Raw genomic sequence first — 57671 nt, forward strand, 5'->3', positions numbered from 1 at the left:
TTAGGTCGAGAAAAACCATGTTTAAACCTGAATTATTATCTCCCGCTGGTACGCTTAAAAATATGCGTTACGCCTTTGCTTATGGTGCCGATGCCGTTTACGCAGGCCAACCTCGTTATAGCTTACGAGTCAGAAATAATGATTTCAAAATGGAAACGCTCGCCACCGGTATAGAAGAGGCACATGCCCTTGGCAAAAAATTGTATGTTGTGAGTAATATTGCACCTCACAATGCCAAGCTAAAAACCTATATTAAAGACATGCAACCTGTCATTGCGATGAAGCCTGACGCCGTTATTATGTCAGACCCAGGGCTCATCATGATGGTCCGCGAGGCCTTTCCTGAGCAAGTGATTCACTTATCGGTTCAAGCTAACGCGATTAACTGGGCGTCAGTTAAATTCTGGCAACAACAAGGCATTAAACGGGTAATTTTGTCTCGTGAATTGTCACTGGATGAAATTGAAGAAATTCGTCAACGTTGTCCCGATATTGAATTAGAAGTATTTGTTCACGGTGCACTTTGCATGGCGTATTCTGGCCGTTGTTTACTCTCTGGTTACATGAATAAACGCGACCCAAACCAAGGAACCTGTACTAATTCCTGTCGATGGAAATACGATGTGCACCAAGCACAGCAAACTGAGACCGGTGATATCATCCCTGTCGCCCCCACGGTACAGTTTGAATCGCCAACATTAGGTTCTGGCCAACCCAGTAGCGACATTGTCCTATTGCAAGAAGCCGGTCGACCTGGCGAGTATATGCCAGCGTTTGAAGATGAGCATGGCACCTATATAATGAACTCCAAAGATCTACGCGCCATTCAACATGTGGATCGCTTAACCCGAATGGGGGTTGATTCATTAAAAATTGAAGGCCGTACCAAGTCTTTTTACTATGTCGCGCGCACGGCGCAATTATACCGCCAAGCCATTGAAGATGCGGCTGCGGGCAAAGATTTTGATCGAACCTTGATGAGCAACCTTGAAGGCTTAGCTCATCGCGGTTATACCGAAGGATTTTTACGTCGCCATGTCCATGACGAATATCAAAATTACCAATATGGTCACTCTGTCAGTGATAGCCAGCAATTTGTCGGTGAGTTTACCGGGCAACGAAATGCTCAAGGATTAGCTGAAATTGACGTTAAAAATAAGTTTTCCGTCGGTGACAGTGTTGAAGTAATGACAACCGAAGGTAATTTTGTTATCACTATTGAATCGTTACTTAATCGCAAAGGCGAGTCAATCGATTCCGCGTTAGGCTCGGGGCACTTCGTGTTTCTAGCGCTGCCAGTGGATATTAATGTAAACAAAGCGATGTTAATGCGTAACCTACCTGAAGGGTTAGATACGCGAAACCCTCATCAACCCGGTTAACTTAAGGTTTTTATGGCATTAATCATTGACGATAGCTGCATCAATTGTGACATGTGCGAACCCGAATGCCCTAATGAGGCTATCACTATGGGTGAAGAGGTGTATGAAATTGATCCCGCATTGTGCACTGAATGCGTCGGGCATTACGACAAACCGACTTGTGTATCGGTTTGTCCCATTGATTGTATTGATCCCGACCCAGAACATATAGAGACACAAGATGCGCTATTAATAAAATACGCAGCAATCACGGGCAAGCTGGCAGATTAACACCGGCAAGGACTATGTTGAACCTATGCCACCGACAGTCATTACCTTTAACGAAACGACTGTACATTCAACAATAGAGAGCGCTGCGCCATAAATAAAGACCTCTCTAACAGATAATGACCAATGTGCTATTGGATGATCTAGGCAACCCATGTCAAAGATTAGGAAACGAGATGAGGACATTAACCGTCAAGCAGACAACGCGGGCGACAAAACGTTAACCGCCCCCTTTCTTAACTCCTCTATATTAATGATGGCTTATCCACGATGGCGACATCAGTAATAGTGACAGAGGGTTTTATTAGTCAACCTCAGCTGACGACAAAACGTTAACCGCACCCTTTCTTAACACCTCCATATTAATTATGGCTTATCAGCAATGGTGATAGAGGGTTTTATTCGCCAATCTGAGTTAACGACAAAACGTTAACCGCACGATTTCATAACACCTCCATATTAATTATGGCTTATCAGCAATGGTGATAGAGGGTTTTATTCGCCAATCTGAGTTAACGACAAAACGTTAACCGCACGATCTCTTAATATCTCCATATTAATTATTGCTTATCAGCGATGGCGACCTTGAGTATGCATTAACAGATTATCGCGCCGAGAGGATATTTCTGGGAATAGTGGCGCTTGGATGTATGCCTTTGAGGCAACAAAAAATCGACGTTAGCCAGATTTTCAAAGCCCTTGGCACCACCAACATCATCCCAATACATTGGATGACGTTGCCATTGACCTCACTGATGCGAACGATGAGCTTGGCCTTAGTTAAGCTTGAAAGTCTATGGCCTTCTTACTTCACCGATTCAGCGACAACCAGGGGCTTTCACTCGAACTTATCACCCGCTCAGATAACATAATCCGCCTTCAAACGACGGTGATTAGTTATTCGATAATGTATGTAAACCCTTAAATAGTTATACGGAAACTATCAAATATGGTAGTTCAGGTAAATATGCTAGTTAGGTATTTGGTAGTTTAGCAGTTGATATTATTCAAGCACAGAAAAATAGTATTTATATCAATAAATTAGCTTAATTCAGGTTCGATATTAATTCTGGCATACTCGTTGCAAAACACCTCAATAGAACGGACAACCAGTCCGAAAGTAGTAACAATCTTGTTACTACTCAATTTAACATTCCTTATAAGGGAAATAATGATGATCATGCTTAAAAACAATTTAAACAAATTACTGTTGCCATTAGTTATTGGTGGTTTATTTGCTGGAAATGCGATGGCTGCTGGCCCAACGGCAGTTAATCTTAAAAGCGCAGGTTCTTTCACTATTTTGAGCCAATCTGGCATTACTGATGTTTATCGTTCTGCCATTGTTGGTGATGTCGGCACTAGCCCTATCACAGGTGCGGCGCTACTACTTAACTGTAATGAAGTGACCGGCGCTATTTACACGGTTGATGCTGCGGGCCCAGCACCCTGCGCGATAAATTCAGCAAGCTACCTAGAATTGGCAGTGGGTGACATGGGATTTGCTTATGACGACGCCGCAGGACGTGTTTCAGTGGATTTCAATGAACTTGGTGCCGGCGAAATTGGCGGCCTAACTATGGCTCCTGGTCTTTACAAATGGTCTTCAGACGTTAATATCAGTAAAGATGTCACCCTTTCTGGCGGCCCAAATGATGTCTGGATTATGCAGGTGGCAGGTAATCTTGATCAGGCTAATGCAATGAACGTAACGTTAGCGGGTGGCGCACTAGCCAAAAACATTTTCTGGCAGGTCGCAGGCTCGGTAACGCTTGGAACGAACTCACATTTTGAAGGTATCGTACTGAGTAAAACGATGATTGCCGTAAATACCGGCACCTCTATCAACGGTCGATTATTAGCTCAAACGGCAGTGACTTTACAACAAAATGCCATTACTCAGCCTGCTGAATAAGTAGCAAGTAAGAGGGGGAGATGTTAGGTAAATATTTTCCCTACAAGTCAATTTAACAGGATTACAAGTTCAGCTCTGTAATCCTGTTTTTTTTGGTTTATTTCATTGGTTTTTCTTGCTTTTTTAATTATTTTGAAGCAAATCAATGGAGGTGTTTTTATTTGGTAGGTTACACGTTAAATACGCTAACGCTAAAGGCTTTCCCTGACCATTCGGTGATGTATAAACGTTAAAATATAACAGAAGGTAAGATGAATAATAAATTATTTTTTTGGATTAAAAGTATTTTAGCAAAATCATTCACAATGATTTTTTTAGGCTTAACTGTGGCTATTATGTTTTCATTAATGACGACCATTTTCAAAGGTATTTCAAATGGAACTGACATCATGCAGATTTTTTTGAGTAGCATCAATACTGGGATCATCGCGCTTGCAGTATTTGAGTTGGCTTTGGTGATAAATAAAGAATATTCAGGCCATGAGGAAAGTGAGAGTGATGCTGTTGCCATCTTAAGGAGAACGATCCCTAGATTTATCGGAACGGTTTGTATTGCGCTATCGCTTGAGGGATTAATTATGGTGATTAAGTATAGTCAACTCGATCTCGCCGGTAATTTATATTATCCAGTCGCCATTATTTGCAGTACTGCATTACTTTTGATTGCCTTAGCTATTTTTCTGCACTTTACAAAAAACACCCAAACATCGGCTGATTAACCCAAAGTCGTAATATTGTTTTTATAGACTGTTTATCCATTATTCAGTGAGAGTAAAGTCTTCAGCAATATCAACAGCGCTCAGTTTTATTGTCATCTTGAATAATGTTAGCTTAATTGACTGAGCAACTCGCGTTATCAGGCATTTTTTCTATGTCTTTTTGGCTGCTGCGAATATTGCTATCTTCGGGTTGTAGTCTACGCGCTTGTTCGATCATTGCCATCGCACGCGGTTTGCAACCAGACAAAGACAAACTATAGGCGAAGTTATTTAAATAGGCGGCCTGTTGCTCAGCCTGTTGATCAATATAAGTCAATCCCTGTTGATACCAAAAAGCGGCCTGGGCGTTATCAATGGCTAAATAATAATTGCCGAGTAAAAAGTAACTTAGCCAGTAGTCAGGCCACTGTCTGGTGGCATTTTCAAGGGCACTGATCCCTTGAGTACTTTTACCACTACTGAGCAGATCCTGAGCGGCGCTGGCATAAATGAAAGGATCAAAATGTAAACTGGTTTTATCCGCTGGCACGGCAGCCAACAACCAATACTGACCACGCAGCCAGGTTCGTTCAAATACTTTTAGTTCGGCGATACGGTTTTTATCGGTGCCTGAATGAAGCACTACCTGCTGATTATCAATATCGTAGCCTGTCACCACAGCGTAATGCCACATTGGATACCATGAGGTCGATACATTTTGTAAAATAATGACCGGAATATTTTCACTCACCAAAGACAGTAGCTGGGTCAGATTGCCAGATTCTGCATAGGCCAGCAGCCCCTGTTGACGTGCAGCTGCAACCATTTCAATTTGTAAACTGCCTTGCAACTCTGGAATAAACAGTGCCGGCGCTATTTGTTGCGGCGTTTTGATTACCCCATAAAAATTGAATACTTCCGCGAGCGTGGTGGGGCCACAGAAATAATCCTCTTGAGGGTAAAAAGGCACCCCAGTAATTTGATGTTTAGGCGCAATAGCGGGCGGGTTGGCTAGCAATATGGCGGTCTGGGGTGGTATCGACAGACAGCCGCTGAGAAATAAACAAAAGCCAGTAATACACATGGCTTTTGTGAACATGCTGTTGGCATTCATGCTTGAAAATACGATTTAATTTATCGGCCGAATAAAGGAAAATACATCGGTAACACCCACCAAATCGAGCACCACCAACACAACTAATACTGTGACGACAACCCCTACTACGCCAGCAGCTGCAGGCATATCATTCATCTGGGTATTTAATTGATTTATTTCCTGATCGGTCATACTGGCAATGCGCATCTCTGCATCCTCGAGACTGACCCCAAGTGCCACCAGTTTGTCTTGAACCTCAGCGCTGTTAAACATTTCGAGAACTTGCTGTTTATTATAAATACTTTGCTGCTGGACTATAACCTGCTCCGAGGAAACTACGCCAGCGTAGGCGGTCGAAATACAAGTCAAATAAGTTAACATTACTGCGGCGACTGCGAGAACTGTTTTCATTGGATTTCCTTTGGTTTAGCGAATGTAAATTCCTCATAGAGAATAGAGCGAATATTAAGCAATAACAAGCTGTATCGGGATGATACCCACTAGACAGGAAAGATAAATGACTGTTGCTGATTTGGGGACTGATTTGAGAATTGTTTTGGGAGCTGCGGCGACTCACATTACCAGTCCTAGATGCTAGGACGCTGCGCGGCGAGATCCTATAACATCTTAGCAGCGAAGCACTAGTAGGACGCCGCCCGTTCTAGCAGCGAGGCAACACTAGAACCTAGCAGACCAAAGGTCGCTCCAGCAGCCGTAGGCGTCCTATTCCTTGAACCTTGAACCTTGAACCTTGAACGCTGTCACTTCTTGACATGATCAATAGTCCATTCCGAGGTTATTTGGGTATATTAAGCCACAATATTGCGCTTAAAAATCTAACATGTTTGCCCGTATTTTGCTTATTAATTGTAGTGCCGCAGTTAATGTTAATGGCGCACTATGCCATATTTGCGCATTCGGGCACGCAGGGTGCTGGGGTTGAGTCCGAGGATAACTGCCGCACCTTGCTGGCCTTCAATGCGCCAATTGGTCTGCTGCAACACGTTAAGAATATGCTCATGCTCCAACTCAACCAGCGTTTGAACCGAAGGTTCCTCCCTAGGTACTCGTCTGTTAACGCCATCGAAGCGATCGTTGCTAGACACTCGTTTGTCAAAGCTATCAAAGCGATCTAAGATCTGCAGTGATGTTCCTGCGCTGAGGATCACAGCTCGTTCAATGGCACTTTCCAGCTCTCGTACATTGCCGGGCCAGTGATGCTGCTGCAGGGTGTTCTGCGCCGCGTTGCTGACGATATCAATCTGCTTGCCGATTTTCTTATTAAATTTAGCCACAAAATGGTTGACCAGCAACGGAATATCTTCCTTACGTTGCCTTAGGGGCGGCAAGGTAATCGGGAATACGTTCAGCCGATAATAGAGATCTTCACGGAACTTACCATTACGCACTTCATCAATCAGATTGCGATTGGTGGCGGCGATAATGCGCACGTCGACCTTAATTGTGTGAGGACTCCCTAGGCGTTCAAATTCGCCATCCTGAATCACTCGGAGCAGTTTGGCCTGCATCTCGAGTGGCATTTCGCCAATCTCATCAAGAAACAGAGTACCGCCATCGGCCAGCTCAAAACGACCTATCTGTTTACTATCGGAACCGGTGAAAGCGCCCCGCTCCCGGCCAAACAGCTCGCTCTCGATCAGCGTTGCTGGCAGGGTAGTACAGTCTACCGTGATCAACGGCCTTTTTTTGCGTGCGCTGCGACTGTGGATAGCGCGGGCGACTAAGCCTTTACCTGTGCCAGTCTCGCCAAGCAGCAGTACGGTCGCATTCATCGGCGCGACTTGCTCAACTTGATGAAACACCTGCGAGAGCAGTTGGCTGTTACCGATAATTTCGTCGAAATTAAACTGCCGCGCCACTTCTTGTTGCAGATAAACGTTCTCTGCTTGCAGTTTGTCCTTCAACTGTTTAATTTCTGTATACGTTCCTTGCAGTGACGCTTCGGCCTTTTTACGTTCCTCTATTTCCTCGGTGCATTGCAGATTAATGCGGATAAGATCTGCCGTACGTTTTTGCACCGTTTCTTCCAGTGTGTCGTTACTGCTCTCCAGTTGCTTATAAAGCAAGCGCACTTCCAGCATGTTATGGATGCGCGTTTTGACTTCGACCAGATCAAAAGGTTTACTGATAAAATCCTTGGCACCAGATTGTAGTGCCTGCAGTTTATGGCCTGGTTGGGCGGTGAGAACAAGCACAGGTAAATAGTCGGCCGGATCGTCAGCCTTAAGCGCTGCCATCACCTCAAATCCATCCATCTTCGGCATCTGCAGATCAAGCAGAACAAGATCATAATAGTTTTCAGCATTTAGGCCACAAACAGCCTGAGGATCCATGGTTGTCGTCACCCTTGTATAGCCACTTTCAAGCAGTAATTGCTCGAGCAGAGTCACATTAGGCTCTTGATCATCGACAATCAGAATCTTGGCATTGAGAATGTCCGTTGCTGTGATCGTCATCAGGTCACCTCATTATTGGGGATTTCTGCTGACTGATTAGTATATTCAAGCGCGATGTCTAATGTCTTCAAAAATTCATTAATCCGCAGCGGTTTAGTCAAATAACGAAAGAAGCCGGCGTCCAGACCTTTCTCAATATCGCGAGGAATAGCATTCGCACTCAGTGCCACCACCGGGATAGCGGCTGTGGTCGGATCTTCCCTGAGAATATGCAATGCGGTCAAGCCGCTGATCCCCGGCAGGTTGATGTCCATCAAGATCACATCCGGCTGATAGGTATGCGCCATCTCGATACCGCTGGCGGCGTCCGTAGCACTGAGAAAACGCAGATTGGGCCGACGGGCAATGATATCCTCAACGAGCATCAAATTGGCAGGATTATCCTCGACATAGAGCAAGCTTTTCAACCGCTCAGGGTCCTCACATTGAAGTGGTAGCAGGGGCATTGATGTGGCAGCATCAAGGTTAGATAAGGAGTCGACGGTACGCTTCAGCTCAAACCAGAACACGCTGCCAACGCCGACATGGCTTTGTACACCGATAATGCCGTCCATCGATTCGACCAAACGTTTACTGACTACCAGCCCGATCCCAGTTCCTTCTTGATTATTGGCTTCTTGCCCCAGACGGTTAAACGGTTGGAAAAGTTGCCCAAGTTGCTCCTCAGACAATCCTTCACCTGTATCGCGGACACTGATCCGGATCATATCTTCCGTGCTTTGGCTGCTTTCTAATATCACGCTGCCCCCATCACGATTGTATTTAATCGCATTGGAAAGCAGATTAAGAATCACCTGCTTTAGCCTGGTCCGATCGACGTTGACAAAGTTCATCGAGTCCGAACGGTTAAAGATCATCTTGATACCATAGGTTTTCGCTTGCGGCTCGCTCATCAAGATGCATTCCTGCATCACTTCGTCCAGCGAAATCGTTTCGATTGACATGGGCAGCTTGCCAGATTCGATCAACGCCAGATCGAGGACTTCATTGATTAACTCCAACAAATACCACCCCGCCTTGAGGATCTGAGCAATGCTTTTTTGCTGCGTATGCTGCGGGGGTGGCGTGCTCGATTCTAGTAGTTGAGCAAAACCGAGGATCGCGCCAAGTGGCGTACGCAGTTCATGGCTCATACTAGACAAAAAATCGGATTTGGCGAGGTTGGCTTTCTCTGCTGCCATAGTGGCACTTTCCAACTCAACATTTTTGTCTTGTAATTTTTGATCCAAACGATTGCGCTCGGTCACATCGCGGGCACCGTAAAACACTCCCTGCAGATTGTTGTCCCGGTCATAAAAAGTGGTCGCGTTAATGGAGACTACCGTCTCCAGGCCGTTTTGGGCGCGCGCGGTGAGCTCAAGGTCGGTGACCTTCTTTTCACATAGCACCTTTGTTATTCCAGCCACGGCAAGCTCCGGATTGGTGAAGTAGTCTTTAAATGGCGTACCGAGCATTTCATCACGGCTGCAGTCCGTGAGCAGCTCCATCTCCTTGTTAACATCGGTAATAATACCGGACGGATCGGTAGTCGTCAGTGCATCGATGTTGGATTCAATCAGGTTACGGGTATAAAAATGTTGGTCTTGCAGACGCTGACTGAGGTCTTTTTGCTCTTGCTCGATGCGTTTACGCGCGGTGTTGTCGGTGCCGATCAGTAGATAACCTATGATAGCGTCTTGCTCATCTCGGAGCGCGGTTACCGACACGACCGCCGGAAAGCGGCTACCATCCTTGCGGATGTAGGTAAGCTCGTAGATATCCTCAATGCCGCGCCGGGCTTTGAACACCAAAGCATCGAACCCGGGCGTGATCGCAGTGTCAAGTTCAAGACTGAGTACTTTGGCGCGTTCGATAACTTCTTGTGGATCGGAAATGTCGGCGGGGGTGATCTTGTTCATCACCTCATCTGCTGTGTAGCCCAGCATACGCTCGGCGCCCACATTGAAAATCTGGATCACGCCGAGTGCATCGGTGGCAATACTGGAAAAGTTGGCACTATTGAAAATGGCATTCTGCAATGCACCCGCTTTGATAATTTCCTCTTCCGCTGCCTTGCCGACACTGTTATCGGTGCCGATCAACAGATAACCTATGATGCTCTCCTCGTCGTCGCGTAGTGCTGTGACCGACACTACCGCCGGAAAGCGGCTACCATCCTTACGGATGTAGGTTAATTCATAGATATCTTCAATCCCGCGTGTCGCCTTAAATACTAGCGCATCGAAGCCGGGGGTGATCGGGGTGTCAAGTTCAAGACTGAGTACTTTAGCGCGCTCAATAACCTCCAGGGGATCGGAAATGTCGGCTGGGGTGATCTTGTTCATCACCTCTTCCGCTGTGTAACCCAGCATACGCTCGGCGCCCACGTTAAATATCTGGATAACGCCTTCCGCATCCGTGGCAATACTGGAAAAGTTGGCACTGTTGAAAATGGCACTCTGCAGTTCGCCCGCTTTGAGCAGCGCTTCTTCTGCCTGTTTGCCAACACTATTATCGGTGCCGATCAACAGATAACCGATGATCGCCTCCTGCTCGTCGCGCAGTGCCGTGACCGATACCACGGCAGGAAGGCGGTTGCCATCCTTACGGATGTAAGTCAATTCATAGATATCTTCAATCCCGCGTGTCGCCTTGAATACCAGCGCGTCGAAGCCAGGCTCTATCAGGGTGCCAAGTTCAGCTGAGAGCGCCTCGGCACGCGCAATCACTTCCTGGGGATCGGAAATATCGGCAGGCGTGATCTTGTCCACCACGTCATCGGCCAAGTAACCCAGCATCCGTTCGGCGCCTACGTTGAAAATCTGGATGACGCCTTTAGCATCGGTAGCAATACAGGAGAAATTAGCGCTATTGAAAATAGCCCGCTGCAGCGCCCCGGCATTGAGCAGTGCTTCTTCAGCCTGCCTGCGCTCGGTGATCTCTTCAATTGCCGCGTTAAACCGCTCGGCATCAGACTTGGCTAAGCTTGACGGAATTATTTTATTGTTACTTTTCATGACGAATCTCTATCACTATCCGTTGATCCTGGCCGAAACGACCTATCTGGCTTCACACAGGCAAAACAGATATGCGGGAGGAAACAAAGGAAGCAATTTCAATGCGGCCTTTGAGGCCTTTTAGGTATTTTTTCAGTGGCGTAAATATAACATTTTATGACTTAAAACGCCTAAATTTATTCTCCTGGAAAACCGTACTATTTACTGTTTTTACAACACAAACCCCTCCATATATTACGGTTCTGTCATATGTTGAGGCCTAAAATATTCCTGCCTCGTCGATGTAATTAATGAATGGATAGTAATAAACCATTGTTAATAAACAATTACTTAATTATATTTGACAGCTTTTAACTTATTGGCATGACTATTGCTTTAACTATATTAACGTTACCACTATCTCACCCGGAAAATAGGTCTAGTTTTTTCAGTAAACAGATAAGATCACACAACAGAGAATCGAACTTGATTATCAGTCATTGTCGCCATCAACAATAAGCAGGAAGAAGACGGAAAAGTAAAGGGAATGTAAACGTAATTTCACAGAATTTCTAAGGAATAATGGTATGAATATATTTAAGAAAAAGGCATCGCTTCTATTTACGATGCTGCTGGGAGTTTTCCTCTTAGCGGGTTGTAATAACGACGATAATAACGACACTAATAACGATAATGGGGCCGTACTATCATCCATAGCAATTACCCCTGCCAATTCAAGCTTGCCCGCAGGCTTGAAGCAACAGTTTACTGCTATAGGCACCTATTCGGACGGCACCTCGTCTGATATCTCCAGCTCGGCAACCTGGTCATCTGATGACTCGGCTATTGCCACAATCAATGGCAGCGGTCTTGCCATAGGGGTTATCCCAGGTTCAGCTGCGATTACAGCATCTATAAGCTCATCAGATGTGCAATCGGCAACAACCACGCTAACCGTCACCGATGCGACGCTCAATTCTCTGGCCATCACACCAGCTAATCCGAGCATTGCCAATGGCTTGACCAAACAGTTTATCGCCACAGGCACATATTCGGACGGCACGTCGCCAGATGTCACCGCATCAGTCACTTGGTCCTCTGCCAATACCCAAGTTGCCACAGTGAATGAGAGTGGCCTTGCCAGCGGCGTAGCCATAGGCTCTGCGCTTATTACCGCTTCTTTAGGCTCTGAGGAAACAACGACTGAACTCACCATCACAGATGCTATTTTAAGTTCAATAGCGTTAACGCCCGTTGACCCAAGCATTGCCAACGGCTTGACCCAGCAGTTGACCGCGACCGCGACTTATTCAGACGGTATCTCGGTTGACATTACGGCGTCAGCCACTTGGTTATCTGCAGATACCGACGTTGCGACAGTAAATGATAGTGGTCTGGCGAGTGCCCTTGCCACGGGTACCTCAGTTGTTACCGCAACTTTTGATGCTAAATCAGCTACTTCAACGTTAACTGTTACGGATGCGATGTTGAGTTCAATTGCGCTAACACCTGTTGACTCCAGCATTGCCAATGGCTTGACCGAGCAGTTTACTGCTACCGGTACGTATTCTGATGGTACATCTGTTGATATCACCGCCTCAGTGACTTGGTCATCGGCTGATACCAGTGTTGCGACAGTGGTCTCTAGTGGTATTGCAAGAGGTATTGCCACTGGGTCGTCGGTTATTACCGCAACCTCAGGCGCGATATCAGCCACTTCAGTGTTAACGGTTACGGATGCGACATTATCTTCAATTACGGTAACGCCAGCCAATCCAAGTATTCCCAAAGACCAAACGCAACAATTAAAAGCTACAGGGGTTTTCTCAGACGGAACATCGACTGACATCACGGCCTCAGCTGAGTGGTCTTCTGCAAATACCAGTGTTGCTACAGTAAACACTAATGGTCTTGCAAGTGGCGTGGCCTCTGGTACGTCAGATATTAGCGCAACATCAGGTGCAACATCAGGTAGTACGACATTAACTGTCACTAATGCCACATTGAGTTCATTAGTTGTTTCGCCAGCTACTCCAAGTGTTATCAAGGGTATGAGCAAGCAGTTTGCTGCCACCGGCACTTATTCAGACGACTCTGTACATGATGTATCGACAGAGGTAACCTGGTCATCAACAGATCTCTTAGTAGCAACGATAGATACTAACGGTCTTGCCACTGGTATTGATGCAGGTACGTCGCTTATTACGGCAACCTTAGACACGATAACCGATGATAGCAACTTGACTGTCATAAATGCGACGCTGGATTCAATTACAGTAACGCCGAGTGATCCGACAATTTCTAACGGTAATACGAAACAGTTCACTGCTACAGGGACTTATTCTGACACTAGCGAAATTAATATCACCTCATCAGTTACTTGGTCATCTGCCGATACACTGGTAGCCACTATGAATGCCAACGGTAAGTCAAACAGCGGTCTCGCTAGCGGCGTTGATGTCGGTACATCCGTCATTAGTGCAACACTAGACGGCAATTCAGCGGAAACGACCCTGACGGTCAAAGCAGCGTTACTCGACAACCCGCTGGCACCTGAATTGGGTGAAGTGGCGCGTTTTGCCATCCTTGCCTCACAGGCCATTACGACCACGAGTGGTTCTGCCATTGTCGATGGTGACTTGGCGATTCTTGACCAAGCACGCTCTTATTATGCAGGCTTTACCCCTGTCACCCCTGTCGAGGAGCATGCTGGCGAATTTGCCGAACTGACCAATGGCTTATCTTATGCGGGCGACGACAGCACACCCCCTTATGTTGTTCCGGTGCCTTATGCCTCAATGGTTGCATTTATCAATCAGTCGAGAACTGATTTAGGTATTGCCTATAGCTTTCTCGCGAAAGATCCTAATCCAAATGCTGCTACTCAGGTGCTTCCAATTGAATTGGGTAATCTGACCATGACTCGTGGTGTCTATAAAACGGCATCTAACGTCACTATTCAGACCGGTACTCTTACGCTTGATGCTCAAGGAGAGCCAGATTCTGTGTTCATCTTTACCATAGGCGGAGACCTAACGACTGGTGCTCCAGGTGGCGACATTGTCCTTAGCAATGGCGCACAGGCAAAGAACGTCTATTGGAGAACCGCTGGAAAGACCGTTATCGGCACTGGCACCAGCTTCGCTGGCAATGTCTTCGCTTGGTCAAAAGTGAATGTGCTTACCAATGCTATAGTCACAGGTCGACTAATGGCGGTTACAGAAGAGGTTACTTTGGATTCCAATGATATAACCAAAAAACCTTAGTTTGACGGTCGACTGACACGAGTCGACTTAACAAAAGACCGAGGAGACAGATAGCTTGTCTCCTCAAGGATCCCTAAGCGGTGCTGATATAAGCGCAAAACATTGCGATTTTTAAGCACCGTTACCGGTAAACCATTTACCTATCAATGAATGCCTTTTGGCATAACCGACCATTCACAGCAGCAAAGAGAATCTATTTATCGGCTCCATTCCCGATGAAGGACGTAAGCATTTTTGGTGTTGCGAGGTTAAATTTTTTTAAAGGATACAAAATATGCACACAAGCAAAAAACATTTTACTCAGCCGATGTGGGCTAGCGCCGCAGTGCTGCTTACCTTAGTCGCGGGTTGTAGTGACGATAACAACGAACCAGCTATTGTGTCCGTCATTGCGCCAGAAGTTGTGCCGACTATTAATATCAGCAATCCAAGTGATCTTGCTGCTAATGTGGCGATCAACCAACAGGTCACAGTAACCTTCAATGAAGCCATGGATGGGCAAACGATTAATGATGCCAGCTTTATTGTAAAAGATGCCAGCGAAACCGTCGTGGTAGGAGCCGTCTCTTATAATGAAACGAGTCATACCGCTGTGTTTGCCCCAAACAGTGATTTTACGCATAACACTCAGTACCAGGTATCAATCACAACGGATGTAAAAAATGCTAAAGGCGTCGCGCTGACCAGTGGCTTTAGCTGGTCATTTACCACCTCTGCGTTGCATGATGTTATTGCGCCACAAATAGTATCAAACGACCCGGTTGATCTAGCCAAGAATTTTGCTTTGAATAGAAATGTGACCGCTGATTTTAGTGAAGCGCTTGATCCTAATACGGTAAACGGATCCAGCTTTACCTTAAGTGATGGTACAAATCTTGTCCCGGGTGTGATTAGTTTTCAAGGCACCAAGGCAAGCTTCAATCCAGATGATAATTTAGCGGCCAATACGCTCTATACCGCGAGCCTGACTACTGCTATCGCCGATTTGGCGATCCCAGCTAATCTATTAGCGACGAAATTCAGCTGGAGTTTTACCACTAGTGCTGCCGCGGCTCTTGGGCCAAAACCGGTTAACTTAAGCACTGCTGGGGATTTTGCCATTTTGACTAAATCTGGTATTACCAATGTTCCAGCTTCCGCTATAACAGGCGACATAGGTGCAAGCCCTATCACGTCGGCGGCGATGGACAATGTAACGTGTTCTGAAATCAACGGTACTATTTATGGCTCAGACGTCGGATACACAGGTAGTGGTGTAGTTAACTGCTTTAAAGGCGCAGCACCTGATAATACTCTGGTTGCCCAAGCCGTGCTTGATATGGGCACAGCCTATAACGATGCTGCTGGCAGAACGTTACCCGACTATACTGAACTCGGTGCCGGTAATATTAGTGGCATGACGTTAGAGCCAGGTCTATATAAGTGGAGTTCAGGTGTGTTGATCACTACCAATGTGACCCTTTCAGGCAGTGCCAATGACGTGTGGATTTTTCAGATAGCAGGTGACCTTACTCAAGAGGGTGCCAGTCGTATTACTTTAGAAGGCGGCGCTCAGGCAAAAAATATCTTCTGGCAAGTGGCCGGAAGTGCCGGTGTAGCACTTGATACAACGGTGCATTTTGAGGGTGTGGTTTTGGCTGAAAAAGGCATAAGCTTAAATACGGACGCGACGGTTAACGGCAGATTGATGACCCAAACGGCCGCCACCTTAGATCATAATATCGTGGTCGAACCCGCTGAGTAGATCTGCTACTAGCTATGACTAGCACTAATATTCTAGCAATAAAGAGTCTAGCACTAGTCTAGCACTGGCAATATGTCACCATCCTTTGACGCTTTGCGTCGGAAAATCAATATCCGCTAAACTCAGTTTAGCGGATATTTTTATGGTCTTAATCAGCGACGATAGCGACATTCATTGTGATGTATGAACCCGAATGCCCTAAAAGGCTATCACCATAGGTGAAGCTGTTATGAACACCCCACCGACGTCGCTTAGTGTCGGTCAATGGGTTTTCGGCGATGGTGATAAAACCGACACTGAATGCATAAGGCACTGAATGCGTAAAACATTGGTCCATGAAGCACTGGAGCCGTGGATATCTTCGACAAGCCGACTTGCGGATCGGTTTGTGCCATTGATGGTATAAATTCAGACCCACAGCAGAGTCACAAGACCCATGGCTAAATCAATTCGCCATGCTTACGGACAAGTTGTCATGTCAACATTGAGCATCTGACATCGGCAAAAACGGCGCTAAATGCGCCGTTTTTTTATATTAAACAACAAGGCAATCACTCATTAGCTGTTAATATTTGCAGCATTTTTGCAAATTTTTCAATGCCAATTTGCGCTGGTTTAGGTAAGTTCTCTAATTCAATAGACAGCAACATATTTTTGACTTCTAACCCTAATTCAGTATCCCCTTCAATGCGTAATTTACGCTGGAAAAAGAGTGTGTCTGGATCTTCTTTACCTGCCGCAACCAAAACTAACTCAGGCACATTGGCACTGAATGTCACATCGGGCTGAGTAAAAGATCGCACCTGTAATTGTGTGTCCACACTCACCTCAAAACGTAAACCAATATCGTCGACACAAATACCGACCCACTTTTGCTGTAGAAAATGGAGTTCATCTGACATCAATTGTTCAGCTAACACTAAATTCAGTAGTTTATTGATGACGATTATTTTTAACTTTTCCGGCATCACGTTCAATGAACGACGGCTAACTTGAGGCGCAAAATGTAACAACTGTTGCGATAAGTGTTGCGATAATTGTTGTGTAAACGCTTGAGCCATCGAGAGTACCTACTTGGAAATAGAACGAGTAATAGAGTCAGTTTACTGGTAATTGATCTAACGAAACCTGTTTTAAATCAAATCATGTTAACTCAATCACATTTACACTCCTCTTCTTAAAAAAAAATGAGCACACCAAAATGGAACTCTTATGCCCCGCAGGTAATTTAGCGTCACTGAAAGCCGCGTTCAATGCCGGCGCTGATGCGGTTTACCTCGGACTTAAAGATGACACCAATGCGCGTTCGTTTGCAGGCTTAAACTTTTCGGCCTCACAGCTAACGCAAGCCACCCAATTGGCCCATCGCCAAGGCCGAAAAGTCTTTTTAACTCTAAACACCTTTCCTAAACCCGGTGAAGAACATCGTTGGTATCAAGCCGTCGATTTAGCGGCACAGTTAAACATGGATGCACTCATAGTAGCGGATCTATCATTGCTCGATTATGCCCACCAGCACTACCCACACCTTCCCTTGCATTTATCAGTACAGGCCAGTGCCACAAACCTAGGTGCATTGTCATTCTATCAACAGGCTTTTAATATTGAGCGAGCAGTGTTGCCACGAGTACTGTCAATGAAACAAGTTCGAGATTTAGCCAAAGTGAGCCCGGTTGAACTTGAAGTCTTTGCTTTTGGGAGTTTATGCATCATGGCTGAAGGACGCTGTCATTTATCATCTTATGTCACAGGCCAATCACCTAATACAGGCGGCTCATGTTCCCCTGCTAACCATGTGCGCTGGCAAGATGCTGGCAGCGACAAGCTGACTCGGCTCAATGATGTGTTAATCGATAAAGCCGATGCGAGCCAACAACTAGGTTATCCCGTGGTCTGTAAAGGCCGTTATGTTGCCGAATACGATCATGACGCAAAATATTTACTGGAATCACCTACCAGTTTAAACACCTTAAGCTTATTACCTGAACTTGCCCGAGCGGGGATCAAATCACTCAAAATTGAAGGCCGTCAGCGCAGCCCTGCTTATGTTAGCCAAGTCACTCACGTTTGGCGCAGTGCTATCGACGCTTATTTGGCCAGTCCCGAGTCTTTTCAAGAACAACCGCAATGGTCACAAGCGTTAGCAAAAGTATCTGAAGGTCAAATTACTACATTGGGCGCTTATGAGCGTCAATGGCAATAAGGTTGCACAATGAAAATATCACTTGCTCCAATTAGTTACTGCTGGTCAAAAACTGACGTTGAACATTTCTATGATCAAGTCGCGTTAAGTAATATCGATACCGTTTATTTGGGTGAAACAGTGTGCAGTCGCCGTCGTGAACTGAAGTTTAACGACTATCTTAACCTTGCCAATATGCTTAAATCTCACGGTAAGCATGTGGTGCTATCGACCATGGCACTAATAGAAGCACAATCTGAACTCAATGAGCTAAAACGGGCGATTGAGAATGGTGATTTCAGTATTGAAGCCAATGATATGGCTGCGGTGCATTATGCGCACCAAGCCAAAGTTCCCTTTGTGTGCGGACCAACAATTAATAATTACAATCGAACCAGTCTTGATTTATTGCATCAAAAAGGGATGTTCCGTTTTGTGATGCCTTGCGAACTATCACAACAATGGTTAAGTTCAGTTATTAATCAGGGTAATAAACCTAAGTTTGAAATTGAAGTGCTCGGCCACGGATATTTACCATTAGCTCATTCTGCGCGTTGCTTTACCGCCAAACATTACCAACTTCCTAAAGACAAATGCCAAACAATTTGCCAACGACACAGCAAAGGTTTACTGGCTCAAACCCAGGAGTCGCAACCTTTATTACGCTTGAACGGTATTCAAACGCAGTCAGCGGCACAGGTGAATCTGATTAAGCAAATCCCACAGATGGTGGATATGGGCATTGATTATTGGCGGATATCGCCCAATAAATTAACCGATATTGCCATGGGTTCAGATCTTGCCCATGCATTAGAGCATGCAAAAAACAACTCACTGAATATTGAAACCCTGATCAAAAAACAGTTAAATGATCAAAACCATGCATCGATTATCAATCATCATTGTAATGGTTATTGGTTAGGATTACCCGGCATGGACTGTGCCTAAAATCCCAAAAACCTTCCGAATGGGTCCTGAATATACCCAAGTCACTTCAACATGCTCGTTTCAAAGAGCCCTTAGGATAACTGAAAAAGGCAGTGATTGAAGAGAAAGGTAACTCCCTTTTTAATATCACGATTCCTAAGTCCCTAAGTCCTAGTATCTAGTATCTAGTATCTAGCAGACTGAAGGTCGCCCTAGCAGCCGTAGGTGCCCTATTCCGAGAACCTTGAACTCTAATCCTGTATTTCGAGGTTGTGGGTATAAACGCACTAGCGCCATTAATGAAAGTGAGCATCACGAGAAGGATATCCGTGCTCATTAATGGCGCTAAAACAATGCATATCAACATAAAGCCAAAGATAAAACACCTTAGCAACAAATATCCAATCTAATGCTTATATTAGGGTTTTATTATATACCCTGACCTTTACCCTAAGTAAATATCTACTCACATTTAACTAATATCTATTCGACTAAGTATTCGTTTTACATACAGCAGATAAGGGGGTAACCTTGCCTACCCAAAAAACACAACTGAATGGACATTCAATTTCTGTCCATGATAAACCGTTGGGTAGCACAGCTGGCCAACTTAAAGCACATAAGTAAGGTGTATTTAACGTGACACAAAAAACACATAGCATTAAAACAATTCTCACCTTTATTATTCCGTCACTGATTGGCTTACTACTGTTTATGACGCCTATCAATATTGAAGGTTCGATTACCATTCCAATTGCCATTATCTCAAAAGCATTGCAAAGCCAAATGGGCAGCTCGATCCAGCTTATTGTTACCTGCATCGTTGTATTAATGGCATTAGCCTCGTTGCTCACGAGGCTCATTAATCCTAAATTCGTGCGTAAAAGCACTTTTTTACGCACTTTGCTGAAAGTGAATTTATTTTGGTTAGCCATACGAATATTAGGCGCAATCTTTATCGTGATGGTTTATTTGCAAGTGGGACCAGAAGCAATTATTTCATCGGCAACCGGTGGCTTAGTACTGAATGATTTAGTGCCTGTACTGTTTTCAGTATTCATCTTTGCTGGCATGTTATTACCACTATTACTCAATTTTGGTTTATTGGAATTTTTTGGCACTTTATTGACTAAAGTGATGCGTCCCATATTCAATTTACCCGGACGCAGTGCCATTGACTGTATGGCCTCTTGGCTAGGTGACGGCAGTGTGGGTATTTTAATGACCACCAAACAATACGAAACTCGTTTTTATACCGCGCGCGAAGCTGCTGTTATTGGCACAACCTTCTCTGCGGTGTCGATAACCTTTAGCCTAGTGGTCATATCACAAGTCAAACTTGAACACCTTTTTGTCCCGTTTTATCTCACTGTGTGTTTAGCCGGTTTTGTTGCAGCAATCATAGTACCTAAATTACCTCCGCTGTCATGGAAAAAAGATAATTACATCGATGATACCCCTCGCCATGAAGATGACGAAACCATCCCAGCCAGTCATGGGGTATTTTCGTGGGGATTTGAACAAGCAATGCAACGCGCCTCTAAGGCCGGTGGGATAAAGCATGTGCTAACTGAAGGGGTTAAAAACGTTGTTGATATGATATTTGGGGTGATCCCTGTTGTTATGGGTATTGGTACCGTCGCATTGGTGTTAGCTGAACATACCCCTCTTTTTAACTACTTAGGGATGCCATTTATTCCACTATTAGAGCTGCTGCAAATCCCTGAAGCCACCGCAGCGTCGAAAACGATTGTGGTGGGATTTGCCGATATGTTTATTCCCTCCATTTTAGCCAGCTCTATTGAGTCAGACTTAACCCGTTTTGTTATTGCCGCATTATCGGTCACTCAGCTTATTTATATGAGCGAGGTAGGTGCTCTTTTGATTGGTAGTAAAATCCCAGTTAACTTTTTTGAGCTATTCGTTATCTTTATTTTAAGAACCTTAGTGACGCTTCCTATTATTGCATTAATGGGCCATTTACTGGTGTAGTTGAAGCAAGAGAACTTAATAACTCAATATAAAAAAGGAGCACAACGTGCTCCTTTTTTATGCTAAATATTCTCTGCGTAATCAACAAAAATCAAGTATGCTTGAAAGATAAACATTGACTCAGTGTAATAGCGGTACTGATAAATAAGGGTAAACCATGGACAACAGGCGTAAATTTTCTCGTATATTATTTGATGCCAGTGCTTATATCGCACAAACAGAACAAACTTGGCGAACTAAGATTTTAGATTTAAGTCTCAATGGCGCATTAGTTGAGCTACCGCTAGGATATACCGGTCAACTCAATAGCATCTTAACTCTCGAATTTATGTTACCTGATTCTGATATCGAACTAAAAATGCAAGCCGCCATTGTGCATAAAACACCTGAGCACCTTGGCTTAAAATGTACTCATATCGATGTTGAAAGTATTACTCACCTTCGCCGAATTATTGAACTGAATATGGGTGATGCAGAATTATTAAATCGTGAAATTACGTCTTTAATCACTCCTGTACCTTAAAAATTGACCGATAATCATTGTCAGTTAACATGCCAAAAGGGTAAGTCAATGACCTACCCTGTTAATCGCAAGTTCCAGCGCTATCAATCGAGGGTTATTTAATTAGTTCAAGTAACTCATGGATAGTTTTAACGGGGATAATTTTTGCGCCAAGCCCTTCCATGGTTTTATGATAATTACGAAATGGAATAAAAATTTCCGTAAACCCATGCTGCGCAGCTTCCTTTACCCTCGGCACACCACTATCAATTGGGCGCACATCGCCGTTTAAGCTCAACTCCCCCATGATGCAAGTCGTTCTAGGCACGACAAAGTCATTTAAACTGCTCAATAATGCGGTTACAAGCGCTAAGTCGATACAGGTTTCTGACTCATCAATTTTCAAACCGCCCACTATATTAAAAAACGTATCATGGAATATCTTAGTTTTAGTATGTTTACGTAAAATACCAGTTAACATCTTAATTCGATTCATGTTTAATCCAACACACACGCGTTGTGGGAACTCTGATTCAGTTTCCGTGGTTAAACATTGTATTTCTAACAGTAAGTTACGGTTACCTTTACGTATACAAGTAATAGTCGAACCCGGTGAGTCAGTGGTCGAGCCTGATAGGAATATTTCGCTTGGGTTATCAACGCTGAGCATGCCGCGCTCACTCATGCGGAATATACCCACGGTATCAACATCGCCAAAACGGTTTTTATTGGCGCGCAAAGTCCGAATTTGACCGTCATTGGTATCAATATGTAACAATGCATCGACGATATGCACTAAGGTTTGCGGGCCGGCAATTTCGTTATTTTTATTCACATGAGCAATAATAAACATAGTGACATTATTTTTTTTACAATATTGGGTAAAGGCCTGTGCCGCTGTTTTAACTTGTGAGGGTGACCCTGGGCTACCATTTGCCGCATCAGTAACCACAGCTTGAATAGAATCAATCACGGCAAACTTAATTTGCTTAGCGTCTAGCTCCTCAATAATGGCTTCTACGCTGGTTTCAGACAGCAGATACAAGTTATCTTCGTTGTAATTAAGCTTTAAACGATTAACCCGGTTTTTAAACTGAGATAATGACTCTTCAGCCGTACAGTACAATGAAGCCATTGATTGCGACATTCGCGCGACCAAATCAGATAACAGGGTTGTTTTACCCGCACCAGGATCACCTGAAATAATATTCACCGACCCTGTTGTTAAGCCACCGCTTAATACTCGGTCCAACTCCCCTATCTGAGTCAGTCTTTTTTCGGCGTCCTCTGACTCAACTTCACTGAGTTTTTTCGAGCCGCCGCCGACTCCACCCGCATACCCGAGTACCGATGAGCGTGACGTTGAACTCTTTGATGCTGATAATTTCATTTCGACCAAAGAATTCCACGCACCACAACGACACTGCCCCTGCCAACGCGGATAATCTTGGCCACAATCGTCACAAACAAATGTCATTTTTGGAGCTTTAGCCATGTTAATTCCCATGTTGTAAATCAATTAAATACATTACGATTCAACTTATTCAGTCCCAGCCCTAATAAATAATCGCTATTAAGACACTATTTTTACTACTTATACTTATCATCAACAACAAGGAAAAATGGCTGCTTAAACAACTCAAACCTATAACAACAATAACAAGGATATTTAGCCAGAGCGTTGCCAACGGTTACAATCTTGTCCACACACGATATAAATAAGCGATAAGTGAGTAGCAAGTTGCACTTGTTATTAGTTACTTGTTACTTGTTACTTGTTACTTGAACCCAGCGTGACTAAGCGTTAGATCAATGCCACGTTATCATTAATACACTAGGTTAATATTAATGGCGGATCAATTACCCACAATATCATTTCAGCATACTTCTCGAACATCACTGAAATATATATTACTATAAAGATCAGCAATTTCTTGCCGATAAAGATATCAGCCAGACTCACCATAAGCATTTGAAACGACATAATAATGAGTTTAGACAATCACAGTGCATTAATTGAACAACTCAAACCACTGTTCATGGAACCTGATTTTCAGGACGTGTTCGAACAGTTAACTTTTGACGAATCTAATTCAACCCGTTTTCTTTTGAAAATGGAGTTAAACCGTATCTCATCTTTATGCACCCGAATTATTGATTTGCGTCATAAAACGGAACTGCCCTGTGAAGAAGTCATCGTCGCCAATCAAAAGCACTTTCTAGACGCACCCGCTAAAGAAGCCTTGTTACAAGCACTGCCGTTATACCGTAACAAATATACCCTAGGGGTATATGAGCACGTTATACAAACCCATAAATCACGGCGCATTAAGCTAAGAGAAAATGGCCCAGTCGAGATTGTTAACCAAGAAAATCCATTTCTTGTACCTGGAGTCGTACTCGGCAGCTACTTTAATCGCTGCGAAGAACGCATGAATTATAGCATTCGGATTATGGTTTCTCAGCAAGGAATAACTGAAGTTAATGGCGTTACCCTTGATTTATCCGTCGGCGGTGCCCGCATTAAGTTGCCATTAAAACATCACTTAGACCAAGACAAGCCATTACGGGTAAAGCTACTAGAACTCGGTGATGAATTTTACCTAGAAGATTTACAGCAAGGCGTTGATTATCAAATAGTCGATATTCAAAATAAAGATGATAGTGCTATCTTTAGACTGAAAAGACTTGGCGGCGCAGAGGCATTAGATAACGTGCTATCCAAGCTTATCCGCAGCTATAAATTTCGTTATAAAGTGGATGTCAACGACGTCATTGTAACGGCGACAGGATTGGGTTATGAACGTCACTACTTGCCGCTATTAACGCATTTACCGCTGTTTGCTTCTATTATTGACGGCAAGCCAGAGATAACCCACCAATTGCTGGGTAGAGGTAACCAACCGATCCAACATTATTTTCAAGATGAAAATAAAATCAGTCAGTTGCCTAGTTTAATTAATAGCAAGCGCTTAAGCCAACTTATCAAATACCCAAGCAATAGCGATTATTGCTACCTCTTCAGTTTTACCCATAAGACTAACGGTAAATTATATTTTTATTCTGCTAACTTAGCAGAGCTTAAAGCGACCAAAAATATCCATTTATTTCTAGGCTTTGCCTCAGCAAAAGCCAGTTGGCGAGTGTTTAAAATTATCACCCAGCCGATTGATCACAGTAAAAACTACAAAACATCTACCTTACCGGGTGATGATGCACGATATGCTGCCCTAACAGAGCAACAATTATCTCAATTTAGCCATACTTTACAATTAATTGATTTAACTAATAAAGATGCTCGTAAAGACTATCAATCTTGGTCTGTTCAATCCGATGTTAATGGCCTAAAGATTTTTGCTCAAGCTAAAGTTAACCAAAACAATATCAAAAAAGTATCCATGCCATTTAGTGAACGGCGCCATGAGGCTCGATTCGTGTTTAAAACCTTAGTGACGATCGAACAAGGTGGTAAACAGGTTACAGGCATCTCTCATGATATTTCGAGCAGAGGTTTACAGCTGACTTTAGAACAATCAACTAACTTTACTGAACCTGGTGCCGTGTCATTGTCATTTCCACGTCTTCAAGCCGCAGCTGGCAAGGCCAATTTAACCCATTTACCTTATCAATTAATTCGTAGCAGGATGAATGGATTGACCTTGCATTTAAGTGCCACCATTGGTCATTCACCGCACGAAGGCGTCGAGTTTTTAAATAAACTCATTGCCCACAATAAACAAAAACTCGAACAATTATCAGATAATGAAGGTCAACAAAAAGAATTGGCCGATGGCATGAAAAACCTTGTTATGCGTCAGTTACCTGGGGTACCTTACTTTATCGAAAAAACAGTAAAAGCCGCAAAAATGGCTTATATAGGTATCGGCACGACAACCGACGAAATCAGCCATCTATTTGCCCAAGACAGTGACAAAGTGCTGCAGTACAATTTACTGCCACTATTGGACAACAATGTATTAAAACAACAGATTATAGATCCTCTCAAATTGATGAAACCGAATCACGAAATGGGCTTTTTTGAGGTGTTTATGCAACTCACTCGCCATCCTAGAGGTGCAGTGCAGATCCAATGTAAGCTCAAATCTGAACTGGGTAACAACGCGCAACAGATTCAATTTATTACCCAGAGTAAAAAAGTCGGTCGCTTTATGGCATTAAGAGTGTATGTAGGAGCAACAGACAAGCCCGATATGAGCTATATTAGACGCGAGCTAGAATATATCCACATTCATGCTCACCACCGAGCAAAGCAGTTGGAAGAACAATTGTGGAAAGTTATCGGTTCAGGTGAATTATTGGATATTACCACTGAAGTTGAAATCCGTTTCCCGAGTGTAATGACGCTTGCTTAACCAATCTTTAACTCACTTCAACTCGGCTTAAGATCTGGGATAAATAAACCACAATAAGAGTATTTGACCTATTTAATATCGAACTTGAGATTTGTTTTGCTAACAAGGCGCATCGAGCTAGCCTATTGCAAGTTAATATAACGCAGTGAGCGGGACAAAGGATTGTTTGATAACCGTTTATTATCCCGAACTAAGGTTAACTAACCTGACAATGATAAATACCATTGTTTAATTTGTACAAAGTGATCTTGCTCGGCTTGTCGATCAGTCAACATCCCCGCATGATCATAGTCCAATAAATTGCCCTTTTCTTTGGCGAGCAAAGTGTACTTAACCTGGCTAAAACCGCATTCATCTATCATATCGCGCACATCGGATGGATTGCCTAAAACATGATCGTTTTTACCAGCGATAAACCATGCTGGCGGCCACACTGCTTTTGCTGCCGCTTGGGCATAATGAAAATTATCGTCATGATCAATCCAATCACCCCTGACCCAATCAATGGTTTGTAATAATGATGCACTGCTCTCATTATCCATGCCGACGCGAAATCGACTGGCGTCAAAATAGCCTTGCCTGGCAATGCAAAATGGCGCAAACCGATTCCAGAAAAAATCGACCATCAACCATTTTTTAAGTGATCTCACCTTGATAGTACGTTTACAACCAAAGGTGAGTAACGAGGCAACGCTTGACTGTAAATGAGTATACCGAGCCAAGCTGCTCGCCATTAATACCCCGCCCCATGAATGGGCACACCAATGCACTTTATTAACTAAAGGATGACGCTGTAAAATAAACTGTTGCACCAATGGCAATTGTTCACGGATCACCTCACCTTGACCCAAAGTAAAGTCGCGATGAATTTTAGGCTCACTTAACCCTCGCCCCGCGGTATCCATCACATAAATATCAAAGCCAGCTTTAGCTAAAAAACAGCCTAAACCACGGCCTGAGTCACTATAAAACACCCGTCCATTAGACATAGCACCATGCAGCATCAAAATAGGCACCCCAAGAGCCGTTGGCGTAGTATGACGAATGTGTCGCAGATGCAATTGGCCATTACGGTAAGGGATAAACAGTGAGTCTTGTTGGATATCTGTTGTCAAAATAGGCAGTTATGTTAGTAATAATGAATCTCAAACTAACACTACTGCCGTGAAACACAACTAGAATAGCGTCTTCATTCTAGTGGTAACCTTAATGCTTATCCTGAGCTAAGATGATGTAATACCATTTATCAGTATGTACACTGCACCAACGACCTACCCGCTACGCCTGTAATAAAAACACTAACGCGCGTAAATCAACATGGTGTCTTGTATTAGCACATCTGCAGCGGCAATTAATGTAGGCTTGCCATTCATCAGAATGTACACTGCGCCAACGACCTACCCGCTACGCCTGTAATAAAAACACTAACGCGCGTAAATCAACATGGTGTCTTGTATTAGCACATCTGCAGCGGCAATTAATGTAGGCTTGCCATTCATCAGAATGCACACTGCGCCAACTGCCTACCCGCTACGCCTGTAATAAAAACACTAACGCACGTAAATCAACAGCTTGCCTTATATTAGCACATCTGCAGCGGCAATTAATGTAGGCTTGCCATTCATCAGAATGTGCACTGCGCCAACGACCTACCCGCTACGCCTGTAATAAAAACACTAACGCGCGTAAATCAACATGGTGTATTGACACATCTGCAGCGGCAATTAATGTAGGCTTGCCATGAAATGCCACACCTAAATCGGCAGCTTGGATCATCGCAATGTCATTGGCACCATCACCAATCGCCACTCGTTGCCCTGATGCAATGGCCCATTGTTCGGCGCACTGACTAACCACTTTCGCCTTAAATTGAGCATCAACAACTTGACCAGTCACTTCGCCACTGAGCTTGCCATCCACAATAACCAGTTCGTTGGCAAACGCGGCATCCAGACCCAGTAATGTTTTTAAATAGCTCACAAAGGGTGTAAAACCACCGGATGCGACCACCAATTTCCATTGATGCGATTTTAGCTCGGCTAACATGGCTTCAAGACCGGGCATTAACGGTAACGTATCGCACAGTTCTTGAATAATGGCAGCATCGGCACCAGCAAGCTTACTGACCCGTAGCCTTAAAGACTGCTCAAAATCTAACTCACCACGCATTGCGCTTGCCGTGACTGCGGCAACGCCTTCACCAACACCGGCCATGGCAGCGAGTTCGTCAATACATTCAATGTCAATGGCTGTAGAGTCCATATCCATCACTAACAAACCCGGTTGATTTAGGCGTGCTAAAGGTTGTTGAATAAGTACAATTTCAGCGGCTATGTTCTGTGGAAATGATGCAATCCATTTATCATTTACTGTTTGAGTCGACAGTTCAAAACCTAATAAATCATTCTGCCTGACTAGCTTTGCGATATGAGCATCGGATGAAATTAACGATAACCAAGATTCAATCTCAGTTGAGCATTCAACACTAAAAATAATCCGACAACGATACGGAAAATAAGATTGTAAGCTCAGTAAATAATCAGATTCTTGATAACGATATAATACACGTCCTAGATGTTGATATTTATCACAAATATCTGAAAACAAGAAATTTAGTAAGACATTGTCACGTTGTTCCAGCATCAATATGGCCTCTTAGTATGTTACGACTATCTACTGACAAATTTTTCGATTAATATAGCTTTTTGATGATTCTGTGTAATGGGACCGGCACTTAATGGCTGCTCGACAAAAACAGCCTCAAGACAGCTTCCAATTAAATAGAAAAAACACTAAGGATTAAAGTGATTTTTGTTAAAGGTCTTAAGAAAAGACAAAAATTCAGCAGGATTGTGCAAATCATAGTGGCAATAGCGCTGATCTTCGGTCTGATGTACTTGTGGCAATCGAGTTTACGTAATGGTCAAAAATTACTAAATTCACAAACAAAAGTGATGGCAAGATTGTTAGCACAGCAAGCCGCTAATGGTGCCGCTCCGGCGATGTTTCTGCAAAATGATGAACAACTGCAATGGTTAGCATCAGCACTGGCTGCAGATCCCAAAGTGATGTCGGTCAATATCTATAATTCGCAAGGTGTCAGGTTAGCCTTTGCCCAAAGCGTATCTTATGAAAGCTTAGAAGCGGACTCAGAGGCGTTAAAAGGCTTATTAAAGCCGTATCCTCCTTTAATTGAAAACGTCATTCAAGATGATAACAATTTAGGCTATGTCGAAGTGCGTTTAAATCTGGATATCTTTTTTGACGAAATTAAAATCTTGCATGAACAGAATATGGAATTACAGCAAATGATGTTGATCGTAGCGGGCTTCATTGGCTTATTACTTTCACGGGCTTTATCATTTAAACGAGCAGATTTTGATCGCCGAAGGACTCGGGTCAAATTACATAAAAAAACCAAAAAAATATCGTTGACTCCCCAGCCGACTTCCGAAGCCGATACCGATAAAAACCAGTAATCTACAAAACAAAAATGGGCACTAATCAGTGCCCATTTTATTATGTACAGTAAAAAATGTACCGTAAAGATTAGAACGTTAACGCTGCATCTAACGTCATAATAATCATGTCGCTGAATGTTGTTTGACGCTCATCAGATGTGGTTTTCTCACCAGTACGGATATGGTCTGATACTGTCGCAACACATAAGGCTTTAGCGCCTAACTCATGTGCAACACCATATAAACCAGCGGCTTCCATTTCGACGCCTAAAATGCCCATTTTCTCCATAACATCAAACATTTGTGGATCTGGAGTGTAGAATAAATCAGCTGAAAATACATTACCAACACGGACTTTAGTGCCATGTGCTTTAGCAGAGTCAACCACTGCACTTAATAAACTGTAATCAGCAATTGCGGCAAAGTCATTATCTTTAAAGCGTAAACGGTTCACTCTAGAATCAGTACAAGCACCCATACCAATAATCACGTCGCGTACTTTTACGTCAGTGCTAATCGCACCACAAGTACCAACACGGATTAGGTTCTTAACACCGTAGTCTTTGATTAACTCGTGTGCATAGATAGAGCAAGATGGAATGCCCATACCTGACCCCATAACAGAAATACGTTTACCTTTATAAGTACCGGTAAAACCTAGCATGTTACGAACGTCAGTGACTTGTTCAACATTTTCTAAAAATGTTTCAGCTATATATTTCGCACGAAGTGGATCGCCAGGAAATAAAACTGTCTCAGCAAATGCGCCTTCTACTGCATTAATGTGTGGTGTAGCCATTTGTATAACCCCTATATTTATATATTATTTAGTATTGCTTAATTATGTTTACAGTTTAGCAAAACCATTGAACTTTAAATAGAACCGTCGTTTGCAATTATGGCTAATTAATAAAAGATTCACCATAATCCATTGGTTCTAGTTCAAAATAACTCGCAATAGACTGACCAATATCAGCAAAAGACTGACGACGCCCCAATGAACCCGCAGGTAAACCTGCACCATAGGCTAATACAGGAACACGCTCACGAGTGTGTTCAGTGCCAACCCAAGTAGGATCGCAGCCGTGATCAGCAGTGAAAACCACTAAATCGTCAGGTTGCAAAATCGCTAACAGTTCGGGTAAACGCGAATCGAAATACTCAAGTGCTTTAGCATAACCAGCGGTATCACGGCGGTGGCCATAATGAGAGTCAAAATCAACAAAATTAGTAAATACTATGGTGTTATCACCAGCACGGTTAATTTGCGTTAATGTTTGATCAAATAATTCTTCAAGCCCGGTGGCTTTAAACTGCTGAGTAATACCACTGTGAGCATATATATCAGAAATCTTACCGATACTCACCACGTCACCGCCAGCGTCTTTAAGCTTATCTAATACGGTTGGCGCAGGGGGCAATACTGCATAATCATGACGGTTACCAGTACGCACAAAATCAGCAGCGCCAGTTCCGACAAACGGACGTGCAATCACACGGCCAATGTTATAAGGCTCTAACTCTTCGCGGGCGATTTTGCACAAGTTGTATAAGTTTTCTAAACCAAAGCTTTCTTCATGACAAGCGATTTGGAAAACAGAGTCTGCAGAAGTATAGAAAATAGGCTTGCCTGTTTTCATGTGCTCTTCGCCTAACTCTTCTAGAATTTTAGTACCCGATGCATGGCTGTTGCCTAGAAAATCTTCTAAACCAGCACGCTCAAGAATTTTATCAGTTAACTCTTTTGGGAATGAGTTGGTCAAATCACTAAAATAGCCCCATTCATAGAGAACAGGAACACCGGCCATTTCCCAGTGCCCACTTGGGGTATCTTTACCTGAACTTAATTCGTCTGCATGGCCATAAGCACCAATGATCTCGACATTATCATCAAATCCTGCAGCAAACTGACCCGTGCTTTCAAAACCAGCATGGCCTAAGCCTAAGCGAGCAAGATTAGGCAACTTCAATGGCCCTTGACGGCCGATATCCGCTTTACCTTCTGCACAAGCTTGAGCGATGTGACCAAAAGTATCTGAGCCAACATCACCAAACTTATCGGCATCAGTAGCAGCTCCAACTCCAAAAGAGTCGAGCATTAAGATAAAAGTACGTTTCATTATGTCTTTCCTTTATAAATCTGAAGCGCGAATATAACGATAAATTTCAGGCGTCTTCTCAGGCGCGCTATCGCCAATAATAACCGCTTGCTGAATAGCCGCGGCAGCTTCTGCAAACGCATCTTCAGATTGAGCATGGATCATCGCTAACGGGATATCTTTGTTAACTGCCTGACCGAGTGCGCATACTTGAGTTAATCCAACACTATAATCCAGTGTATCTCCTGGTTTGCGACGTCCGCCACCTAAGGTCACAACCGCTAAACCAAGTTCTCGTGTATCCATTTTGTAAGCAAAGCCAGAGGTATTGGCATAGACAGGGCGAATAATCTTCGCGTGAGGTAAATACTTATCGTATGACTCAACAAAATCTGTTGGGCCACCTAAACCCGCCACCATTTTAGCAAATGCCTCTGCCGCTTTACCATTGTCTAATACAGCATTAAGCTTATTACGTGCTTCGGCTTCGTTGTGTGCTATACCACCTAAAACAAGCATTTCTGCACATAAACCCATGGTGACCGCATATAAACGAGGGTTACGATATTGACCTGTTAAAAAGTTAATCGCCTCACGCACTTCAACCGCATTACCTGCGCAAGAAGCCAATACCTGATTCATGTCGGTCAGCAATGCAGTTGTTTTTGTGCCAGCACCATTAGCTACCGCAGTAATACTACGAGCTAATTCTTCAGATGCCTCGTAGGTTGGCATAAATGCGCCACTGCCTACTTTGACATCCATTGCGAGCGCATCTAAACCTGCGGCTAATTTTTTAGATAAAATTGAGGCGGTGATAAGTGAAATAGATTCAACCGTTGCGGTATTATCGCGGATTGAATAAAAACGTTTATCGGCAGGAACAAGATCGCCCGTTTGGCCAATAATGGCCACACCAGCATCTTTTACCACTTTGCGGAATAATTCACTTGACGGTTCTGTTTGATAACCTGGAATAGCATCAAATTTATCTAGCGTACCGCCAGTATGACCTAGGCCACGCCCCGAAATCATCGGCACATAACCACCACAAGCCGCCGCCATAGGGCCAAGCATTAGGCTTATGACATCGCCTACACCACCGGTACTATGTTTATCAATAATAGGGCCATCAAGGCCGAGTGAATCCCAATTTAATACGGCTCCGGAATCACGCATTGCTATCGTTAATGCAATACGTTCGTCCATATTCATATCTTTGAAGTACACCGCCATGCCGAACGCAGCAATTTGGCCTTCAGAAACCGTGTTATGGGTGATGCCATCAACAAAAAATTGAATTTCTGCAGTACTTAGTGCATCGCCGTTACGTTTTTTACGGATAATCTCTTGAGCAAGAAACATATTGAGTCCCTATTAGGCAATCCAACACCTTTAGGATCGCCATTAATATCTGGAATGTCATCAATTGATGACGCTTTGCATAACGATAATTCATCATCCAAAGTGGCTATTAGCGCATCTTACGAATTAGTAGCCTGAAGTAGGCGTAGGCGCTTCAGTCAATTCGAGCGTATGCAACAAGCTATTTAATAAGCTAGATGCACCAAAACGGAATGTCTGAGGACTGACCCAATCTGCACCTAAAATACGCTCGGCTAAGGCTAAAAACTCTGCCGTTTTCGCTGCATCTCGCACGCCGCCAGCAGGCTTAAACCCAACCTGACGGTTTTTCTCGCTGATGACGGTTAACATAATTTCAGCAGCTTCAAGCGTGGCATTAACCGCGACTTTTCCGGTCGAAGTTTTGATGAAATTAGCACCTGCATCAATCGCTAATTCAGAGGCTTTACGGATAAGTGCTGGATCTTTTAACTCACCAGATTCGATAATAACTTTTAACAAGACATCATCACCACACTCTTCTTTACACGCTTTAACCAGTTCAAAGCCAACCGTCTCATTGCCTGCCATTAAAGCACGGTATGGGAACACAACATCAACTTCATCAGCGCCATAGGCAATGGCAGCGCGAGTTTCTAATACCGCTATAGCGATATCATCATTACCGTGTGGGAAGTTGGTCACTGTAGCAATCTTAATGTCTTCACAATCAAGTTCATTAAGTGTTTTACGTGCAATAGGAATAAAGCGAGGATAAATACAAATCGCCGCAGTATTACCCGCTGGAGACTTGGCTTTGTGGCATAAATCGATCACTTTTTGATCGGTATCATCGTCATTTAACGTGGTTAAATCCATTAATGAAATACCGCGTGACGCCGCTTTTTTTAAATCAGTCATAATTGCTCTCCGAAACGAAAAATCAAAGTCGATAATTTTTTTTCAGGCAACACTATGTAGCTGGCATATTATTATAATTATGGCCGGGCCTTCAGTATTGCCAGTAAATCTAGGTGATATTTACTAACCTAAGTATTCAATCTGATAACGAGTACCACGACTTGAATCCTTGAAGACCGGAAAAGGTAAAACAAAGACATTTGTTTCAACTATTCCGCGAAAAATCCTTTTTAGCGCGTAAAAATAAGACCTTGTAGAGTACAAACCTTTATATAAAAACACTATTATTAGACAATGATTTTAAATGAAAGTTCGATATCCTTGTTACGGTAAAATATGGAGCCGCTAAACGCGGCTCCATTAAATTATATCTTAAACAACTAGATTTTGTAAGTTGCGGTAAGGAAATGAGTCCAACCAGTAGTATCTAAACCACCCCAGAATTCATTCTTAAACGCGTTATCATTTAAGCCATATGCATGGTAGAAGTACTTACCACCATAACCTAGAGCAAAACGGTCTGTGTGATAATAAAGACCGAAGAATGCAGCTCCACCGTGTTCAGTGTTATTAAAGTCACCATCGGAATTTGTACCAGAATATTCTTCATCCATATCGAATTGGTAATCGACATAGCCTTGGAAAGATAGAAAGCTCTTATCTTCAAAGAAAACAAATGGCTTGAACCAGTTAGCCGAGAATTGGTAACCATTCCAGTCTTTACGGTTAATGTCATAAGCACCATAAAGGTTCATGCCAGTTTTACCTAACCATGGAACCATTACATCCGCACCAACACCCCAGAAAGACATGTTAACATCGCCAGCACCATTGCCATCTGTATTGATAGCGCCGCCACCCCAGTTAAATAGAGTAGATAAGTATACTTCTTGAACTGGGCCTAAAGATAAATCAGTACCCGTAATGGCATCAAGAGAAAAACGAGGAGCGAACTTCATGAACATTTTGCTCGCGCCGTCAGCTTTATCGCCTGAATCACTGTTACCTAAGTTGAACACATCAACATAACCATAGAGGTCAACAAAACCAGAACGACCGCCAAACTCCATTTCTAAATAGTTATGAGTAGCTTCATCTTCGTTTGCAATTGGATGCTCATCTATTGCATACATAATGTTAAACTGCATCCAATTATAATCGTTAGCATGAATGTCGCCAGTTTGCTCGGCAGCAGAAACAGTAAATGCAGAACCTGCTAGTGCAACTGTACTTGCTAATACTAAAGTATTTAATTTTTTCATCATCAACCCCATGTATATTATTTAACTATCTTCTTAGATAGCACTTCTTTTTAGTCATTCGTATCTTACCGTTACTGATATTAATCTCAATATTTAATCGATAAAAAACGAATACAAAATTCTATTTTGTGAACAATGTCGCGACTTTTTGTCTACGAATTGTTAACACTTTGACATTTTAATTTTGACTAGAGGTTTTAATGTATCCTCTTTTACAATCACTAAAACGGCATAACTTCGTATTGGGAAACGGTGGATTAACACAAAAATCAATAACAACATTGTTACACACTGGGTCTTTAGTCTTTATGAATCTAAAGACCCAGTTTTTTGGGGGGGATACCCCCTGGACTTGCTCTTAGATAGCTAAGAATAGACCGGCTATTGTCGCGCTCATTAAGTTGGCAAGCGATGCGGCTATAACAGCACGAACACCAAGCTTAGCAAGGTCATGACGACGGCTTGGAGCCATAGCGCCTAGGCCACCTAGTAGAATTGCGATTGAAGACAAGTTAGCAAAACCACATAATGCGAATGAGATGATAGCTTGAGTTCTAGCAGTCATCGCAGCTTGTGTTCCTTCCACGCATAGTGGTAAGCCTTTAGCGACTTCACTAGCAACACTGGTACACGCTATAGCGGCATCATTAAGGTAAGGAGCAAAGTTTAGGTAAGCGACGAATTCGTTAACAATGATCTTCTGACCAATGAACGAGCCAGCAACCATTGCTTCATTCCAAGGCACACCGATAAGGAATGCTAAAGGCATGAACAAGTAACCTAAGATAAGCTCTAGAGTAAGGTTCTCAAAACCAACGAGTCCGCCAAGGCCGCCTAACATGCCGTTAAGCATGGCGATAAGACCAACGAAAGCAAGCAGCATTGCACCAACGTTAAGTGCTAAATGCATACCAGAAGCAGCACCAGCAGCCGCAGCGTCAATGACGTTAGCAGGCTTATCAGTGTCTTCAGGCAGATCGTCCATTTCGTTCTTAGTTTCTTCAGTCTCTGGGTGAATAAGCTTAGCCATTAATAGGCCACCTGGAGCTGCCATGAAAGAAGCTGCAACCAAGTACTCAATTTTAACGCCCATACCAGCATAACCAGCAAGTACTGCACCAGCGATTGATGCTAAACCACCCACCATGATGGCGAATAGCTCAGAGTTTGTCATAGTCGCAATGAAAGGACGAACAACAAGCGGCGCTTCAGTTTGACCAACGAAGATGTTTGCAGTAGCAGCCATAGATTCTGTACGGCTTGTACCTAGAGCCTTCTGAAGACCACCACCGATGAACTTAATAACCAACTGCATAATGCCAAGGTAATAAAGTACAGCAATCAAAGAAGAGAAGAAGATAATGACGGGTAGTACGCGAATAGCGAAGACGAAGCCAACACCATTTGAGAACATTGCGTCAGTACCTAGACCACCAAATAGGAAGTCGATACCAGCTTGAGAGTAACCAATAACATTGGCAACACCCATTGATACACCGCCAAGCACTTCTTGCCCAACGGGTACATACAATACGAAACCACCGAAAGCGGCCTGAATTGCTAGTGCACCCAAAACGGTACGTTTGTTAATTGCTTTTTTATTATTTGATAGTGCGAAACCTATCAATAGTAAGGTGACCACCCCTACTAAACTCATTACTATATCCATTAATCATCACCCTTTTGTTAACAGTTTTTTTGAATGTTGTTAACTCACCTAATTTCCGCTGATGATTATAACTGAGCGTGAAACGAAAAGCGTCGTTTTGATCAAGTTTTTAAAGTTTAATTTCAAACCCTTACAACATTAAAAAATATTTAACTTAAGGTGTTCATTAAAAAATAACTAAAGGTCAAACAGTTGCAAAGCATTACTATTCAACTGTTCTAATATACAGACAGTCGACTTTTCCTTTAAAAATGCGATCTCGGACACAACACGGGAAAGGATGAGTGGGGTGTTACGCGATTTTGGATGATCAAATGGCGCCATGCTAGGCGAATCAGTTTCCAATAAAAAATGTTCTAACGGTAAATTGACCACTGTTTCACGAAGCTTTTTTGCACTAGGGTTGAGTATTAAGCCACCAACACCTAATTTAAAACCGAGCGAAATATAACGTTTGGCAATGTCACTGTTACCATAAAAGCCATGCACAACGCCGCCTTTTGGCAGTCTAAAGTGTGCCAACATTGTCAGTAATTCTTGATGAGCTTTAACAGCATGTAAAATGACAGGTAATTGATAAGCTTTAGCAAGAGCTAACTGTTTATCAAGTAACAACAATTGCTTATCAGACCAATGATGTAATTTATCCAACCCACACTCCCCAACAGCCACCAAACGCTTATTTTTACTATGTTGTTGTAAAATTGCATCTAGCTTAATAATGGCCGCATCAATGTTCTCAGGCACGTACCAAGGGTGAATACCAAGCGAAAAAAAACAATCAAATTGTTGCGCTATTTGGATTTGCTTTTGCCATTGGTCAACCGACACACCCGGTAAAATTACCGACGTAATACCGCTACGATGCATAGCCTCAAACAGCTGTTCTCTATCATCATCGAACGCTGACATATCAAGATGAGCATGAGTATCAATCATAAGGTCACTGTTTTTCATTGGCACGATAAACCTGGTGCACTGTGGGTTCAGTTTTTGGTCTATCCATTTCAGGTTCGCTCAACCTTGGTACACAACTACGTTTATTTTCTAGGGTTAATCCCATGTCATCACACCATAAAATGTATTTTTGCCAAGGTTTGACAATAAATAGCTTAATAATAGCGTTAACCATCCTAATTCCCTCATAAAAACAATAATAAAAAAGGCGGCAAAGCCACCTTTTTTAACATCTCTGCAAAAACCATGTTAACAATTAGTGTTCACGCGTCTTAGTGAACTCAATGTCAGGATAGCGTTCCATGGATAAGTTTAGATTCACCATTGTTGGCGCAATATAGGTCAAGTTATTTCCGCCATCGAGGGCTAAATACTGACTACATTTACGCTGAAACTCTTCTAATTTACGCTCGTCTTTGCAATACACCCAACGAGCGGTACTGACACTGATACCTTCGTAAATAGCTTCAACGTTATATTCACTTTTTAAGCGTCCAACAACCACTTCAAACTGGAGTACACCAACCGCTCCCACAATGAGATCGTTAGAGTCAATGGGTCTAAAGACCTGTACAGCACCTTCTTCAGATAACTGAACTAACCCTTTAAGCAGTTGTTTCTGTTTTAAAGGATCTTTTAATCGAATACGACGGAACATTTCAGGGGCAAAGTTAGGCACACCAGTAAAACGTAATTTTTCGCCTTGGGTAAAGGTATCACCAATTCGCATCGTGCCATGATTATGTAGTCCAATAATGTCACCAGGATAAGCGGCTTCAGCACGACTACGATCCCCAGCCATAAAGGTCAACGCATCACTGACATTGACATCTTTACCAATGCGAACATGGTGCATTTTCATACCTTGCTCATACCGACCCGAGCAAACACGCATAAAAGCAACACGATCTCGGTGTTTTGGATCCATATTGGCTTGAATTTTGAAGATAAAACCAGAGAATTTTTCTTCATCAGGAGTGACATTGCGGACATCACTTTCACGAGGAAGCGGCTTGGGGGCCCATTCAACCATACCGTCCAGAATATGATCTACACCGAAGTTACCTAAGGCGGTACCAAAATACACTGGCGTAAGCTCGCCTTTTAGAAAGGCCTCTTGATTGAACTCATGTGAAGCACCCGCAACCAGTTCCATTTCTTCACGGATTTCAGCAGCATAAGAGCCAAGCACTTTGTCTAGTTCAGGATTGTGTAATCCTTTGATAATACGCTCTTCTTGAATAGTGTGACCCATACCACTCTGGTATAAAATAATTTCATCACGCAAAATATGGTAGACGCCTTTAAACTCTTTACCAGAGCCAATAGGCCAAGTGATAGGTGCGCAAGCTATCTTTAAAATAGCTTCGACTTCATCCATTAATTCAATGGGCTCACGAATATCACGGTCACATTTATTCATGAATGTCACAATCGGCGTATCACGTAAACGCGTCACATCCATTAATTTAATAGTACGATCTTCGACACCTTTAGCGGAATCAATCACCATTAAACAAGAATCGACCGCCGTTAGGGTACGATAAGTGTCTTCAGAGAAATCTTCGTGACCAGGAGTATCAAGTAAGTTGATTAGTGCGCCACCGTAAGGAAACTGCATAACAGAGGTGGTAATGGAAATACCACGATCTTTTTCCATTTCCATCCAATCAGATTTAGCATGTTGACCAGACTTTTTGCCTTTTACCGTTCCGGCCTTTTGTAAGGCGTTTCCGAATAAAAGTACTTTTTCGGTGATGGTGGTTTTACCCGCATCGGGGTGCGAAATGATGGCGAAAGTACGACGCTTGTCGACCTCAACGTTATTGCCTGACATGTTAACCTTGCACTAGCCGCTAAAAATGGGGCAAATTATACCGCCTATCGGCAGAATTGGCTAGGCAAAGTGTTTTTTAGCTTTTCAATGGTACTTGGGTAGACTGTTGGATCATATTTTTCATTTTAGCTAATTCAATTCTCGCATAACGATGCTCAACAAAATCATAAATATTAGTCGCTAACGTTAAACGATAAAAATTAGCAGCTTGCTGATATTGGCCATTTGCAGCAGCATGTTTAGCTAAGTAGAAATAAGCTTCACATAAGCGTTCAGCATATTCTTTTGGTTGAGACAAGCCCACTTTTGCAGCAGCAAATACTTGTTCTTGGTTGACGTTACCTATGTAAAAATCAACCAATATACTAGACCAATCTTCATCATTTAACTGTTCACGTTGTTGCGCCAAATTCACTAAAGCGGCATTTTTATCAACCGCAGCAGTCATCAAATAGAGCCAAAGAACCCGGTAACCATCACTAGGGTCTCGCGCATAAAATACTTTCATGTCGTCTACCGCTAATTCGTAGCGCTCGCCATAATATAATGCGATACCGCGATTTAAAAAGGCGTAATCATAATTAGGTGACAGTTCTAATACACCATCAAAGGCTTCATAAGCACTATCGAACTCACCTTCTTGAGTGTAGTAAATGCCCAGAAAGTTATAGGCATCAGCTAAATCGGGTTGTAATTTTAATGCCTGATGAAAATCAATTCTACCCAGTAAGCGTAGTCCGACACTGTCATAAATGACGCCACGATCGTAATGAAAACGTGCGCGTTGCTCGTCAGTTAACTCCATAGTAGCCAAAATCTCATTTAGCTTTGCCAGCGTCACTTCCAACTTATAGTCTGGCATGACAGGAGCGATAATCATCTGTCCCGCAATATTATCATTTGAACCTAACGTTGCAGTACACCCTGACAACAACATGCTTGCACCCACAACAACGGCAACGATTGTGGTGCGTAGTTTACATTCCATCCGCTTTACCTTATCAGGTTCTATTAATATTCAACATCATAGCAATCTGGCAATCTAAGAGCCATGCACATTACAGATTATTTTTCAGCACATAAAAAAAGGAGATCAAATGATCTCCTTTTTTGTGGTTAAACCGTTAAATTAGATTACTCAGCAGTTTCTTTCGCTTGAGCTTCTTTAATTGACAGTCTGACACGACCTTGACGATCCACTTCCATTACTTTTACAGCAACTTCTTGGTTCATTTCTAAATGATCAGATACATTTGCAACGCGCTCATCACTGATTTGAGAGATGTGTACTAAACCATCTTTACCTGGAAGAATGTTTACAAATGCACCGAAATCAACAATACGGATTACTTTACCGTTGTAGATGCGACCCACTTCAACTTCAGCAGTGATTTCTTCGATACGACGGATAGCTTCTTTCGTTGCTTCGCCATTCGATGATGCTATTTTCACAGTACCATTGTCATCAAGCTCAATCGTAGTACCCGTTTCTTCGGTTAGCGCACGAATTACCGCGCCGCCTTTACCAATTACATCACGGATCTTCTCTGGGTTGATCTTGATAGTGGTGATACGTGGAGCATGGGCAGAGATATCATCACGAGGAGAACCAATGGCTTGGTCCATCACGTTTAGGATATGAACGCGTGCGCCATAAGCCTGTTGTAGTGCGATATCCATGATTTCTTTGGTGATACCTTCGATTTTGATATCCATCTGCAATGCAGTGATACCATCACGAGTACCGGCTACTTTAAAATCCATGTCACCTAAGTGATCTTCATCACCTAAGATGTCAGAAAGTACAACGAAATCGTCGCCTTCTTTAACGAGACCCATTGCAATACCAGCAACAGAACTTTTGATTGGTACACCCGCATCCATTAATGCTAATGAAGTACCACATACTGAAGCCATTGAGCTTGAACCGTTAGATTCAGTGATTTCAGATACAACACGAATGCTGTATGGGAATTCTTCAGCAGAAGGCATCACTGCATTCATACCACGCCATGCTAACTTACCATGACCAATTTCACGACGCTTAGGTGAACCAACCATACCGGTTTCACCAACACAATACGGAGGGAAGTTATAGTGAAGCATAAAGCGATTAGTACGTTCGCCCATGATGCTATCAATCTTCTGAGCATCACGTTCAGTACCCAAAGTACAAGTGACTAGTGCTTGTGTTTCACCACGAGTAAACAATGAGCTACCGTGAGTACGTGGCAGTACACCCGCTAACACACTTAATGCGCGGATCATGTCTGGTTCGCGACCATCGATACGTGGCTTACCACTAATAATACGTCCGCGGACCACACTTTTCTCTAAGCTACCAAGTAGGGTGTCTACTTCACGACAATCTACATCTGGATTCTCTGCAACTAACGCCGCTTTCGCAGCCGCTTTAACAATACCGACTTGTATATAACGGTCTTGCTTGACTTCAATTTGGTAAGCGTCTGTCATGCCAGCTTCTGCAAGCTCTTTGATTTTAGCGACTAAATCTTGATCTTGAACGGGTGCAGTCCAATCCCATGTTGGCTTACCAGCTTCAGCTTTGAATTCACTGATAGCATCAACAACAACTTGCTGTTGATCATGACCGTAAGTTACCGCACCTAGCATGATTTCTTCTGCAAGCGCTTTTGCTTCAGATTCAACCATAAGTACCGCTGCTTTAGTACCGGAAACCACTAAGTTAAGCGAGCTTGTTGCAAGCAGGTCAACCGATGGGTTAAGTACATATTCGCCGTCGACATAACCAACACGCGCAGCACCTATTGGGCCGCTGAAAGGAATACCAGAAATAGCTAACGCGGCTGAGGTACCAATCATCGAAATAATATCTGGCTCGATTTGTGGATCAACCGATACCACAGTGATGATAACTTGAACTTCGTTTTTAAAACCGTTAGGAAATAAAGGACGAATAGGACGGTCAATGAGACGTGCAATCAGAGTTTCATCTTCTGAAGGACGACCTTCACGCTTAAAGAAACCGCCAGGAATTTTACCTGCAGCATAGGTTTTTTCTTGATAGTTAACCGTTAGCGGGAAAAAGCTACGGCTTAAGTCCGCAATTTTTTTACCAACGACAGTAACTAATACTGTGGTATCGCCCATGCTTGCTAAAACTGCAGCATCTGCTTGACGTGCCATAACACCTGTTTCTAAGGTGACGGTATGTTGACCATACTCAAAACTCTTTACAATTGGATTCACGTGACCCATTCCTTAATTTAATGACCTTTAATTACGCGCACAAGTATACTTCAATTAGGTTGAATAGTTAAATAGACGCGAGTTACAGAACGTAAAAATCGTTAAAATAATCATTTTCCTACGTGAGATCATTGAATTAAAAAATGATTTAGATGCTATAAAGCTAAGATTATCTCTACTAAGTGGCCTGATGTTCGATATTTGGTTGGATTATTGATGACAAGACAGATGAATTTGACTAAAGTCTTAGTTGATAATGTTAATTTTGTATGGGGTTAAACTATTCATTAGCCACGATGCGATTGATTTTTATTGAATATAAATCTTTTTGATTTTAGCATTTTGAGCTACAAAATTAATTTAGAAATAGTCACTTATATGACATGGAATAATATATGACGGCCCGTTTTAAGTCTCTTACATGGAAACAAACTAATTTAGTGGTTTTTACTGCTTTGTTTTTTGCAATTGCCATCTTTATTGTCGAAATTGCATTAGTTGTCATTACGACTAAACAACAACTTACTGCTGAACAACAAGAACTGCTCAATTCTGTCGAACAAATTACCACCAATTCGGTATGGTCTTTAGATGATAAACTTGCCAGCCAAACACTTGAAGGCATTATCAAAGTAGATAATGTTGGTTCTGCGGTGATTGAACTTGATGATGGGTCATTATTTGTGTCGGAGGCAAATCAATACGCTGCGTTCCCAAATAGCTACATTTCGTTAAGTAATCGTCTATTTGGTGATCTAAAAGAGATCTCCCGTCCGCTATATCGACCATTCTATTTTGAAGACAATAAACAACAGCAGCTGATTGGCACGCTGACGATTTTTTACGACACACAAAAACTCACCGCTAAACTATTTAACCAGTTACAACTAGGGTTAATTGCAACTCTGGCTCGCGCATTACTGCTCACACTGGTATTAACCGTGGTGTTTCATCGTTTTCTCACTCAACCCATCGCTCGCATTAGTGAAGCCATCGATAAAATTGATCCTGACTATCCCGATGAAAACTTATTGCCCATGTCAAAAGCACATAAAGATGATGAATTAGGGCTAGTAACCAGTAAATTTAACCAAATTTTATTACAGTTCAGCCAAACTCAGAACAAGCTGCGCAAAATGGCTACGCGAGATCCACTCACAGGGTTACCAAACCGGACATTATTATTAGAAACATTGAATGTCACCATTCAGCGTTCACGCGTTCATAAACGCAATTTTGCGTTACTCTTTATTGACTTAGATCGATTTAAAAATGTAAATGATTCATTAGGCCATGCAATCGGTGATCAATTCCTAGCGCGTATTGCACGTATTTTAGAAAGAGTGGTTGGTGATAGAGGCAGCGTGGCTCGTTTAGGCGGTGATGAATTTGTGATTTTAGCAGATGAAATCCAAACCCCTTCACAAGCAGCTGATTTTGTTGATAAGTTACTTATTCAATTAAATACTCCAATTCAACTTAATGAACATGCAATTCATCCAGCGGCTTCTATCGGCATATCGATATATCCTGAAGATGGTACCACTGCAGAGGATTTAATTCGTCATGCCGATATAGCAATGTACAGCGCTAAAGCGGCTGGATCGAATCAGTGGTCCTTCTTTAAGCAACAAATGACCGATCGCGCTGCGGTGAGATTGCGCACAGAAGCGTCGTTACACGATGCATTAAAAAACAACGAATTCTTATTGTATTTTCAACCTAAATTTGATCTAAAAACCAATAAAGTAGTGGGATGTGAAGCCCTTATTCGCTGGCAAAAAGACGGTCGTTTAATCAGCCCGATGTCGTTTATCCCTGTTGCGGAAGAAACCGGTATTATCATCCCTATCGGACGATGGGTCATAGAGCAAAGCTGTAAAGTCATTAGAGATTGGCAACGTAAATTCAATTATGAAATCCCCATTGCAGTGAATGTGGCATCACAACAATTTGCAGATGCTAGTTTAGTGCCTGATATTAAGCAATTGGCAATACGTTATCAAATACGTCCAGAATTGCTTGAAATAGAAATTACAGAAACGTCACTCATGAATGATGTTGAGCAAGCTATTACCAAGTTAGAACAGCTGAAATCAGCTGGCTTTGGCATTGCGGTCGATGACTTTGGTACCGGATATTCTTCATTGTCATATTTGCGCCACTTACCGATTACCACAATGAAAATTGATCGTGCATTTGTGAGTGATCTTCCACAAGATAGCGCAATTGCGTCGACTATTTTAATGCTTGGCCGTCAACTTGATTTGACCATTGTTGCTGAAGGTATTGAAAATATCCAACAACTTGAATGGCTCAAAGACAATCAATGTGAAATTGGCCAAGGTTTTTACTTCAGCCAGCCGCTGCCATTAGCAGAGTTTGAAGAAAAATATATTGCCTGCAATACCGCAAAAATATTGCATGTTTAAACGCAATTTATTAGCCACAGTAATCTGATGTAATCACTGTTAATTGTCACGATACAGTTAACAGTGATTGGCCTTAAGACAGCTTCGAGATTGATCTCAATTTAAATCACTGCAGTTACACTGAATACGTCCCAACTATAGCTATTTTCATATCCATACTCTACAAACTCATTTTGGTATCTGCTCTCTCATGAGCTTGGGCAAGCTGTTTTTATATAATTATATTGTAATAAAACATCGAGATTAACAGCCGTTGCGATTAGGGTAACCTAGTCTGGAGGATCACCACGACACTAATAAGATAAGTATTTGAAGGCAAAATGTGAGTCGCAATACACTGGCCTAATATCCATTAATGTCATTTATTATTGATAATAGCTTAACTTACCTCCAACTTAGGTTAATCACAGAGTTATTAGCGGGAGGGATAAATAAATGTGTTACATAGGTTAAAGTCTGAATATTTCACCTGTCTCATATCAAAATGGTCATTTGTGTTGCGAACAAAGCGACTTCACGTGTTAATAGCTGGGTAATAGCTGGGTTAATCGCGGGTCTATTGCCATTCAATGCAACCTAGATAGCGGCACAAAGCACAGTTTGATTACCTTTTATTATCCTGTTCTAGAGGTTAACGTACAGTGCCTGACACTTTGCAGTCTAATACAAGGCAGCATTAAACCGAGTCAATACCCTGTAAAATCGGGTTCTACGCTGGTAATGCTTTACGAAATACATCTATAGGAAACAACCACAATTTGTACATCCAAACCTTAGTGATTACTGAGCAAGTGTTGGGCCCTATCTATGGGAACTGTATTAATACAGATTAGAAAAACCAAAGTATCGATAAGTGCAAAAACGACTGAAAAATGATTATTAGAGGGGTTTAACAAAGCGATAAGCTTTTTTTAACCCATAAAAAAGGAGGCCAAAGCCTCCTTTTTTACGGTTTAATCTACTTACAAACGTAAGCAGGACATCGAATTAACGACGTAAACCTAACTTCTTGATCATAGCAGTGTAACGAGCTACGTCAGTACGCTTTAAGTAAGCAGAAAGCTTACGGCGTGCATTAACCATGCGTAATAAACCACGACGAGAGTGGTGATCATGGATGTGCTCTTTAAAGTGACCTTGAAGGTGGTTAATTTGAGCAGTTAACAAAGCTACTTGAACTTCAGTTGAACCTGAATCGTTTTCGCCGCGACCAAAATCAGCTAAAATTTTTGCTTTTGCTTCAGCACTTAGTGACATGTGTATCTCCAAAAAAAGTAAATGTATCTCTAGCCGATCACTAACTCAGCCAGAGCGAGCGCAGTATTTTAACCAGATTGATGGTTAACCGCAATATAAATTCAATTATTTATCTGTAAAGCAGTCTTTAAAGCCAACTGACTACTCTGTTGGATCATTGTCGTGTATCACAATCAAGCGTTTTGGTGCTAATAAACCATCATCATTCATGGTACCAATACCAACAAACCGACGTTCATCGCCAATAGTGATACGAACCAATTCATTAGGTTTAAGACCCGCAGCTTGAATCGCTTGTCCTTGCATAACGTAATACAGCATCGCTTGTGGCAAATTAATTTCAGCGAAATTAGCCACTGCGGTATCCATTGGCAGTAATAACGGATCCATCAAGGTCTTAGGCGCAACATCTTGCCTATGAGCTTGCTCAAGTAACGCTTCTAATTGTGCTAAGGTAACCATTTTTTCATACGGGTATTCGGCAACTTGAGTACGACGCAACATAATAACATGTGCTCCACATCCAAGCATTTCACCTAAATCATCAATAATGGTCCGTATGTAAGTCCCTTTAGAACAATGAATATCTAGCGTTAATTCATCACCTTCAAGCTTAATAAAGTTTAGCTCAAATACGGTGATAGGCCGCGACTCACGTGGAATTTCAATTCCCTCACGGGCATATTTATACAAAGGTTGACCTTGGTATTTTAATGCCGAATACATTGACGGTATTTGTTGAGTCGTTCCTCGGAAAAACGCAAGCTTCTCATCAAGTAATTCTTGGGTAATGTTAATAGGGCGCGTTTGTACGACTTCCCCATCTGAGTCACTAGTATCAGTACGTTCACCCAATTTAGCCGTCACGAGATAGCGTTTATCCGCTTCTAATAAATGCTGAGAGAACTTCGTCGCTTCTCCAAGGCAAATAGGCAACATACCCGTTGCTAACGGGTCTAAAGCACCTGTATGGCCCGCTTTATTGGCATTAAAAAGACGCTTAACTCTTTGCAGGGCAAAGTTAGAACTCATGCCAGTATCTTTATCGAGTAATACGATTCCGTCGATGAAGCGACCTTTAGGGCGACGAGCCATTAATCTTGCTCCTTGTCACCGTCAACAGACTCGCTGTTCTCAGAGACTTCTGGAATAGAATGTTGCTGCGTTTCACCGTCAACCGACTCGCTGCTATCGTAGGCTTCTGGAGTAGACTGTTGCTGCTTGGCTTTATCTTTGTTGATCACTTGCGTCACTAGGTTAGACATACGCATGCCTTCAACCAGTGAGCTATCATAGATAAAACGTAATTCAGGCATGACGCGTAATTTCATGCGCCCAGCAACCAAAGTACGGACATAAGGTGCCGCAGCAGTAAGTGCATCAATTTTTTGTTGGACAAGTTCAGTGTCTTCTTCATAGAAGGTCACAAACACTTTTGCATAACTCAAATCACGAGAGACGTCGACGTCGTTTACTGTGACAAAACCAATGCGAGGATCTTTCATATCGCGTTGCAACACCATTGCAAGTTCTTGCTGGAGTTGTTGTGCAATACGGCGTGTACGACTAAATTCTTTTGCCATGATGATATGCCATATCGTTAGGTCTACAATCAAAAAGGGCGGCTAAAGCCGCCCTTCCATTGGTTCTTATAAGGTGCGAGCAATTTCGACTGTTTCAAAAACTTCAATTTGATCGCCCACTCGGACGTCGTTGTAGTTCTTGACACCGATACCACATTCCATACCATTACGGACGTCTGGAGTATCGTCTTTAAAGCGGCGTAATGATTCAAGTTCACCTTCGAAGATAACCACGTTTTCACGTAGTACACGAATTGGTGCGCTACGTTTAACGATACCTTCAGTAACCATACAACCAGCGATAGCGCCAATTTTAGGAGACTTAAAGACTTCACGAACTTGAGCAAGGCCGATAATTTCTTGTCTGAACTCAGGTATTAACATACCTGTCATTGCAGCTCGAACTTCATCAATTAAGTTGTAGATGATGCTGTAATAACGTAAATCAACACTTTCTGATTCAATGGTCTTACGAGCCTGTGCATCTGCACGGACGTTGAAACCAACAAGAATCGCATTTGAAGCGGCTGCTAATGTTGCGTCGGTTTCAGTTAATGCACCGACACCTCGAGCAATAATGTTCACTTTAACTTCATCAGTAGACAGTTTAGCTAAAGATTCACAAATAGCTTCAAGAGAACCTTGAACATCCGCTTTAAGTACGATATTCAGTTCTTGTACTTCGCCTTCTTCCATGTTGGCAAACATGTTTTCTAGCTTAGACTTCTGCTGACGCGCTAACTTAATGTCACGGAATTTACCTTGACGATACAACGAAACTTCGCGAGCTTTACGTTCATCACGTACTACTGTCGCTTCATCACCCGCTGACGGCACACCAGAAAGACCTAAGATCTCTACTGGAATAGATGGACCCGCTTCAGTGATAGCATTACCATTTTCGTCTTTCATCGCACGGATTTTACCGTACTCTAAACCACATAAAACGATATCACCTTGGCGCAACGTACCTTCTTGAACCAAGATAGTTGCCACTGGGCCACGACCTTTATCAAGTTGCGATTCGATAACCACACCCGCCGCCATTCCATCACGGACCGATTTAAGTTCTAATACTTCAGATTGAAGTAAAATACCTTCTAACAATTCGTCAACGCCCATACCAGTTTTAGCTGATACATGAACGAACATGTTATCTCCACCCCAATCGTCTGACATGATGCCATGTTGAGACAATTCACTCTTAACACGATCAGGATCAGCATCTGGCTTATCCATTTTGTTAACAGCAACGATTAACGGTACATTACCCGCTTTAGCATGTTGAATCGCTTCAATCGTTTGTGGCATTACGCCATCATCGGCAGCAACAACCAAAATAACAATATCGGTCGCCTTAGCACCACGAGCACGCATTGACGTAAACGCCGCGTGACCAGGAGTATCAAGGAAGGTGATCATGCCGTTTTCAGTTTGAACGTGGTATGCACCAATATGCTGGGTAATACCACCGGCTTCGCCAGCCGCCACTTTCGCACGACGGATATAATCCAGTAACGACGTTTTACCGTGGTCAACGTGACCCATGATAGTAACAACTGGCGCACGTGATTCTAGCTGGATATTGTCATCGCGATCTTGCATAACTTGATGTTCAAGTTCATTTTCACGAATAAGAACCACTTTATGACCTAATTCTTCTGCAATCATTTGTGCAGTTTCTTGGTCAAGTACTTGGTTAATCGTTACCATTGTACCCATTTTCATCATTTGCTTGATGATCACAGTGGCTTTAATTGCCATTAAGTGAGCTAATTCGGATACGGTTACGGTTTCACCAATACGCACGTCACGACTGACAGCTGCAGCGGGTTTATTAAAACCGTGTGCCATAGATTCTGGTGCAGTACTGCGATTACGCATGTGTTTTTCGCGTCCGCCACGAGCATCTTTTCCGCCACGTTTTTTATTGGCGCTTTTATTGCGAGCACGACGACCACGTTTTTCATCATCAGCATCTGAACTGTCTTCTGCTGCACGAGCAACTTGAGATGTTGTGATGTGATGATCACCGTTCTTTTCAGCATCTAAACGTTGACGTTCTTCTTCAGCCCAACGCTTTGAATTTACCTCAGCAAGTTGACGTGCTGTTTCAGCAGCTTTCGCGGCTTCATCTTTTTGCTTTTGAGTAAGCACAGCGTCTTGAGTCGCTTTTAAACGATCCGCTTCAACTTTTGCTGCTGCAGTTTCTGGGTCAGCAACTTTAGTTACTTTAGGTTCAGATTTTACTTTTTCTGATTTCAATTTGGCTTCTGCTTCCGCTTTTTTCTTCGCTTCTGCATTAGCTTTCGCTTCTGCCGCTACTTTTGCTTCAGCTTCGGCTTTTGCTTGGGCTTCAGCTTCTGCTTTGGCTTTTGCTTGAGCTTCTAATTCAGCTTGTTTTGCTAATTCTGCATCTTCACGTTTAACAAAAGTACGTTTCTTGCGCACTTCTACTTTCACGTCTTTTGACTGACCGCCAGTGCTTGCAACACTTAAGGTAGACAATGTTTTACGCTGCAATGTCATTTTAGTCGGAACTGAATCTGCACCATGCTGTTTTTTTAGATAATCAAGAAGCTTCTGCTTCTCGTTTTCTGAAACAGTATCGAGTTGTTTTTTGCTTATACCAGCTTGTGAGAATTGCTCGATTAATCGATCGACCGATTTTCCCACTTCCACTGCTAATTTTTCTACGCTTGTATCTGCCATCAATTAAATCCCCCTGTTGATCGACTTATGCTTCTTCGCCAAACCAACAGATATTGCGGGCAGCCATGATGAGCTCACCTGCTTTTTCTTCTGTTAATTCTTCAATATCAATTAAATCGTCAATACCTTGCTCGGCCAAGTTTTCTAAAGTCACTACACCTTTGCTCGCAAGAACGTAAGCTAAATGTCTTTCTAATCCTTCCAATGCTAGTAAGTCATCACTTGGCTCTGCACCATCTAACGCTTCTTCAGACGCTAATGCTCTTGTCGAGATTGCCGCCTTTGCACGTTCACGTAATGCTTCAACGATTCCTTCGTCGAAACCTTCTATTGCTAATAGTTCAGATTCTGGAACATAAGCAACTTCTTCTAACGAAGTGAATCCCTCATCAGCCAAAACGGCTGCAAAATCTTTATCTACATCCAGATAATCCACAAACAAGTCAATCACTTTCGCACTTTCGGCTTGGTGTTTTTTGTTCAGGTCTTCAACGGTCATTACGTTTAGTTCCCAACCAGTAAGTTGAGTCGCTAAACGTACGTTTTGACCATTACGGCCAATAGCCTGTGCCAAACTGTCAGCTTCTACAGCAATATCCATCGAATGGTTATCTTCATCCACAATGATAGATGCTACATCAGCTGGCGCCATGGCATTGATCACATATTGTGCCGGATTATCATCCCACATCACAATATCCACTCGCTCGCCGCCTAATTCGTTTGATACGGCTTGCACACGTGCACCACGCATACCAACACAAGCACCTATAGGGTCAATGCGACGGTCATTTGATTTAACCGCGATTTTAGCACGAGCACCTGGATCACGAGCAGCACCCATGACTTCGATCAACTCGTCATAAATCTCTGGCACTTCAACCCGAAATAGCTCAATTAACATTTCAGGCTTACTGCGAGTTAAAAACAACTGCGCGCCACGGGCCTCTGGACGTACTGAGTACAATAATGCACGTACACGGTCACCAGGACGGAAAGATTCACGGCTGATTAAATCTTCTTTAAATAACACACCATCGGCATTGTTACCTAAATCGACAACCACACTTTCTCGTGTACTTTTCTTCACCACGCCGGTAACAATTTCACCTTCACGCTCAATAAATTGTTCAACAATTTGTGCACGTTCAGCTTCACGTACTTTTTGCACGATAACTTGTTTAGCGGTTTGAGTGGCGATGCGGTCAAATGCAACTGAGTCAATTTGATCTTCGATAAACTCACCCACTTGAATCTCTGGTTCTTCATAACGAGCGGCTTCAAACGTAATTTCGCTGTATGGATTTTCCAGAACTTGACCTTGATCATCAACAACCAACCAACGACGGAAGGTGTCGTAATGGCCTGTTTTACGATCAATGGCTACACGAACTTCAATATCGCCTTCGTATTTTTTCTTTGTTGCGGTAGCCAGTGCAATTTCTAGCGCTTCGAAAATTTTCTCGCGCGGAAGGCCTTTCTCATTGGAAACCGCTTCTGCGACTAGCAGGATCTCTTTATTCATTTGGTCTTGCCTCGTTCTTCACCTGAAACTATCAAAACTTAGCGATAATGCTGCCTTTACGGATATTATCCAAAGCAACAATCAAGTCTTTACCATCAACGGTGATGGTGAGCATTTGCCCATCAACGCTATTGATGACGCCTTTTAAATTACGACTACCGGCAACAGGCATAGTCAATTGTACTTTTGCATCTTCACCTACATAGGCCGCATATTGCTCAGCGGTAAATAAGGGTCTATCTACGCCAGGTGAAGAGACTTCTAATGTATATTCTGTAGAAATAGGGTCTTCAACATCCATAACTGCGCTAACTTGACGACTGGCTTCTGCACAATCTTCAATATTGATGCCATTCTCGTGCTCAATAAAAACACGTAATATTGAATGACGACCAGCTTGAATATACTCAATGCCCCATAGTTTAAAGCCTAACGCTTCAACAGGTACTGTTAACATTTCAACTAGCTTGGATTCTATTGTTGCCAAAAATGACCCCCAAAAAAACAGAAAAAGGGCTAGTAGCCCCCATTGCAATCCGTATAAAACACGGACATTTAAAAGTCTATATAACAAAAAACCCCGTAATCACGAGGTCATTTTATTATAAAACCTGTAAATTGTAATTTATCTTCTCAAGAAGTTAAATCACAAGGAGCTGGTTGCGGGGGCCGGATTTGAACCGACGACCTTCGGGTTATGAGCCCGACGAGCTACCAACTGCTCCACCCCGCGTCAACTCATGCAAGTATATTGATTTACTCTATATCTTGCAATAACTAATCAAACGCTATCCATGATTTGTTAGTTTAAATTTGGTGCCGAGAGCGGGACTTGAACCCGCACGTCCGTTAAGACACAGCCACCTCAAGGCTGCGCGTCTACCAATTCCACCACCTCGGCGACACCTGGTATACTAGTCAGGAATTTTCGTTTCTGACTGTTCGGTTTGCACAGGCGCATCATCAATGATTTGCTCTGCTGCTGGACCTAAATCTTGCCACTGATCATTTTCTTGAGTGTGATTAGCACTTAAATTACCAATCACTAAACTCAATGCAAAGAAACCAATGGCTAATACTGCAGTACTGCGAGTCAGGAAGTTACCTGAGCCACTTGAGCCAAATAATGTGCCTGAAGCACCGGCTCCGAAAGATGCACCCATATCGGCACCCTTTCCTTGTTGGATTAAAATTAAGCCGATAAGACCTAACGCTACCACCAAGTATACAACTATAAGAACTTCGTACATATAATTATGCGCTCATCGCTATGGTACATAAACTTAAAAACTCACTTGAGTTCAAACTTGCACCGCCAATCAGACCACCATCAACATCAGGCTGGGCAAATATATCTGCCGCATTGCTTGGGGTGACACTACCACCGTAAAGAATCCTGATATTCTCTCCTATAAAAGGAGACACTTCAGAGAGGCGACTGCGAATAAACGCATGTACTTCTTGTGCCTGCTCTGGTGTAGCGCTCTTACCTGTCCCTACTGCCCATAAAGGTTCGTAGGCGATAATTGCGTTATCAAAAGCCATGGTACCGTTTTTTTCAATTACTATATCAAGCTCTTCGGCAATCACCTCAAAGGTACGTCTTGCTTCACGAGCCGGTCCTGATTCACCTACACATAAAATCGGTGTCAGACCATTTTTTTGTGCTGCGGCAAATTTCTCTGCCACTATATTACTCGTCTCTCCGTACATACGGCGACGTTCGGAATGGCCGATAATGACATATCGACATCCAGAATCTTTTAGCATCTGCCCGGATATTTCGCCGGTGTAAGCACCAAAATCATGATGACTAAGATTTTGTGCGCCCATTCTAACAAGCGCTCCGTCTAAGGTTTGCTTATTGGCTTCAAGCAGCTGCCGAACACTTTCAAGATAAATTGAAGGCGGGCATAAAACCACTTCAGCTGAATCATTTTGGAGCTTGGTAGCAAACTTCTTAAATAGCTCTTGGGCCAAGGCCGAATTACCATTCATTTTCCAGTTACCAGCGACCATAGGACGTCTGAGTGCCATTCACTGTCTCCTCTGAAAGCGGCGTGAATAATAGCGAACCACTTATCAAGTTACAAGAGCTAAAAGGGGAATATTTCACATAAGCTGTCGAAGCGGCTACTTTTTGAGCGAGCAACAACAAATTGAATATTCAAATAATTAACATGCTGCCTTTACCGCGTCAGCAATACGGTTTGCATGTGCAAGCACTTGCGGATGGTCATCCCCCTCAACCATAACCCTGATTAACGGTTCTGTTCCCGACTTTCGCAATAATACTCGCCCACGAATACCTAATTGTTGCTCAACATCAGCTTGCGCTGATCTCACAGCATCAGTATCCAGCGGGTTTGAGTTTCCTTCAAAACGGACATTTACCAATACCTGCGGCAACATCTTTATTGATTCAGTCAATTGTTCAAGTGATGCTTTTTGACGTCGCATTGCAGCTAACACTAGAATACCTGCAACAATGCCATCACCGGTGGTGCCATGATCGAGATTAAGAATATGGCCAGAGTTTTCACCTCCGATACGCCACTGTTTCTCTTTGAGTATTTCCATGACATAGCGGTCACCGACCTTTGAGCGAACAAAAGGAATATCAAGCGCTTGTAATGCTAAATCTAACCCTAGGTTAGACATTAACGTGCCCACTACACCGCCTTTTAAAATACCACGTTTTTGAGCATCTACCGCTAAAATATATAAGATTTGATCACCATCAATCACGTCACCGCGGCTATTTACCATCATAATGCGATCGCCATCACCATCTAATGCGATACCTAAATCCGCTTTTTCGGCTAATACCGTTTCACAAATTTTAGCCATAGAGGTTGCGCCGACTTTGTCATTGATGTTTATGCCGTTTGGCTTATCGCCAATAGCAATCACATCAGCACCCAATTCACGAAATACATTAGGAGCTATGTGGTAGGTTGCACCATGTGCACAATCAACAACAATTTTCAAACCTTCAAGTGTTTGATCCGCTGGAAAATTCCCTTTGCAATATTCAATATAACGCCCTGCAGCATCTTCAACTCTTCGAGCCTTGCCTAATAAATGAGATTCAACACACACTAACGGCTTTTCAAGTTCAGCCTCTATTTCTAGCTCAATGGCATCATCTAGTTTACTGCCATTGTTTGAGAAAAACTTGATACCGTTATCATAATATGGATTATGTGACGCACTGATCACCACGCCAGCTTCCGCGCGAAATGTGCGAGTTAAATAAGCAACCGCGGGGGTAGGCATTGGACCCAGTAACAAAACGTTGAGTCCCGCAGCTGACAATCCAGCCTCTAAAGCCGATTCAAACAAGTAGCCGGAAATGCGGGTGTCTTTACCAATAATCACTTTTTGGGTGCCATTGCGAGACAATACCCGCCCTGCAGCCCAACCGAGCTTCAATGCCAGCTCAGGGGTCATTTTACCCGCCCCTACTCTGCCGCGAATACCATCGGTTCCAAAAAACTTTCTTTGCTTCACAGGTCCCCACTTAAGTGATTTGACTCTACTTAACCTTATCTCACGTTAAGAGATAGGGTAAGTAAGTTTCAATAAGACTATTCACCAATTTAATATCAAACTTGCCATTTTTTGCTCACAAGACACTTTAACTTGCAATAGCTAGCCTATTGCAAGTCAATGCAACACAGATAGCAGAACAAACAGCGGTTTGATAACCATTGATTATCCCATTCTGAGGTTACTTATAACGTTATCATGCCGATGTCGCTATATGTTAGCCATTGTTTCTGACATCACGTTAAGTACATCGACAGTTTCTGGAACATCATGGACTCGTATAATATGCGCACCTTGTTGAGCAGCAATTAATGCCCCAGCAAGGCTACCAGCAAGGCGTTGATCGATATCGCGCGCTAACAGGTCACCAATCATGCTTTTTCGCGACAGACCAACCAATAAAGGTAAGTGAAACTCATGTAATCTTGGTAATGTCGCTAATAGGCGGTAATTATGCGCTAAAGTTTTGCCAAAGCCAAAACCTGGATCGAGAATTAAGCGTTCTCGCTCAATTCCGGCGGCTTCGCAGTAAGCAATACGCAATTCGAAAAAAGCAACCACCTCATCAATCACATCCTGGTACTCAGGTTCATCTTGCATGGTTTGCGGCTCGCCTTGCATGTGCATCAAGCAAATAGGCACATCTAACGTAGCGGCCATGGCTAATGCACCGGGCATTTGTAATGCGCGCACATCATTGATCATATTGGCACCGGCATCCACAGCCTGCTCCATCACTTCAGGTTTGCTGGTATCGATTGAAATCCATACATTGTGTGTTTTAGCCGTGTATTCGATGATAGGAATAACACGGGCGAGCTCTTGCTCAAGAGTGACTTCAGCAGCACCAGGTCGAGTTGACTCTCCACCCACGTCAATAATTAATGCACCTTGTTCCACCATATCGTCGACATGGCGACAGGCTTGTTCAAGTCCGATATATTCGCCGCCATCAGAAAAAGAATCAGGGGTCACGTTTACAATGCCCATCACTACAGGTGCTGATAAGTCGAGGGTTTTATTGGCATGAGTTAATTGAAACACAGGTATTGTCCTACATAAGGTTAAAAACAAGAAAACCCCTTGCGGGGTTTTCTTTATTTACTAAATTATTTATTTAGCTGGTGATTCATCCGTTTCACTCGTGTCGGTTTTAGCGTCACTAGTATCGGCTTTAACCTCATCGACAGGTGTTTCAACTTCAGATTTAGGCGTGCTATTGCCATTATCTTTATCGTCAGATGATTCATCTTTTTGCCATTCAGCAGGCATACGCACTTCACGTCGCTTCATCAAATCATCAATTTGCAACGAATCAATCGTTTCATATTTCATCAGCGCATCTTTCATCGCATGTAAAATATCCAAATTGTCGTTTAGTAACGTTTGTGCCCGTTGATAGTTTTTATCAATAAACACTTTAGTTTCTGAATCAATCAGTGTCGCAGTCTCACCCGACATAGCCTTAGATTTACCCATACTGCGGCCTAAGAAAACTTCGTTTTCTTCTTCTGCATAGAGTAAAGGACCCAGTTTATCGGAGAAGCCCCATTGGGTAACCATGTTACGGGCAATCGACGTCGCGTATTTGATATCTTGCGACGCTCCAGTAGACACTTTTTCAGTGCCGTAAATAATCTCTTCAGCTAAACGTCCACCATAGGCAACTGAAATCTGTGATTCAAGTTTGCGACGGCTTTGGCTAACAGCATCGGCTTCCGGTAGGAAGAAAGTGACGCCTAATGCACGTCCACGCGGAATAATAGTCACTTTATGCACAGGATCATGCTCTGGTACTAAGCAGCCTACAATCGCATGTCCAGCTTCATGATAAGCAGTCATCTCTTTGTCCGCTTCAGACATCACCATAGAACGGCGCTCAGCACCCATCATGATTTTATCTTTAGCACGCTCGAACTCTTCCATACCAACAACACGACGATTACCACGAGCAGCAAACAACGCAGCTTCGTTAACAAGGTTGGCTAAGTCTGCACCAGAGAATCCTGGCGTACCACGAGCAATAACGCTTG

44 protein-coding genes and 2 tRNA genes (1 of these 46 cut by a window edge) are annotated in these 57671 nt (G+C 43.0%); 13 read left to right on the plus strand and 33 right to left on the minus strand.

The window, feature by feature from the left end; genetic code table 11:
• The first annotated feature begins 17 nt into the window (after positions 1-17).
• The 4 genes from trhP (at position 18) to CXF80_RS08625 (ending at position 4283) form a co-directional block, all read left to right on the plus strand.
• Positions 18-1382: a prephenate-dependent tRNA uridine(34) hydroxylase TrhP gene (gene trhP, locus CXF80_RS08610; RefSeq protein WP_101032482.1), complete on the plus strand. Its 1365-nt coding sequence runs from the start codon at positions 18-20 to the stop codon at positions 1380-1382.
• A gap of 12 nt (positions 1383-1394) precedes the next feature.
• Positions 1395-1652, plus strand: a complete 258-nt coding sequence (locus CXF80_RS08615) for a YfhL family 4Fe-4S dicluster ferredoxin (protein ID WP_101032483.1) — start codon at positions 1395-1397, stop codon at positions 1650-1652.
• Between the two features lie 1168 nt (positions 1653-2820).
• The gene (locus tag CXF80_RS08620) at positions 2821-3564 is read left to right on the plus strand and encodes an ice-binding family protein (RefSeq protein ID WP_232772068.1); all 744 of its coding nucleotides are present in this window, start codon (positions 2821-2823) and stop codon (positions 3562-3564) included.
• A gap of 251 nt (positions 3565-3815) precedes the next feature.
• A complete protein-coding gene (locus CXF80_RS08625) occupies positions 3816-4283 on the plus strand; it encodes a hypothetical protein (protein ID WP_101032485.1) in 468 nt (155 codons plus the stop codon).
• A 112-nt stretch (positions 4284-4395) separates the two neighbouring features.
• On the opposite strand, the gene CXF80_RS08630 is transcribed toward CXF80_RS08625, so the two are convergent.
• The 4 genes from CXF80_RS08630 to CXF80_RS08645 all read right to left on the minus strand — a co-directional run bounded on the left by CXF80_RS08630 (position 4396) and on the right by CXF80_RS08645 (position 10831).
• On the minus strand, positions 4396-5361 hold the full coding sequence (locus tag CXF80_RS08630; protein ID WP_232772069.1) for a PA2778 family cysteine peptidase: 966 nt from the start codon (positions 5359-5361) through the stop codon (positions 4396-4398).
• Between the two features lie 30 nt (positions 5362-5391).
• Entirely contained in the window at positions 5392-5769 is a 378-nt protein-coding gene (locus CXF80_RS08635) for a PA2779 family protein (protein ID WP_101032487.1), read from the minus strand.
• A 476-nt stretch (positions 5770-6245) separates the two neighbouring features.
• Entirely contained in the window at positions 6246-7835 is a 1590-nt protein-coding gene (locus CXF80_RS08640) for a sigma-54-dependent transcriptional regulator (RefSeq protein ID WP_101032488.1), read from the minus strand.
• Entirely contained in the window at positions 7835-10831 is a 2997-nt protein-coding gene (locus tag CXF80_RS08645; RefSeq protein WP_101032489.1) for a PAS domain-containing hybrid sensor histidine kinase/response regulator, read from the minus strand. The genes CXF80_RS08640 and CXF80_RS08645 overlap by 1 nt, the downstream gene beginning before the upstream one ends.
• A gap of 566 nt (positions 10832-11397) precedes the next feature.
• Between CXF80_RS08645 and CXF80_RS08650 the strand changes: the two genes are divergently transcribed.
• Both CXF80_RS08650 and CXF80_RS08655 read left to right on the plus strand, forming a co-directional pair.
• Positions 11398-14076, plus strand: a complete 2679-nt coding sequence (locus tag CXF80_RS08650; protein ID WP_101032490.1) for an Ig-like domain-containing protein — start codon at positions 11398-11400, stop codon at positions 14074-14076.
• A gap of 274 nt (positions 14077-14350) precedes the next feature.
• The gene (locus CXF80_RS08655; RefSeq protein ID WP_101032491.1) at positions 14351-15820 is read left to right on the plus strand and encodes an ice-binding family protein; all 1470 of its coding nucleotides are present in this window, start codon (positions 14351-14353) and stop codon (positions 15818-15820) included.
• A gap of 148 nt (positions 15821-15968) precedes the next feature.
• Here the strand turns inward: CXF80_RS08655 and CXF80_RS08660 are convergent, their stop codons facing one another.
• Together CXF80_RS08660 and ubiT are read right to left on the minus strand one after the other, a co-directional pair.
• Positions 15969-16157 (minus strand): hypothetical protein, encoded by a 189-nt coding sequence (locus CXF80_RS08660; RefSeq protein WP_101032492.1) that lies wholly within the window; start codon positions 16155-16157, stop codon positions 15969-15971.
• 214 nt (positions 16158-16371) lie between these two features.
• A complete protein-coding gene (gene ubiT, locus CXF80_RS08665; protein WP_101032493.1) occupies positions 16372-16881 on the minus strand; it encodes a ubiquinone anaerobic biosynthesis accessory factor UbiT in 510 nt (169 codons plus the stop codon).
• Between the two features lie 140 nt (positions 16882-17021).
• Here ubiT and ubiU point away from each other — a divergent pair, with 140 nt between their 5' ends.
• From ubiU to CXF80_RS08685, 4 genes are all read left to right on the plus strand, one after another.
• Complete coding sequence (gene ubiU / locus CXF80_RS08670) at positions 17022-18023, plus strand: ubiquinone anaerobic biosynthesis protein UbiU (RefSeq protein ID WP_101032494.1); 1002 nt, start codon at positions 17022-17024, stop codon at positions 18021-18023.
• 9 nt (positions 18024-18032) lie between these two features.
• Positions 18033-18950 carry a U32 family peptidase gene (locus CXF80_RS08675; RefSeq protein WP_101032495.1) on the plus strand — a complete coding sequence of 306 codons (918 nt, stop codon included), beginning with the start codon at positions 18033-18035 and terminating at the stop codon, positions 18948-18950.
• Positions 18951-19568: 618 nt separating this feature from the next.
• A complete protein-coding gene (locus CXF80_RS08680; RefSeq protein WP_101032496.1) occupies positions 19569-20921 on the plus strand; it encodes a YjiH family protein in 1353 nt (450 codons plus the stop codon).
• Positions 20922-21078: 157 nt separating this feature from the next.
• Positions 21079-21444, plus strand: a complete 366-nt coding sequence (locus tag CXF80_RS08685) for a PilZ domain-containing protein (protein WP_101032497.1) — start codon at positions 21079-21081, stop codon at positions 21442-21444.
• A 94-nt stretch (positions 21445-21538) separates the two neighbouring features.
• Here the strand turns inward: CXF80_RS08685 and radA are convergent, their stop codons facing one another.
• A complete protein-coding gene (gene radA, locus CXF80_RS08690) occupies positions 21539-22918 on the minus strand; it encodes a DNA repair protein RadA (RefSeq protein WP_101032498.1) in 1380 nt (459 codons plus the stop codon).
• A 493-nt stretch (positions 22919-23411) separates the two neighbouring features.
• Between radA and CXF80_RS08695 the strand changes: the two genes are divergently transcribed.
• Positions 23412-25796, plus strand: coding sequence for a PilZ domain-containing protein (locus CXF80_RS08695; RefSeq protein ID WP_101032499.1), 2385 nt, complete (start codon positions 23412-23414; stop codon positions 25794-25796).
• A gap of 200 nt (positions 25797-25996) precedes the next feature.
• Here CXF80_RS08695 and CXF80_RS08700 read toward each other — a convergent pair whose 3' ends face one another.
• Both CXF80_RS08700 and serB read right to left on the minus strand, forming a co-directional pair.
• Positions 25997-26911: an alpha/beta fold hydrolase gene (locus tag CXF80_RS08700; RefSeq protein ID WP_101032500.1), complete on the minus strand. Its 915-nt coding sequence runs from the start codon at positions 26909-26911 to the stop codon at positions 25997-25999.
• Between the two features lie 541 nt (positions 26912-27452).
• A complete protein-coding gene (gene serB, locus CXF80_RS08705; RefSeq protein ID WP_101032501.1) occupies positions 27453-28439 on the minus strand; it encodes a phosphoserine phosphatase SerB in 987 nt (328 codons plus the stop codon).
• A 161-nt stretch (positions 28440-28600) separates the two neighbouring features.
• On the opposite strand from serB, the gene CXF80_RS08710 reads away from it, so the two are divergent.
• Positions 28601-29275 (plus strand): AhpA/YtjB family protein, encoded by a 675-nt coding sequence (locus CXF80_RS08710; RefSeq protein ID WP_101032502.1) that lies wholly within the window; start codon positions 28601-28603, stop codon positions 29273-29275.
• 70 nt (positions 29276-29345) lie between these two features.
• Here the strand turns inward: CXF80_RS08710 and deoD are convergent, their stop codons facing one another.
• The 11 genes from deoD to pnp all read right to left on the minus strand — a co-directional run bounded on the left by deoD (position 29346) and on the right by pnp (position 42577).
• Positions 29346-30056, minus strand: coding sequence for a purine-nucleoside phosphorylase (gene deoD, locus CXF80_RS08715; protein WP_101032503.1), 711 nt, complete (start codon positions 30054-30056; stop codon positions 29346-29348).
• 103 nt (positions 30057-30159) lie between these two features.
• A complete protein-coding gene (locus tag CXF80_RS08720) occupies positions 30160-31377 on the minus strand; it encodes a phosphopentomutase (RefSeq protein ID WP_101032504.1) in 1218 nt (405 codons plus the stop codon).
• A 12-nt stretch (positions 31378-31389) separates the two neighbouring features.
• Complete coding sequence (deoA, locus tag CXF80_RS08725; protein ID WP_101032505.1) at positions 31390-32721, minus strand: thymidine phosphorylase; 1332 nt, start codon at positions 32719-32721, stop codon at positions 31390-31392.
• A gap of 126 nt (positions 32722-32847) precedes the next feature.
• The gene (gene deoC / locus CXF80_RS08730; protein ID WP_101032506.1) at positions 32848-33621 is read right to left on the minus strand and encodes a deoxyribose-phosphate aldolase; all 774 of its coding nucleotides are present in this window, start codon (positions 33619-33621) and stop codon (positions 32848-32850) included.
• 380 nt (positions 33622-34001) lie between these two features.
• Complete coding sequence (locus CXF80_RS08735; RefSeq protein WP_198554820.1) at positions 34002-34883, minus strand: nucleoside-specific channel-forming Tsx family protein; 882 nt, start codon at positions 34881-34883, stop codon at positions 34002-34004.
• A gap of 358 nt (positions 34884-35241) precedes the next feature.
• Positions 35242-36552, minus strand: a complete 1311-nt coding sequence (locus tag CXF80_RS08740; RefSeq protein ID WP_101032507.1) for a NupC/NupG family nucleoside CNT transporter — start codon at positions 36550-36552, stop codon at positions 35242-35244.
• Between the two features lie 177 nt (positions 36553-36729).
• Positions 36730-37491: a TatD family hydrolase gene (locus tag CXF80_RS08745; RefSeq protein WP_101034725.1), complete on the minus strand. Its 762-nt coding sequence runs from the start codon at positions 37489-37491 to the stop codon at positions 36730-36732.
• A 4-nt stretch (positions 37492-37495) separates the two neighbouring features.
• Entirely contained in the window at positions 37496-37684 is a 189-nt protein-coding gene (locus CXF80_RS08750) for a hypothetical protein (protein ID WP_101032508.1), read from the minus strand.
• Between the two features lie 81 nt (positions 37685-37765).
• Positions 37766-39346: a peptide chain release factor 3 gene (prfC, locus tag CXF80_RS08755; protein ID WP_101032509.1), complete on the minus strand. Its 1581-nt coding sequence runs from the start codon at positions 39344-39346 to the stop codon at positions 37766-37768.
• 76 nt (positions 39347-39422) lie between these two features.
• Positions 39423-40334 carry a lipoprotein NlpI gene (nlpI, locus tag CXF80_RS08760; protein ID WP_101032510.1) on the minus strand — a complete coding sequence of 304 codons (912 nt, stop codon included), beginning with the start codon at positions 40332-40334 and terminating at the stop codon, positions 39423-39425.
• A 146-nt stretch (positions 40335-40480) separates the two neighbouring features.
• Entirely contained in the window at positions 40481-42577 is a 2097-nt protein-coding gene (gene pnp, locus CXF80_RS08765) for a polyribonucleotide nucleotidyltransferase (RefSeq protein ID WP_101032511.1), read from the minus strand.
• Positions 42578-42972: 395 nt separating this feature from the next.
• Here pnp and CXF80_RS08770 point away from each other — a divergent pair, with 395 nt between their 5' ends.
• A complete protein-coding gene (locus CXF80_RS08770; RefSeq protein ID WP_101032512.1) occupies positions 42973-45009 on the plus strand; it encodes a putative bifunctional diguanylate cyclase/phosphodiesterase in 2037 nt (678 codons plus the stop codon).
• Between the two features lie 987 nt (positions 45010-45996).
• Here CXF80_RS08770 and rpsO read toward each other — a convergent pair.
• The 13 genes from rpsO to ftsH form a co-directional block, all read right to left on the minus strand.
• Positions 45997-46266 (minus strand): 30S ribosomal protein S15, encoded by a 270-nt coding sequence (rpsO, locus tag CXF80_RS08775; protein ID WP_101032513.1) that lies wholly within the window; start codon positions 46264-46266, stop codon positions 45997-45999.
• Between the two features lie 141 nt (positions 46267-46407).
• Positions 46408-47361 carry a tRNA pseudouridine(55) synthase TruB gene (gene truB, locus CXF80_RS08780; protein ID WP_101032514.1) on the minus strand — a complete coding sequence of 318 codons (954 nt, stop codon included), beginning with the start codon at positions 47359-47361 and terminating at the stop codon, positions 46408-46410.
• Positions 47361-47849 (minus strand): 30S ribosome-binding factor RbfA, encoded by a 489-nt coding sequence (gene rbfA / locus CXF80_RS08785; protein WP_232772070.1) that lies wholly within the window; start codon positions 47847-47849, stop codon positions 47361-47363. Before rbfA ends, truB begins: the two co-directional genes overlap by 1 nt.
• Before the next feature lie 66 nt (positions 47850-47915).
• Positions 47916-50561, minus strand: a complete 2646-nt coding sequence (infB, locus tag CXF80_RS08790; protein ID WP_101032515.1) for a translation initiation factor IF-2 — start codon at positions 50559-50561, stop codon at positions 47916-47918.
• A 25-nt stretch (positions 50562-50586) separates the two neighbouring features.
• The gene (gene nusA / locus CXF80_RS08795; protein ID WP_101032516.1) at positions 50587-52086 is read right to left on the minus strand and encodes a transcription termination factor NusA; all 1500 of its coding nucleotides are present in this window, start codon (positions 52084-52086) and stop codon (positions 50587-50589) included.
• A gap of 31 nt (positions 52087-52117) precedes the next feature.
• Positions 52118-52573: a ribosome maturation factor RimP gene (gene rimP, locus CXF80_RS08800; RefSeq protein WP_101032517.1), complete on the minus strand. Its 456-nt coding sequence runs from the start codon at positions 52571-52573 to the stop codon at positions 52118-52120.
• A 170-nt stretch (positions 52574-52743) separates the two neighbouring features.
• Positions 52744-52819 (minus strand) — tRNA-Met (locus tag CXF80_RS08805).
• Positions 52820-52900: 81 nt separating this feature from the next.
• Positions 52901-52987: transfer RNA gene (locus tag CXF80_RS08810), tRNA-Leu, on the minus strand.
• 13 nt (positions 52988-53000) lie between these two features.
• Positions 53001-53336: a preprotein translocase subunit SecG gene (gene secG / locus CXF80_RS08815; protein ID WP_101032518.1), complete on the minus strand. Its 336-nt coding sequence runs from the start codon at positions 53334-53336 to the stop codon at positions 53001-53003.
• A 4-nt stretch (positions 53337-53340) separates the two neighbouring features.
• Positions 53341-54123, minus strand: a complete 783-nt coding sequence (gene tpiA / locus CXF80_RS08820; protein ID WP_101032519.1) for a triose-phosphate isomerase — start codon at positions 54121-54123, stop codon at positions 53341-53343.
• Positions 54124-54261: 138 nt separating this feature from the next.
• Complete coding sequence (gene glmM / locus CXF80_RS08825; RefSeq protein ID WP_101032520.1) at positions 54262-55599, minus strand: phosphoglucosamine mutase; 1338 nt, start codon at positions 55597-55599, stop codon at positions 54262-54264.
• A gap of 249 nt (positions 55600-55848) precedes the next feature.
• The gene (gene folP, locus CXF80_RS08830; RefSeq protein WP_101032521.1) at positions 55849-56682 is read right to left on the minus strand and encodes a dihydropteroate synthase; all 834 of its coding nucleotides are present in this window, start codon (positions 56680-56682) and stop codon (positions 55849-55851) included.
• A 69-nt stretch (positions 56683-56751) separates the two neighbouring features.
• Positions 56752-57671, minus strand: the 3' end of a protein-coding gene (gene ftsH, locus CXF80_RS08835) for an ATP-dependent zinc metalloprotease FtsH (RefSeq protein ID WP_101032522.1). It continues 1051 nt past the right edge of the window; only the last 920 of its 1971 coding nucleotides appear in the window; its start codon lies off the right edge, out of view — the gene reads right to left on this strand; the stop codon is at positions 56752-56754.

This window comes from Shewanella sp. Actino-trap-3, assembly GCF_002836275.1.
Taxonomy (GTDB): Bacteria; Pseudomonadota; Gammaproteobacteria; order Enterobacterales; family Shewanellaceae; genus Shewanella; species Shewanella psychromarinicola.

Coding starts and splice junctions, on each gene's coding strand:
- trhP (WP_101032482.1), top strand. CDS start 18: ATGTTTAAACCTGAATTATTATCTCCCGCTGGTACGCTTAAAAATATG.
- CXF80_RS08615 (WP_101032483.1), top strand. CDS start 1,395: ATGGCATTAATCATTGACGATAGCTGCATCAATTGTGACATGTGCGAA.
- CXF80_RS08620 (WP_232772068.1), top strand. CDS start 2,821: ATGATGATCATGCTTAAAAACAATTTAAACAAATTACTGTTGCCATTA.
- CXF80_RS08625 (WP_101032485.1), top strand. CDS start 3,816: ATGAATAATAAATTATTTTTTTGGATTAAAAGTATTTTAGCAAAATCA.
- CXF80_RS08630 (WP_232772069.1), bottom strand. CDS start 5,361: ATGTTCACAAAAGCCATGTGTATTACTGGCTTTTGTTTATTTCTCAGC.
- CXF80_RS08635 (WP_101032487.1), bottom strand. CDS start 5,769: ATGAAAACAGTTCTCGCAGTCGCCGCAGTAATGTTAACTTATTTGACT.
- CXF80_RS08640 (WP_101032488.1), bottom strand. CDS start 7,835: ATGACGATCACAGCAACGGACATTCTCAATGCCAAGATTCTGATTGTC.
- CXF80_RS08645 (WP_101032489.1), bottom strand. CDS start 10,831: ATGAAAAGTAACAATAAAATAATTCCGTCAAGCTTAGCCAAGTCTGAT.
- CXF80_RS08650 (WP_101032490.1), top strand. CDS start 11,398: ATGAATATATTTAAGAAAAAGGCATCGCTTCTATTTACGATGCTGCTG.
- CXF80_RS08655 (WP_101032491.1), top strand. CDS start 14,351: ATGCACACAAGCAAAAAACATTTTACTCAGCCGATGTGGGCTAGCGCC.
- CXF80_RS08660 (WP_101032492.1), bottom strand. CDS start 16,157: ATGGACCAATGTTTTACGCATTCAGTGCCTTATGCATTCAGTGTCGGT.
- ubiT (WP_101032493.1), bottom strand. CDS start 16,881: ATGGCTCAAGCGTTTACACAACAATTATCGCAACACTTATCGCAACAG.
- ubiU (WP_101032494.1), top strand. CDS start 17,022: ATGGAACTCTTATGCCCCGCAGGTAATTTAGCGTCACTGAAAGCCGCG.
- CXF80_RS08675 (WP_101032495.1), top strand. CDS start 18,033: ATGAAAATATCACTTGCTCCAATTAGTTACTGCTGGTCAAAAACTGAC.
- CXF80_RS08685 (WP_101032497.1), top strand. CDS start 21,079: ATGGACAACAGGCGTAAATTTTCTCGTATATTATTTGATGCCAGTGCT.
- radA (WP_101032498.1), bottom strand. CDS start 22,918: ATGGCTAAAGCTCCAAAAATGACATTTGTTTGTGACGATTGTGGCCAA.
- CXF80_RS08695 (WP_101032499.1), top strand. CDS start 23,412: ATGAGTTTAGACAATCACAGTGCATTAATTGAACAACTCAAACCACTG.
- serB (WP_101032501.1), bottom strand. CDS start 28,439: ATGCTGGAACAACGTGACAATGTCTTACTAAATTTCTTGTTTTCAGAT.
- deoD (WP_101032503.1), bottom strand. CDS start 30,056: ATGGCTACACCACACATTAATGCAGTAGAAGGCGCATTTGCTGAGACA.
- CXF80_RS08720 (WP_101032504.1), bottom strand. CDS start 31,377: ATGAAACGTACTTTTATCTTAATGCTCGACTCTTTTGGAGTTGGAGCT.
- deoA (WP_101032505.1), bottom strand. CDS start 32,721: ATGTTTCTTGCTCAAGAGATTATCCGTAAAAAACGTAACGGCGATGCA.
- deoC (WP_101032506.1), bottom strand. CDS start 33,621: ATGACTGATTTAAAAAAAGCGGCGTCACGCGGTATTTCATTAATGGAT.
- CXF80_RS08735 (WP_198554820.1), bottom strand. CDS start 34,883: ATGAAAAAATTAAATACTTTAGTATTAGCAAGTACAGTTGCACTAGCA.
- CXF80_RS08740 (WP_101032507.1), bottom strand. CDS start 36,552: ATGGATATAGTAATGAGTTTAGTAGGGGTGGTCACCTTACTATTGATA.
- CXF80_RS08745 (WP_101034725.1), bottom strand. CDS start 37,491: ATGATTGATACTCATGCTCATCTTGATATGTCAGCGTTCGATGATGAT.
- CXF80_RS08750 (WP_101032508.1), bottom strand. CDS start 37,684: ATGGTTAACGCTATTATTAAGCTATTTATTGTCAAACCTTGGCAAAAA.
- prfC (WP_101032509.1), bottom strand. CDS start 39,346: ATGTCAGGCAATAACGTTGAGGTCGACAAGCGTCGTACTTTCGCCATC.
- nlpI (WP_101032510.1), bottom strand. CDS start 40,334: ATGGAATGTAAACTACGCACCACAATCGTTGCCGTTGTTGTGGGTGCA.
- CXF80_RS08770 (WP_101032512.1), top strand. CDS start 42,973: ATGACGGCCCGTTTTAAGTCTCTTACATGGAAACAAACTAATTTAGTG.
- rpsO (WP_101032513.1), bottom strand. CDS start 46,266: ATGTCACTAAGTGCTGAAGCAAAAGCAAAAATTTTAGCTGATTTTGGT.
- truB (WP_101032514.1), bottom strand. CDS start 47,361: ATGGCTCGTCGCCCTAAAGGTCGCTTCATCGACGGAATCGTATTACTC.
- rbfA (WP_232772070.1), bottom strand. CDS start 47,849: ATGGCAAAAGAATTTAGTCGTACACGCCGTATTGCACAACAACTCCAG.
- infB (WP_101032515.1), bottom strand. CDS start 50,561: ATGGCAGATACAAGCGTAGAAAAATTAGCAGTGGAAGTGGGAAAATCG.
- nusA (WP_101032516.1), bottom strand. CDS start 52,086: ATGAATAAAGAGATCCTGCTAGTCGCAGAAGCGGTTTCCAATGAGAAA.
- secG (WP_101032518.1), bottom strand. CDS start 53,336: ATGTACGAAGTTCTTATAGTTGTATACTTGGTGGTAGCGTTAGGTCTT.
- tpiA (WP_101032519.1), bottom strand. CDS start 54,123: ATGGCACTCAGACGTCCTATGGTCGCTGGTAACTGGAAAATGAATGGT.